59 protein-coding genes, 3 tRNA genes and 1 rRNA gene are annotated in these 57,671 nt (G+C 37.7%); 6 read left to right on the top strand and 57 right to left on the bottom strand.

What is annotated here, in order from left to right; translation table 11 throughout:
• Positions 1 to 291 precede the first annotated feature (291 nt).
• Positions 292 to 567: a hypothetical protein gene (locus ACIQXF_RS17205; protein ID WP_402785051.1), complete on the bottom strand. Its 276-nt coding sequence runs from the start codon at positions 565 to 567 to the stop codon at positions 292 to 294.
• A 601-nt stretch (positions 568 to 1,168) separates the two neighbouring features.
• Positions 1,169 to 2,671 carry a lysine--tRNA ligase gene (gene lysS, locus ACIQXF_RS17200; protein WP_402785048.1) on the bottom strand — a complete coding sequence of 501 codons (1,503 nt, stop codon included), beginning with the start codon at positions 2,669 to 2,671 and terminating at the stop codon, positions 1,169 to 1,171.
• Positions 2,672 to 2,915: 244 nt separating this feature from the next.
• Here lysS and ACIQXF_RS17195 point away from each other — a divergent pair, with 244 nt between their 5' ends.
• On the top strand, positions 2,916 to 3,053 hold the full coding sequence (locus ACIQXF_RS17195; protein WP_402785045.1) for a hypothetical protein: 138 nt from the start codon (positions 2,916 to 2,918) through the stop codon (positions 3,051 to 3,053).
• Here ACIQXF_RS17195 and dusB read toward each other — a convergent pair.
• From dusB to ACIQXF_RS17115, 16 genes are all read right to left on the bottom strand, one after another.
• Entirely contained in the window at positions 3,050 to 4,090 is a 1,041-nt protein-coding gene (gene dusB / locus ACIQXF_RS17190; protein ID WP_402785042.1) for a tRNA dihydrouridine synthase DusB, read from the bottom strand. The two genes, ACIQXF_RS17195 and dusB, sit on opposite strands and share 4 nt — an antisense overlap.
• Positions 4,091 to 4,201: 111 nt before the next feature.
• Positions 4,202 to 4,723 (bottom strand): 2-amino-4-hydroxy-6-hydroxymethyldihydropteridine diphosphokinase, encoded by a 522-nt coding sequence (gene folK, locus ACIQXF_RS17185; RefSeq protein WP_402785040.1) that lies wholly within the window; start codon positions 4,721 to 4,723, stop codon positions 4,202 to 4,204.
• A complete protein-coding gene (gene folB / locus ACIQXF_RS17180) occupies positions 4,723 to 5,088 on the bottom strand; it encodes a dihydroneopterin aldolase (RefSeq protein WP_402785038.1) in 366 nt (121 codons plus the stop codon). The genes folK and folB overlap by 1 nt, the downstream gene beginning before the upstream one ends.
• Entirely contained in the window at positions 5,088 to 5,975 is an 888-nt protein-coding gene (folP, locus tag ACIQXF_RS17175) for a dihydropteroate synthase (protein ID WP_402785036.1), read from the bottom strand. The genes folB and folP overlap by 1 nt, the downstream gene beginning before the upstream one ends.
• Complete coding sequence (pabC, locus tag ACIQXF_RS17170; RefSeq protein WP_402785034.1) at positions 5,956 to 6,795, bottom strand: aminodeoxychorismate lyase; 840 nt, start codon at positions 6,793 to 6,795, stop codon at positions 5,956 to 5,958. The genes folP and pabC overlap by 20 nt, the downstream gene beginning before the upstream one ends.
• Positions 6,796 to 7,377, bottom strand: a complete 582-nt coding sequence (pabA, locus tag ACIQXF_RS17165; protein WP_402785032.1) for an aminodeoxychorismate/anthranilate synthase component II — start codon at positions 7,375 to 7,377, stop codon at positions 6,796 to 6,798.
• Positions 7,374 to 8,783, bottom strand: coding sequence for an anthranilate synthase component I family protein (locus tag ACIQXF_RS17160; RefSeq protein WP_402785030.1), 1,410 nt, complete (start codon positions 8,781 to 8,783; stop codon positions 7,374 to 7,376). Before ACIQXF_RS17160 ends, pabA begins: the two co-directional genes overlap by 4 nt.
• Positions 8,784 to 8,961: 178 nt before the next feature.
• Positions 8,962 to 9,891 (bottom strand): cysteine synthase A, encoded by a 930-nt coding sequence (gene cysK, locus ACIQXF_RS17155; RefSeq protein WP_402785029.1) that lies wholly within the window; start codon positions 9,889 to 9,891, stop codon positions 8,962 to 8,964.
• 266 nt (positions 9,892 to 10,157) lie between these two features.
• Positions 10,158 to 11,126 carry a peptidyl-prolyl cis-trans isomerase gene (locus tag ACIQXF_RS17150; protein WP_402785027.1) on the bottom strand — a complete coding sequence of 323 codons (969 nt, stop codon included), beginning with the start codon at positions 11,124 to 11,126 and terminating at the stop codon, positions 10,158 to 10,160.
• Complete coding sequence (gene hslO, locus ACIQXF_RS17145) at positions 11,110 to 11,991, bottom strand: Hsp33 family molecular chaperone HslO (RefSeq protein WP_402785025.1); 882 nt, start codon at positions 11,989 to 11,991, stop codon at positions 11,110 to 11,112. The genes ACIQXF_RS17150 and hslO overlap by 17 nt, the downstream gene beginning before the upstream one ends.
• Positions 11,992 to 12,012: 21 nt before the next feature.
• Positions 12,013 to 12,780 (bottom strand): type III pantothenate kinase, encoded by a 768-nt coding sequence (locus ACIQXF_RS17140; protein ID WP_402785023.1) that lies wholly within the window; start codon positions 12,778 to 12,780, stop codon positions 12,013 to 12,015.
• A gap of 419 nt (positions 12,781 to 13,199) precedes the next feature.
• On the bottom strand, positions 13,200 to 14,033 hold the full coding sequence (locus ACIQXF_RS17135; protein ID WP_402785021.1) for an aldo/keto reductase: 834 nt from the start codon (positions 14,031 to 14,033) through the stop codon (positions 13,200 to 13,202).
• Between the two features lie 123 nt (positions 14,034 to 14,156).
• Positions 14,157 to 16,184 carry an ATP-dependent zinc metalloprotease FtsH gene (gene ftsH / locus ACIQXF_RS17130; RefSeq protein ID WP_402785019.1) on the bottom strand — a complete coding sequence of 676 codons (2,028 nt, stop codon included), beginning with the start codon at positions 16,182 to 16,184 and terminating at the stop codon, positions 14,157 to 14,159.
• A gap of 301 nt (positions 16,185 to 16,485) precedes the next feature.
• The gene (gene hpt, locus ACIQXF_RS17125; protein WP_402785017.1) at positions 16,486 to 17,028 is read right to left on the bottom strand and encodes a hypoxanthine phosphoribosyltransferase; all 543 of its coding nucleotides are present in this window, start codon (positions 17,026 to 17,028) and stop codon (positions 16,486 to 16,488) included.
• 65 nt (positions 17,029 to 17,093) lie between these two features.
• Positions 17,094 to 18,500: a tRNA lysidine(34) synthetase TilS gene (gene tilS / locus ACIQXF_RS17120; RefSeq protein WP_402785015.1), complete on the bottom strand. Its 1,407-nt coding sequence runs from the start codon at positions 18,498 to 18,500 to the stop codon at positions 17,094 to 17,096.
• 29 nt (positions 18,501 to 18,529) lie between these two features.
• Complete coding sequence (locus ACIQXF_RS17115; RefSeq protein WP_402785013.1) at positions 18,530 to 20,923, bottom strand: SpoIIE family protein phosphatase; 2,394 nt, start codon at positions 20,921 to 20,923, stop codon at positions 18,530 to 18,532.
• Between the two features lie 759 nt (positions 20,924 to 21,682).
• Between ACIQXF_RS17115 and ACIQXF_RS17110 the strand changes: the two genes are divergently transcribed.
• The 4 genes from ACIQXF_RS17110 (at position 21,683) to ACIQXF_RS17095 (ending at position 22,362) form a co-directional block, all read left to right on the top strand.
• A tRNA-Gly gene (locus tag ACIQXF_RS17110) sits at positions 21,683 to 21,757 on the top strand.
• A gap of 10 nt (positions 21,758 to 21,767) precedes the next feature.
• Positions 21,768 to 21,844, top strand: a tRNA-Met gene (locus ACIQXF_RS17105).
• 5 nt (positions 21,845 to 21,849) lie between these two features.
• Positions 21,850 to 21,921 (top strand) — tRNA-Glu (locus ACIQXF_RS17100).
• 189 nt (positions 21,922 to 22,110) lie between these two features.
• Positions 22,111 to 22,362: a hypothetical protein gene (locus ACIQXF_RS17095; protein ID WP_402785011.1), complete on the top strand. Its 252-nt coding sequence runs from the start codon at positions 22,111 to 22,113 to the stop codon at positions 22,360 to 22,362.
• Between the two features lie 253 nt (positions 22,363 to 22,615).
• Here ACIQXF_RS17095 and ACIQXF_RS17090 read toward each other — a convergent pair whose 3' ends face one another.
• The 25 genes from ACIQXF_RS17090 to metG form a co-directional block, all read right to left on the bottom strand.
• Positions 22,616 to 23,044: a S1 domain-containing RNA-binding protein gene (locus ACIQXF_RS17090; protein ID WP_402785010.1), complete on the bottom strand. Its 429-nt coding sequence runs from the start codon at positions 23,042 to 23,044 to the stop codon at positions 22,616 to 22,618.
• Positions 23,045 to 23,178: 134 nt separating this feature from the next.
• Positions 23,179 to 23,592 carry an FtsB family cell division protein gene (locus ACIQXF_RS17085; RefSeq protein ID WP_402785008.1) on the bottom strand — a complete coding sequence of 138 codons (414 nt, stop codon included), beginning with the start codon at positions 23,590 to 23,592 and terminating at the stop codon, positions 23,179 to 23,181.
• 17 nt (positions 23,593 to 23,609) lie between these two features.
• Positions 23,610 to 24,101, bottom strand: coding sequence for a spore cortex biosynthesis protein YabQ (yabQ, locus tag ACIQXF_RS17080; protein ID WP_402785006.1), 492 nt, complete (start codon positions 24,099 to 24,101; stop codon positions 23,610 to 23,612).
• Complete coding sequence (yabP, locus tag ACIQXF_RS17075; protein WP_004229167.1) at positions 24,098 to 24,397, bottom strand: sporulation protein YabP; 300 nt, start codon at positions 24,395 to 24,397, stop codon at positions 24,098 to 24,100. The genes yabQ and yabP overlap by 4 nt, the downstream gene beginning before the upstream one ends.
• Positions 24,398 to 24,651: 254 nt before the next feature.
• A complete protein-coding gene (locus tag ACIQXF_RS17070; protein WP_402785004.1) occupies positions 24,652 to 24,942 on the bottom strand; it encodes an RNA-binding S4 domain-containing protein in 291 nt (96 codons plus the stop codon).
• Positions 24,943 to 24,946: 4 nt separating this feature from the next.
• A complete protein-coding gene (gene yabN / locus ACIQXF_RS17065) occupies positions 24,947 to 26,407 on the bottom strand; it encodes a bifunctional methyltransferase/pyrophosphohydrolase YabN (RefSeq protein WP_402785002.1) in 1,461 nt (486 codons plus the stop codon).
• 9 nt (positions 26,408 to 26,416) lie between these two features.
• On the bottom strand, positions 26,417 to 28,039 hold the full coding sequence (locus tag ACIQXF_RS17060) for a putative polysaccharide biosynthesis protein (RefSeq protein ID WP_402785000.1): 1,623 nt from the start codon (positions 28,037 to 28,039) through the stop codon (positions 26,417 to 26,419).
• Between the two features lie 160 nt (positions 28,040 to 28,199).
• Positions 28,200 to 28,736, bottom strand: a complete 537-nt coding sequence (gene spoVT, locus ACIQXF_RS17055) for a stage V sporulation protein T (protein WP_402784998.1) — start codon at positions 28,734 to 28,736, stop codon at positions 28,200 to 28,202.
• 336 nt (positions 28,737 to 29,072) lie between these two features.
• Complete coding sequence (gene mfd / locus ACIQXF_RS17050; RefSeq protein ID WP_402784996.1) at positions 29,073 to 32,588, bottom strand: transcription-repair coupling factor; 3,516 nt, start codon at positions 32,586 to 32,588, stop codon at positions 29,073 to 29,075.
• 139 nt (positions 32,589 to 32,727) lie between these two features.
• Positions 32,728 to 32,955, bottom strand: a complete 228-nt coding sequence (locus ACIQXF_RS17045) for an anti-sigma-F factor Fin (protein WP_008180264.1) — start codon at positions 32,953 to 32,955, stop codon at positions 32,728 to 32,730.
• Between the two features lie 253 nt (positions 32,956 to 33,208).
• Positions 33,209 to 33,769 (bottom strand): aminoacyl-tRNA hydrolase, encoded by a 561-nt coding sequence (gene pth / locus ACIQXF_RS17040; protein WP_402784994.1) that lies wholly within the window; start codon positions 33,767 to 33,769, stop codon positions 33,209 to 33,211.
• A gap of 239 nt (positions 33,770 to 34,008) precedes the next feature.
• Positions 34,009 to 34,593 (bottom strand): 50S ribosomal protein L25/general stress protein Ctc, encoded by a 585-nt coding sequence (locus ACIQXF_RS17035; protein ID WP_402784992.1) that lies wholly within the window; start codon positions 34,591 to 34,593, stop codon positions 34,009 to 34,011.
• 318 nt (positions 34,594 to 34,911) lie between these two features.
• A complete protein-coding gene (locus tag ACIQXF_RS17030) occupies positions 34,912 to 35,871 on the bottom strand; it encodes a ribose-phosphate diphosphokinase (RefSeq protein WP_402784990.1) in 960 nt (319 codons plus the stop codon).
• Between the two features lie 24 nt (positions 35,872 to 35,895).
• Complete coding sequence (gene glmU, locus ACIQXF_RS17025) at positions 35,896 to 37,266, bottom strand: bifunctional UDP-N-acetylglucosamine diphosphorylase/glucosamine-1-phosphate N-acetyltransferase GlmU (RefSeq protein WP_402784989.1); 1,371 nt, start codon at positions 37,264 to 37,266, stop codon at positions 35,896 to 35,898.
• A 260-nt stretch (positions 37,267 to 37,526) separates the two neighbouring features.
• The gene (spoVG, locus tag ACIQXF_RS17020; protein WP_402784987.1) at positions 37,527 to 37,820 is read right to left on the bottom strand and encodes a septation regulator SpoVG; all 294 of its coding nucleotides are present in this window, start codon (positions 37,818 to 37,820) and stop codon (positions 37,527 to 37,529) included.
• A 481-nt stretch (positions 37,821 to 38,301) separates the two neighbouring features.
• Entirely contained in the window at positions 38,302 to 38,676 is a 375-nt protein-coding gene (locus ACIQXF_RS17015; protein ID WP_402784985.1) for a RidA family protein, read from the bottom strand.
• On the bottom strand, positions 38,673 to 39,506 hold the full coding sequence (gene purR / locus ACIQXF_RS17010) for a pur operon repressor (protein ID WP_320940292.1): 834 nt from the start codon (positions 39,504 to 39,506) through the stop codon (positions 38,673 to 38,675). Before purR ends, ACIQXF_RS17015 begins: the two co-directional genes overlap by 4 nt.
• A gap of 56 nt (positions 39,507 to 39,562) precedes the next feature.
• Entirely contained in the window at positions 39,563 to 40,429 is an 867-nt protein-coding gene (gene ispE, locus ACIQXF_RS17005; RefSeq protein WP_402784982.1) for a 4-(cytidine 5'-diphospho)-2-C-methyl-D-erythritol kinase, read from the bottom strand.
• A gap of 224 nt (positions 40,430 to 40,653) precedes the next feature.
• A complete protein-coding gene (locus ACIQXF_RS17000) occupies positions 40,654 to 40,836 on the bottom strand; it encodes a small, acid-soluble spore protein, alpha/beta type (protein WP_402784980.1) in 183 nt (60 codons plus the stop codon).
• Positions 40,837 to 40,949: 113 nt separating this feature from the next.
• The gene (veg, locus tag ACIQXF_RS16995; RefSeq protein WP_402784978.1) at positions 40,950 to 41,210 is read right to left on the bottom strand and encodes a biofilm formation stimulator Veg; all 261 of its coding nucleotides are present in this window, start codon (positions 41,208 to 41,210) and stop codon (positions 40,950 to 40,952) included.
• A 156-nt stretch (positions 41,211 to 41,366) separates the two neighbouring features.
• Positions 41,367 to 42,248, bottom strand: coding sequence for a 16S rRNA (adenine(1518)-N(6)/adenine(1519)-N(6))-dimethyltransferase RsmA (gene rsmA, locus ACIQXF_RS16990; protein WP_402784976.1), 882 nt, complete (start codon positions 42,246 to 42,248; stop codon positions 41,367 to 41,369).
• The gene (gene rnmV, locus ACIQXF_RS16985) at positions 42,241 to 42,807 is read right to left on the bottom strand and encodes a ribonuclease M5 (RefSeq protein ID WP_402784974.1); all 567 of its coding nucleotides are present in this window, start codon (positions 42,805 to 42,807) and stop codon (positions 42,241 to 42,243) included. Before rnmV ends, rsmA begins: the two co-directional genes overlap by 8 nt.
• Positions 42,808 to 42,974: 167 nt before the next feature.
• Positions 42,975 to 44,183: a resuscitation-promoting factor gene (locus tag ACIQXF_RS16980; protein WP_402784972.1), complete on the bottom strand. Its 1,209-nt coding sequence runs from the start codon at positions 44,181 to 44,183 to the stop codon at positions 42,975 to 42,977.
• A 135-nt stretch (positions 44,184 to 44,318) separates the two neighbouring features.
• A complete protein-coding gene (locus ACIQXF_RS16975; protein WP_402784970.1) occupies positions 44,319 to 45,089 on the bottom strand; it encodes a TatD family hydrolase in 771 nt (256 codons plus the stop codon).
• A gap of 254 nt (positions 45,090 to 45,343) precedes the next feature.
• Entirely contained in the window at positions 45,344 to 47,320 is a 1,977-nt protein-coding gene (gene metG / locus ACIQXF_RS16970) for a methionine--tRNA ligase (RefSeq protein WP_402784968.1), read from the bottom strand.
• A gap of 350 nt (positions 47,321 to 47,670) precedes the next feature.
• Between metG and ACIQXF_RS16965 the strand changes: the two genes are divergently transcribed.
• A complete protein-coding gene (locus ACIQXF_RS16965; protein ID WP_402784966.1) occupies positions 47,671 to 47,949 on the top strand; it encodes a transition state genes transcriptional regulator AbrB in 279 nt (92 codons plus the stop codon).
• 194 nt (positions 47,950 to 48,143) lie between these two features.
• On the opposite strand, the gene rsmI is transcribed toward ACIQXF_RS16965, so the two are convergent.
• The 14 genes from rsmI to rrf all read right to left on the bottom strand — a co-directional run.
• The gene (gene rsmI / locus ACIQXF_RS16960; protein ID WP_402784964.1) at positions 48,144 to 49,016 is read right to left on the bottom strand and encodes a 16S rRNA (cytidine(1402)-2'-O)-methyltransferase; all 873 of its coding nucleotides are present in this window, start codon (positions 49,014 to 49,016) and stop codon (positions 48,144 to 48,146) included.
• On the bottom strand, positions 49,013 to 49,276 hold the full coding sequence (locus tag ACIQXF_RS16955; RefSeq protein ID WP_402784962.1) for a GIY-YIG nuclease family protein: 264 nt from the start codon (positions 49,274 to 49,276) through the stop codon (positions 49,013 to 49,015). The genes rsmI and ACIQXF_RS16955 overlap by 4 nt, the downstream gene beginning before the upstream one ends.
• Positions 49,260 to 50,009: a tRNA1(Val) (adenine(37)-N6)-methyltransferase gene (locus ACIQXF_RS16950; protein WP_402784960.1), complete on the bottom strand. Its 750-nt coding sequence runs from the start codon at positions 50,007 to 50,009 to the stop codon at positions 49,260 to 49,262. Before ACIQXF_RS16950 ends, ACIQXF_RS16955 begins: the two co-directional genes overlap by 17 nt.
• A gap of 65 nt (positions 50,010 to 50,074) precedes the next feature.
• Positions 50,075 to 50,431: a DNA replication initiation control protein YabA gene (gene yabA, locus ACIQXF_RS16945; RefSeq protein ID WP_402784958.1), complete on the bottom strand. Its 357-nt coding sequence runs from the start codon at positions 50,429 to 50,431 to the stop codon at positions 50,075 to 50,077.
• A gap of 27 nt (positions 50,432 to 50,458) precedes the next feature.
• The gene (locus ACIQXF_RS16940) at positions 50,459 to 51,274 is read right to left on the bottom strand and encodes a PSP1 domain-containing protein (RefSeq protein WP_402784956.1); all 816 of its coding nucleotides are present in this window, start codon (positions 51,272 to 51,274) and stop codon (positions 50,459 to 50,461) included.
• A complete protein-coding gene (gene holB, locus ACIQXF_RS16935; protein ID WP_402784954.1) occupies positions 51,267 to 52,271 on the bottom strand; it encodes a DNA polymerase III subunit delta' in 1,005 nt (334 codons plus the stop codon). Before holB ends, ACIQXF_RS16940 begins: the two co-directional genes overlap by 8 nt.
• A 165-nt stretch (positions 52,272 to 52,436) precedes the next feature.
• Complete coding sequence (locus ACIQXF_RS16930) at positions 52,437 to 52,877, bottom strand: YaaR family protein (protein ID WP_402784952.1); 441 nt, start codon at positions 52,875 to 52,877, stop codon at positions 52,437 to 52,439.
• Positions 52,878 to 52,952: 75 nt separating this feature from the next.
• Positions 52,953 to 53,282, bottom strand: coding sequence for a cyclic-di-AMP receptor (locus tag ACIQXF_RS16925; protein ID WP_402784950.1), 330 nt, complete (start codon positions 53,280 to 53,282; stop codon positions 52,953 to 52,955).
• A gap of 167 nt (positions 53,283 to 53,449) precedes the next feature.
• Positions 53,450 to 54,079 (bottom strand): dTMP kinase, encoded by a 630-nt coding sequence (gene tmk / locus ACIQXF_RS16920; protein WP_402784948.1) that lies wholly within the window; start codon positions 54,077 to 54,079, stop codon positions 53,450 to 53,452.
• 18 nt (positions 54,080 to 54,097) lie between these two features.
• Positions 54,098 to 55,522, bottom strand: a complete 1,425-nt coding sequence (locus ACIQXF_RS16915; RefSeq protein WP_402784946.1) for an aminotransferase class I/II-fold pyridoxal phosphate-dependent enzyme — start codon at positions 55,520 to 55,522, stop codon at positions 54,098 to 54,100.
• A gap of 123 nt (positions 55,523 to 55,645) precedes the next feature.
• The gene (locus tag ACIQXF_RS16910; RefSeq protein WP_402784944.1) at positions 55,646 to 56,182 is read right to left on the bottom strand and encodes an HXXEE domain-containing protein; all 537 of its coding nucleotides are present in this window, start codon (positions 56,180 to 56,182) and stop codon (positions 55,646 to 55,648) included.
• A 67-nt stretch (positions 56,183 to 56,249) separates the two neighbouring features.
• Positions 56,250 to 56,825, bottom strand: coding sequence for a TetR/AcrR family transcriptional regulator (locus tag ACIQXF_RS16905; RefSeq protein WP_402784942.1), 576 nt, complete (start codon positions 56,823 to 56,825; stop codon positions 56,250 to 56,252).
• A gap of 186 nt (positions 56,826 to 57,011) precedes the next feature.
• A complete protein-coding gene (locus ACIQXF_RS16900; RefSeq protein ID WP_402784940.1) occupies positions 57,012 to 57,446 on the bottom strand; it encodes an SRPBCC domain-containing protein in 435 nt (144 codons plus the stop codon).
• Between the two features lie 131 nt (positions 57,447 to 57,577).
• Positions 57,578 to 57,671 (bottom strand): 5S ribosomal RNA (rrf, locus tag ACIQXF_RS16895); the annotation flags it as partial.

The raw sequence follows: 57,671 nt of genomic DNA, 5'->3' as shown, positions 1-57,671 counted from the left end.
AAATGAAGTATCTAGTTACACCACCAAAGTGCTCAAATACCTTCTCAAGTTACTTTCATACTTTCAAGCGCCAAAACAGGAGTCAAACTGCTTTTTTGCACCTGACTCCCGCTTATTCATGCTTGGCCCTTATTAATGATGCATTCTCTTTTCTCTAATTCTATTACTATTTTCATTTCGAGCCATACTTTTATGCTCAAAATAGTAAAAAAGAAAAGAAAGTTTGATAGGCTAACTTTATGGATTCCGCATTCAAAATTGAAAGTGTCAATATAAAGTGCCAACAAATAATTAATTATTTTGGGAATCGACTACATTTAGGCACCAAGAGAAATTATCCCATGCTGAATACCAGCCGCTGAAAATTTCAGAAGAATCATCCCAACGAACGTCGAATTTTTTTTGTCCCTCTATGTCCACTAAATATAAAGTAAGGGTCGCATCCATCTTAGAGACCACTAATTTCATCCCATTTTCAAGTTCTTCTTCAGTGAATGGAACATCCGAAACCGAACGAAGTTGCGCCTGTTCAAATACTTGTTTGTTAATGATTTTGTAATTCATCATAAGCCTCCAATTAACTTCTTTTAAAATCTATTCTTTTTATCTGCAAAATATGGAACTCTAAAAGTATACCCTATATTCATTCACGGTTTAAATAGTACTTTAAACTTTTCAAACATAACCCAGTAATACTAATCCTTCAACAGAAACAAACAGGAATTTTACCCTACAATTCTGACGTACTGATTTCTACTTTTCTTTAAATGCAGCCAAAGAATACATTGTCGGATAGTAGAGTTCTATTCTCTGACCTCATGCGATATTAAAGTCGTTGCTCTAGAAACAGTCTGAACTAGTAAAAATCGATGAATAACTGTTCAGCAATAATAGAATCCTATTCCAAAAGACCCTTTCTTCCCACACTCTCCCACAAAAAAACCCTGCTTTTAATCGCCTGACTCTAATAATAATAGTAAATATAAAATGCCATCTCTCATTGCTCTGCCTTTGAAACAATTATTTATTCCGTATCGCCAATATATAATTCCCTCTGGTATATCAAAAGCAAAAATAGGAGCCAAAGTGCTTTCCCTGCACTTAGGCTCCTGCTTATTTAAGAGAATCTACACAACATTGTCGTGTGATAAATCTCATTAAAAATGTATTATTTTGTAGTATGGCGCATTGTTGGGAATAATAATACGTCACGGATTGATGGTGAGTCTGTAAGAAGCATGATCAAACGGTCGATACCAATACCTAAACCACCTGTTGGAGGCATACCGTATTCTAATGCTTCAATGAAGTCATTATCCATTTCATGCGCTTCATCGTTACCTGCTGCTTTTTCGGCCAGTTGAGCTTCAAAGCGCTCGCGTTGGTCAATAGGATCATTTAATTCTGTAAAGGCATTTGCATGCTCACGTCGAACAATAAATAGCTCAAAACGGTCTGTGAAACGCTCGTCCTCTGGGTTTTTCTTTGCTAGAGGTGAAATTTCTACCGGATGACCATAAACAAATGTAGGCTGAACAAGAGTTTCCTCAATCTTTTGCTCGAAGAATTCATTAATAATATGTCCTACTTCATGAGTTTCTTTAACTTCAACTCCATGTTCTTTAGCAAGTGCTTGAGCTTGTTCCTTAGTCATAGGTTGCCAGAAGTCTACACCTGTAGCTTCTTTTACTGCATCTACCATATGAACTCGCTTCCAGCCTACAGCAAGGTCGATTTCATCTTCTCCATATTGAACTGTAGTTGTACCAAGAACATCTTGGGCTACATGAGCAATAAGGTTTTCAGTTAGAGACATAATATCTTTGTAGTCTGCATAAGCTTCATACAGTTCTATCATTGTAAATTCAGGGTTGTGGCGTGTTGAGATACCTTCATTACGGAAAACACGGCCAATTTCATACACTTTCTCTAGTCCACCAACAATTAAACGCTTTAAATGCAGTTCAATAGCAATACGCATATATAATTCCATATCAAGCGCATTGTGGTGTGTAATGAACGGACGAGCTGCTGCACCACCAGCAATTGTATGAAGCATTGGCGTTTCTACTTCTAAATATCCTGCGTTATCTAAATAGTTGCGAATAGCGCGGATAATTTTTGAACGAGTAATGAATGTTATTTTACTGTCCTCATTCGTCATTAAATCTAAGTAACGTTGACGGTAACGTTGCTCTACATCTTGTAAGCCGTGGAATTTTTCTGGCATTGGACGTAGTGCCTTCGTTAGGAAAGTAAATTCTTCAGCCTTAACTGAAAGCTCACCTACTTGTGTTCTGAATACATTACCGCGAATCCCTACGATATCGCCTAGGTCAGCTTGTTTAAATAATTCATATGCTTCTTCGCCAACATGGTCTTGACGAACGTAAATTTGAATTTGGCCACCTAAATCTTGAATATGTGCAAAGCCAGCTTTCCCCTTACCACGTTTCGTCATAATACGTCCCGCGATAATTACCTCTTGTAGGTTTTCCTCTAGCTGCTCTTTTGATTGATCTGCAAATTGTTCTCGTACTTCTGTTGATAAATGAGTACGTTCAAAACGGCTACCAAATGGATCTTGACCATCTTCTCGAATAGCCGTCATTTTTTGGCGTCTCACCAAAAGCTGATCATTTAATTCTTCTATGTTTGACACTTGTTTCACTCCTTATTAAATTGTCCGTGTTGCGTTTACGTCCATAATATTTCTATTGTACACAATTTTATTGCTGTAATCATCTGTTTCGGTTTAATTTCCATAACAGAAGAGATAATTAATAATTCTAAAAATTAATGTTAGCAGAAAAATAGACGTCTCAAATCGAACAGTGAGACGCCTCTTCAATATAATGTTAACTATGCCTCGACATAATTGCGTCTTGTGGCTTTAGGCCAACAGATGTTTTTTTGTGAGAAAGCAACAACTACATGATGTTGGTTACAAAGTGGTTGCCACAGAATGTGGCGTTCTTAGACGATTCCTCTATTTCAGCAGGTGTCGCGTAGCTGCAGGTACAGATATTTGGACACCCGCTGAAATAAGTTAAATAATTAGTTCTTTTGTTTCTGGTACGATTAATTTAGACTCAAGCTCTTCATAGTCTTGAACAAGTCCATTTAATAGGGTACGGAGCTCTGATGCAGTTTCTGTTTGGTTAATCGCATTACGAGCTTTACCATTTCCGCGAATCCCTTTTAAATACCATGAGGCATGTTTACGCATTTCACGTACCGCTACACCTTCGCCTTTTAATTGGATAAGACGTTCAAAGTGAAGTAAACATACATCGATTTTTTCACGTACACTTGGCTCTTCCTTTAACTCACCAGTTTCAAGATATTGTACTGTACGATAAATCATCCACGGATTACCCAATGCAGCACGACCAATCATTACTGCATCTACCCCTGTAGTATCCAGCATACGCTTTGCATCTTGAGGAGTTTCTACATCACCATTACCAAGCACAGGAATTTTTACATTTTCCTTCACTTGGCGAATGATATCCCAATTGGCTTTTCCTTCGTACATTTGTACCCGCGTACGTCCATGAACAGCTACTGCTGAAGCACCAGCACGTTCTGCAGCCTGTGCATTCTCAACAGCAAAGATATGCTCGTCATCCCAACCAATACGCATTTTTACGCTGACAGGTTTTTTTACTGCATCCACAACAGCCGCTACCATTTCATATAGCTTATTTGGATCTAAAAGTAAACGAGCGCCCGCTTCACACTTAATAATTTTATTGACAGGGCAGCCCATATTTATATCGATAATATTAGCAGTTGTGTTTTCATCAACATATTTAGCCGCTTCCACTAGTGTCGTCTTATCGCCACCGAAAATTTGCAACGAAAGTGGATTTTCACGCTCATCGATATAAAGCATGCCTAGAGTTTTTTCGTTCTTTTGGACAATCCCTTTATCACTAATCATTTCTGCATATACTAGCCCTGCTCCAAATTCCTTAACAGTTAAACGGAAAGCAGAGTTACAAATTCCAGCCATTGGTGCTAATACGACACGGTTGTCCATGACAATATCGCCAATTTGAAAGGGCTTCTCAGTTGTCTGACCCAACGTTGTTTTCCTCCTTCTATAGGTTTTCACCTATTCCCTATATATAAATCTATCGTTAATGCTATGCAATTATAGACAATCAATACATCAATAGTCTTCTGGATTAGAAACTTAATTAACTGACTGCGTAATTTTTAGCCCTGCCGATGCTTGCCATAGCGTTACGCCTTCCTCTTCACAATCCATCTGTTGGATTATATCATGTGCCCTTTGCAATTGTTTTCCAACTGGTGCAGGCGTAATTTCTATCAGTGGTACTAATACGAAAGCTCGCTCATACATTCTTGGGTGTGGAACAATTAAGCTATCTGTTTCAATGTTTTCATGATTGTAAAGCAAGATGTCAAGGTCAATAATTCGGGGACCCCATCGGAACTCACGAACACGCCCTAGTTCACTTTCAATCCATTGGCAAACTTTCAGCATTTCAGAAGATGAATAACTCGTGTTAATATGAACAGCAATATTTAAAAAGTCCGCTTGGTCAGTGTAGCCTACGGCAGCTGTTTCGTAAATAGAAGAAATACTCACAACCTTAACTTCCTCTTTGTTCTTTAAAAGTTCGACAGCATGCTGAAGGTTTTCCAATCGATCGCCCATATTTGTTCCAATCGATAAATACACATCATTCATTAGTAATCACCTCTCGTCACCTCAACTGATACCTCTTTATAATAACCATGAATTGGTGGGTCTGGTTTAATAAGCTCCACGCGAACACCCATAACCTTTTCTGGGTATGTCTCTAATATACTGTTTGCTATTTTTGAGACAAGTGCTTCAATAAGCTTGAAAGGTTCACCTTCCACGATATCACGGCATAGGGCATAAACCTCTGCATAGTTTACTGTATAATTCAAATCATCAGTTGCTTCAGCCTTTGTCATATCTACCGCAAGTGAAACATTGGCACGAAAGCGTTGCCCAAGCGTTGTTTCTGCAGCTAGAACACCGTGATAGCCGTAAAACTGCATATCCTTTAGATGAATATAGTCCATCACGCTTCCCCCTTATAAATACGTTTACCAACTAATACATCAGCCATATAGGTAGCTCGCGCCATTTCCTTTACATCATGCACACGAATCATATGGCAGCCCTTTTCAATACCATAAACAACTGTTGCTCCTGTACCTTCTATACGTTCCTCAACAGGTAGCTTTAAAACATTACCAATCATTGATTTACGTGAAGTCGCTAGTAAAACAGGATAACCCATTGCTACTAATTCCTCTAATTGTTGCATCATTTCTATATTTTGAGCGGTAGTTTTGGCAAAGCCTATACCTGGATCTAAAATAATATGACTATCAGGGACACCTGCACTCAGGGTAATAGCAATACTTTTCTCTATATCGGCCTTTGCCGTCATCCAGAAGTCAGTACCATAATCGGTGTTTTCACGATTATGCATTAAAATAATGGGTACATTTAAATCTGCTGCCACCTGTGCTATCTCAGGTTCGGCCTTTGCTCCCCAAATATCATTAATAATATGCGCACCAGCTTCAATAGCTGCACGTGCTACATTAGCCTTATACGTATCCACTGATATTATGGCTGGTACTTCTTTTGCTAACGCTTGAATAACAGGTACAATACGTGCGATTTCATCTTCATCGGAAATTCGTTCATAACCCGGGCGTGTTGATTCTCCACCAACGTCAATAATTTTAGCACCATCAGCTACCATCTTTCTCGCTTGTTCAACAGCAGCCTCAACGTTATTGTACTTTCCTCCATCTGAAAATGAATCTGGTGTGACATTTAAAATACCCATCACAAAAGTTTCTGCTGTATAGTCTAACACGATACCATTAATAGTTAATGGTGTTTTATATTTTTCCAGCATGTTAACGCTCCTTCTATCCTTGTTCCACTTCATTCACAAATGCTTCATGTAAACACGAATAAACTAGCCCCTTATTGCCTAGTAATTGCTTGTTTTCTAATTGACGAATTGGGACTAACTCTTGTACAGAGTTAGTAATAAAGCATTCTGCGCTTCGTTCTATATCTTCTTTAGCGAAGAGACCTTCCCTTACCTCAATACCTAGAGATTGTGCTCGCTTAATGACCCACGCTCGGATAATTCCAGGTAGAATACCAGTCTCTAAGGAAGGCGTATATAGTATATCATCTTTCACCCAAAAGATATTTGATGTAACACCTTCAGCAACAAAGCCACCTTCCGTTAAAAAGAAGCCTTCTTGTTGCGCCAGAGATGGCATCTCAAAACGCCCAAGTACGTTATTGCCATAATGATGCGATTTCACTCTTAGCCCTTTTTCAGGAGTATTACGCGGTGTTACAAGCCACTGTGCCGTCTTTTCCATCCCACGAGGTGTATCATGTAATTCCTTGCGAAAGACGATTACATTCGGTTGGCTATATTCAGTTGGCTGCAAACCAATACTATGCTCTCCAGCCGATACATTCACACGAAAGTAACCATCCTGTCCATCTGCGTATTCATTTAATTGATGAACCACCTTGAGTAAGTCGTTTTCGGTATATGGCATATAAATACGATATTGTGCAAGCGCTGTATGCAACCTTTCCATATGCGCTTCCCAACAAAACACCTTACCCTTATACGTTCGAAACGTTTCAAAAAAACCTAACCCATATAAAAATCCATGGTCGAATGGCGAAATACGTAAATTCTGCGCCGCTACATAGTCTCCGTTAATCCAGCACAGCATTTACTTCGCTCCCTCTACGTACAATTCTACAAACTGACGTAGAAGCTTTTTACCTTGCTCCGTCATGATTGATTCAGGATGATACTGCACACCCTCAATTGGATAGTCCTTATGACGAATGCCCATGATCTCGCCTTCCTCTGTCCATGCTGTCACTTCAAAACATGCTGGTAATGTCTCTTTTTCTACAATTAATGAGTGATAACGAGTTGCTTGAAACGGATTGGGCATCCCCTTATGCAAACCTATTTCAGCGTGTAGTACAGGTGACGTTTTACCATGCATCAAACGCTCGGCTCGAATGACGTTTCCCCCAAACACTTGAGCAATTGCTTGATGTCCAAGGCAAACCCCTAAAATCGGTATATTTCCCGTGAAATATTTAATGATATTTAGGCTTTCACCCGCTTCATTTGGGCTACATGGCCCTGGAGAAATGATAATCATATCAGGTGCTAGTTGCTCAATATCTCCCACCGTTAGTACATCATTTCTTTTTACCAATAATTCATGGCCAAATTCACCAAAATACTGCACGAGATTATACGTAAAAGAATCGTAGTTATCAATCATTAATATCATTTTGCTCGCTCCTCTGCCATTGCCTTTGCTTGCCACATCGCCTTCGCTTTATTTAAAGACTCTTGGTATTCCCTGTTCGGAACAGAATCAATGACAATACCCGCCCCTGCCTGAATATGTGCCACTCCGTCTTTTACGAATGCTGTGCGTATAACAATATTAAATTCCATGTCTCCTGTATAGCCAAGCCAGCCAATTGAGCCCGTGTATAACCCTCGTCTTACAGGTTCTAGTTCTTCAATGATTTCCATCGTACGAATTTTCGGTGCACCTGTAATGGTACCTCCGGGGAACATTGCACGGATAACATCCGCATTCGTTTTCCCTGCAGCTATTTCTCCTCGTACGTTGGAGACAATATGCATAACATGTGAATAACGTTCAATGACCATAAATTCATCCACTTCAACAGTCCCATATGTAGATACTCGCCCCAGATCATTGCGTTCCAAATCAACAAGCATTACATGCTCAGCACGTTCCTTGTCATTATCAATTAATTCCTGCGCTAATGCTATATCTTCTTCCTCTGATTTTCCCCTTGGTCGTGTACCAGCAATTGGGCGCGTAGACAACTCAATACCGTGACGCTTCACCAAAAGCTCTGGTGATCCGGAAACAACAGCAAAGTCAGGTGCTTCAATATAAGCCATATACGGTGAAGGATTAAATGCTCGTAATGCCTCGTATACATCCATTGCAGTTGCATTTAGTCTTTTTGATTGACGTACTGATAAATTCACTTGGAATACATCACCCTGTGCTATATATGTTTGAATTTTACTTACAGCTTCTTCAAAATCGGTTCCAGCAAACGATACTAACAATTCACTTTCATCGTTTATTATTTCTACAGCACTAGTTTTTTCGAATTTACGTGAAAGTAACCCTTCTTGTACTGCCTCTTGCCATGCATAAGCACGTTCCTCTAAATCTACGTCACAGTTTTCTAGTTTCATAAGCGTTACTGATTTTGTTTTCACATCATGTACTGCCCAGCAATCAAAAATATAGAAAAAGATATCGGGTACATGTAAATCATCTACTGTTGTATTTGGGAGGTTTTCAATTTTACGTGCGTAATCGTATGAAACAAACCCAATAGCTCCACCTTGAAAAACAGGAAGCTCCGTATTATATGTAATATGGTATTTCTCTACTAATTCTTCTAGTAAAGCAAGAGACTCACCATTTAAAATTTCACTCTTCCCATTTCTCCAATTCACAAGCAGACCATCCTCGACCGATTCTGCCGTAGCCAACGGATTCCAAGCGGCTATTGTAAAATTCCCACCTCGTCCACTTTCTAAAAATACGTGTTTTTGTTCTGTTTCTGTCTGCTTTTTATAGCTATAAAAAAACGAATCTGCATCCATCGTTATTGTTTTCGTAAGTATGGTCTTCAAGTTGCTATTCCCCTTTAAGTCATGTGATGTGATTCCATCTTAACTTGAATATGTTATAGAAGCGAATATTTTTAAGTGGCCTCGATAATTTAATTGCTGAAAGTTTCCGCAGCAGGGCCGTATAAAAACCATAAAAAAAGACCCCTCTTAAAGGAGCCTTCTTGTACAAATAATTAGATTAGTCTTCAAATTGATATAAAGGTGTTGATAAATAACGCTCACCATTAGAAGGTACGATTGCAAGTACATTTGAGCCCTTACCTAAACGTTTTGCTGCTTCAATAGCAGCATAGATAGCTGCACCTGAAGAGATACCACATAAGATCCCTTCTTCACGCGCCACTTTACGTGCTACCTCGAATGCAATCTCATTTTCTACGGGGAATACAGAAGAATAAACATCTGTATCTAATACTTCAGGTACGAAGCCAGCGCCGATACCTTGAATTTTATGAGGGCCTGGTTGACCCCCAGAAAGCACTGGTGAGTCTTTTGGTTCAACAGCGATAATTTCGATATTTGGATATTTTTCTTTTAATACAGCACCTGCACCTGTAATTGTACCTCCTGTTCCAACACCAGCTACAAATGCATCTAGTTTTAAACCTTCAAATGCTTCTACAATCTCTGGACCAGTTGTTAAACGGTGAATAACAGCATTAGCTGGGTTCGTGAATTGTTGTGGTAAGAAATAGCCATGTTCAGCAGATAATTCTTCTGCTTTAGCAATTGCACCCTTCATCCCCGCTGGCCCAGGAGTAAGAACAAGCTCCGCACCATATGCACGTAATAAATTGCGACGTTCTAAGCTCATTGTTTCAGGCATTACTAAAATCGCTTTGTAGCCTTTAGCTGCAGCAATCATTGCAAGACCTATACCTGTATTTCCTGAAGTAGGCTCAATAATTGTACCACCCGGCTTTAACGAACCGTCTTTTTCAGCCGCTTCAATCATCGCTAATGCTAAACGGTCTTTTACTGAGCTGCCTGGATTAAAATACTCTAATTTTACATAAACAGTACCTTCGTTTTCACCAGTTGCATGGTTTAACTTTACAATCGGTGTTTTTCCAACTAATTCAGCTACTGATTTCGCTATTCTACTCATATATTATCCCACTCCTAATCCCTACTATTTTTATAGGTTTAACTTATTTTGTATTTTATCAATTTTTCCATTCCATTGTCAATAAATAAAGCTTATATTTTCAGAATATTTATTGAAACATTAACATCCTAAACAAAAAAGAATCCGCCCAATTCCCTTGGGTTGGCCACAACTCTGCTGACGTAAAACGTCTGTAGATATTTTCTGGCTCACTTTTCCCGCAGATACCTTGCAGATTCTTTCTCAAATTCATTCGGAGCAATCTGTTATTTACCTTTTTTCTCTTCTCCGTAATACCAAGTTGCCTTGAATTCAGACCAAAATGCTTCTGGGGTTACAGATTGAGGCAATTGCTCTAATGCAAGCTCACGTTCAATATGTTCTTTCACATCGTCATATGTAAAGGATTGTCCTTCTATTACTTCTTGAACTTGTACAATCCCGTAATGACCGTTATCAAGCTTAAATGCTTTACTAACTTCATTTGCCTTTAAAGCAATAGCTGCCTTTAAAATGGCAGGATCGACATTTGCTTGCTTTTCTGTGAGGAAACCAATATCTCCACCTAAGCTAGCCGAAGCACTGTCTACTGAAATTTCACGTGCTAACACTGGAAAATCAGAGGCATTTTTTAATTCATTTAATGCTTCCTCAGCAGCTTTTTTTGATTCCACTTCAATATAATTTGTACGATAGCTTGTTTTCGTATTGTACAACGCCTGATTATCCTCATAATATTTTTCGATACTGTCTTCTTTTATAACTACATCTTTTGTCAGTACTTTATCTAAAATAAGCTGTGAGCGAATTTTTTGTCGCAATTGCTCTCCAGAAAGATTCTGCATCGCTGTATCAAATTTATCCTGAGCAGAACGCATTAAAGCAAGCTCTAAGTCAATCTCTTTATCCGATACTGCTATTTTATATTTCTTTGCAGCTTTTTCCATGACAGATTCATTCACTAAATTTTGGAGTGTTTCTTTACCATAGCGTTCTTCCATAGCTACCATCCACTCTTGACGTGTGATAATATCCCCGTCAACGGCAGCGACTTGCTCGTCGCTACCAATTTTTTGACCGTCATTCGGGATTAACCAAGCAATAAACCATATAATATTTCCTAATAACAATACTGCAATAACTGTTAAAGCAGGTTTTGTCTTTAAACGGCGTTGCGATAAGGGCGTTTGGTTAGGTGTTGCAGCTAAAGGTCGTCGATTACGCGTTGAGCTCATCGATAAATCCTTCTAGCTCTTCTTTTGAGAAATGATAAGTTTCTAAACAGAAATGACATTGTGCTTCTGCACTACCATCCTCTTCAATCATTTCTCGAATTTCTGCTGTTCCTAATCCTAAAATTGCTGCACCAAATCGCTCTTTTGAACATTGACATTTAAATTCTACCGGCATGGAATCTAAAATTTGAAGATGGCCTTTTCCTAATACAGCTTCTAAAATTTGTTCTGGCGTAAATCCTTTTTCAATCATTTTTGATACTGGCTCTAAAGTAGAAAGATGCTGTTCGATTTCATCAATTGTCTCTTCATCACAGCCTGGCATTAATTGAAGGATGAAACCACCAGCCGCAAGAATCGAGTTATCAGGATTTACCAAAACCCCCAGACCAACTGATGAAGGCACTTGCTCTGAAGTAGCAAAATAGTAAGTAAAATCTTCAGCAATCTCACCTGATACGATTGGCGTTTGTCCCGAGAACATATCTCTTAAGCCAAGATCTTTTACGATTGTTAATGCACCTTCTGTCCCTACACCTGCTCGTACATCAAGCTTACCTTGCTCATTTAAATCAAAATGAACGTGAGGATTTGTTACAAAGCCACGTACTTCACCTTTAGCATTACTATCGATAACCATAGGACCGATTGGACCGTTCCCCTCAATTTTAACAGTAATTTTTTCCTCACCTTTTAACATGGCGCCCATCATCACCGCCGCAGTCATTGAACGACCAAGGGCTGCCGACACAATAGGCCATGTATTATGACGACGCTGCGCTTCTCCTACAGTTGCTGTTGTACAAGCTGCAAATACACGAACCTGTCCGTTAAACCCTAAACCTCGTACTAAATAGTCTTTCATAAATGAAATGTCCCTCATTTCTTATTGATTGCGTTTATATAGCTTATATAAACCTTTTAATGTTAAAAACGGGTCAACTACATCAATAGCTTGTGTCTCCCCAGCAATTAAGTTTGCTAATCCGCCAGTAGCAATCACCAATGGCTCTTCCTTACTTTGTGCTTTCATACGATTAACAATTCCCTCTACTTGTCCAACAAAGCCATAAAAAATACCTGCCTGCATTGCTGAAACGGTTGTTTTCCCTACAATATGCGTAGATCGCAGTATTTCAATACGTGGCAACCTAGCTGCCTGTGTATATAGCGCCTCTGTAGAAATTGAAATACCCGGAGCGATAGCGCCACCCATATAATCCCCTTTTTCATTTAAGTAACAATATGTTGTAGCGGTACCAAAATCAACAATAATTAATGGTGCCTTATAAGCATCAAGTGCTGCAATAGCATTCACTATACGGTCCGAGCCAACTTCGCGTGGGTTTTCATACTTAATATTCAGACCTGTTTTCACACCCGGTCCTACAACAAGCGGCTTTTTACGGAAATACTTTTGACACATCGCTTCTAACGAAAACATTAAAGGTGGTACAACCGAGGATATAATAATGCCAGTAACCTGTTCAAATGAAATGCCTGCATGATTAAAGAAAGACAATACTTGCATTGCGTATTCATCTTCTGTTTTGTGAAGGTCTGTCACCATACGCCAATGGAAGGCTAATTGATCGTTGTCATCATAGACACCTAAAACGATATTTGAATTCCCTGCATCTAAAACTAAAATCACGGTTGACACCTCCCTATTTATTACACCTCACCGTAATTGTAACCGTCGCTATGCATTTGATACAACTATACTATGTAGATGAAATAAAGATCAATTATGCCTCGGCATAATTGCGTCCGGATTCGGCTTTGTGCTTGCACAAAGAACTCCTTTCCGATTCCGTGACATCCGCCGGAGGCTTAGCTTCTTTCAGCAGGTGTTTGGGCACCTGATGAAAAGCAAACTAAACCTGCATTCATCTCACCACCTAAATAGGTGGGAGACGTCTGTAACTGTCGTTTCACTTACGTAACATAAAACTTTTGCTGAAAGAAGTTAAAACACTTTAGAAAATGATACCATACTTTTTATTCTATAAAACAGCATTCATACTCACTTTAAAAAGGGAGCTACCCTCTTATAAAGTAGCTCCTTAGACATTATTTAAAATTGAATTTTTCTGGATCCGGACCACAACGTAATCCATCATTTAGTGCGTCTAGTTGAACCATTTCCTCTTCTGTTAACGCAAAGTTAAAGACATTTAGATTCTCTGTCATACGTGCTGGAGTCATTGTTTTGGGAATCGTTACCACACTGTGCTGAACATCATAGCGTAACACTATTTGAGCAGGCGTTTTGCTATACTTAGAAGCTAGCTGCTGTATCAAAGCTTCTTCCAATAAAGCACCATTCATCAGTGGGGACCACGCTTCTACCTGTATTCCTTTTTCCTTGCAATATGCACGCACTTTTTCTTGAGTTAAGTGTGGATGAAATTCAATTTGATTAATGACAGGAACAACTGTTGCTTCCTTCAATAATTTTTCTAAATGATGCACATGGAAATTACTAACACCGATTGAGCGTACTCGTCCATCCTGATAAATCTTTTCAAGCGCTTTATAAACATCCATATAGTTTGCATCTATACCTGGCCAGTGAACTAAGTATAAATCTAAATATTCTAGTCCTAGTTTTTTTAAACTACTATCATATGCTGCAAGTGTTTCTTCATAGGAAAGTCCATCATTCCAAACCTTTGATGTTACGAATAGTTCTTCTCGTGTTACTAAGCCCTCGTCAATTGCTGTGCGAATTCCTCGTCCAACGCTTTCTTCATTGCGATATACTTGCGCTGTATCAATACTACGGTAACCTTTTGCAATAGCTGTTTTTACCGCTTCTGCTAAGTCATCTCCTTCAGGTACTCGAAAGACACCATAGCCGATAAACGGCATTTCTAGACCATTATTCAATGTTACGTTTCCCATGTTTCAACACTCCTATCTATTTTTACGCAGTTGCATAAGATAATATCTATATCCTAATGCCTGATACTAAAAAAAGGCAAAGAAAAAGACTGTTTACTAAAATCGCAAACAGTCTTTCTCATTTTAATCGCGTTTTTCATCGATACCTTTTGGCATGTCATTTGCCTCTTTACCTTCTCTTGGTAAATCAGCAGTCGTTGGATTTGGTTCATTGTTAAGCAATTCTTTCTTAACAACTGGTTCGCCAACTATATCTAATATAGGCTGTGTTTCAGCTTTTGAAGCTTTTTCTCCAGCCGTTTCAACAGCCTCCGGTTCCGGTAAGACACCATGATCACGTAAATGCTCAATTTCTTGTGCATTCAATGTTTCTTTTTGCATCAATGTATTGGCAATTAAATCAAGTAATTCACGTCTTTCCGTTAGGATTCGTTTCGTACGCTCATATTGAGAATCGATAATTTTTTGCATTTCTTTATCAATTTCATAAGCAATTGAATCAGAATAGTTTTGATCTGAATTAAAGTCACGACCAAGGAATACATTACCACCCTGACTTGAACCAAATTGCATTGCACCGAGATTTTCACTCATACCATACTCTGTGACCATAGCACGTGCAATACTTGTTACCTTTTGGAAGTCATTATGTGCCCCTGTAGAAACTTCGCCAAGCACGATTTCCTCTGCTACACGACCACCAAGAAGTCCTGCAATACGGTCTAGCAGCTCTTGTTTTGTTGTGAAGAAACGTTCTTCCTTCGGTAACATAATCGCATAACCTCCCGCTTGACCACGGGGAACAATTGTTACTTTGTGTACTGTATCCGCCTCATCTAGCTCTAAACCAACAACAACGTGGCCTGCTTCATGGAAGGATACAAGTTTTTTCTCTTTTGCTGAGTACACTCGGCTAGCTTTTGCAGGGCCGGCAATTACTCGGTCAGATGCCTCATCGATATCTGCCATGTTAATCGTACGTTTGCTTTTACGAGCAGCTACAAGTGCCGCTTCATTTAATAGGTTTTCTAAGTCGGCACCTGAGAAACCTGGTGTACGTTGTGCAACAGCTGCTAAATCAACTGTATCTGCTAAAGGTTTGTTGCGAGCATGTACCTTTAGAATAGCTTCACGACCTTTTACATCAGGGTGTCCTACTGTAATTTGTCGGTCAAAACGACCAGGACGTAATAACGCTTTATCTAAAATATCTGGGCGGTTTGTTGCAGCGATAATAATAATACCTTCGTTTGCTCCGAAACCATCCATTTCAACTAACAATTGGTTCAGTGTTTGTTCACGCTCGTCATGGCCACCACCAAGACCTGCGCCACGTTGACGACCTACTGCATCAATCTCGTCGATAAAGATGATACACGGTGCGTTTTTCTTTGCATTTTCAAATAAGTCGCGAACACGAGAGGCACCGACACCGACAAACATTTCTACGAAGTCAGAACCTGAAATCGAGAAGAATGGTACGCCCGCTTCTCCCGCTACTGCACGTGCAAGTAATGTTTTACCTGTACCTGGAGGACCTACAAGTAAGATACCCTTTGGAATACGGGCACCAATTTCAGTGAATTTGCGGTGGTCTTTTAAGAAATCAACAACCTCTACAAGCTCCGCTTTCTCCTCATCAGCACCTGCTACATCTGTAAAACGAACTTTTTTCTTTTGATCATCATAAAGTTTAGCTTTACTTTTACCAAAGCTCATAACTTTATTACCGCCACCTTGAGATTGGCTCATTAGGAAGAAGAATAAGAAAATGATAATGATGAAAGGAATAATCCCTGTAAAGAATTGAATCCATCCACTTGTTTCTGGTGCTGTTAAATATTTTATATTACTATTCTTATCCTTAGCAGCCTCATCGATGCGGTTCATTAAAGATTGGTTATCGCGAGGGATATTGACTGTAAAGCTTTGACCCTTTTCATAACCCTTCAGTGTACCTTCAACGATGTATACTGATTTATCAGGTTGAATTGTAGCACTTGTTATTTCTTTCTTATCTAGAGCTTCTTGAAACTCTGCATAAGTTAAATCTTTCGTTGGTGCATTGCCACCATTGAAAGTACCAAAAATACCGATAATCACTAGGAAAATCAGTAAGTAGAATATGGTATATCGAAATATTCGATTCATCTCCAGCCTCCTCATTACAAACAGAAAAATTATAAGTAAAATCTTAACATATCATGATTTCATCATACAACGAAAAGCCCTACTTAAAAAAAGTTTGGTTCGATTTTTGTCGAAATTTGAAACATAATTTATGACATATCCAAACTACATCCCAGTGTAATTGTACCTGTTACAAGATCTCAGCACAGCTGAACAATGTGTCAAAATTTTGACTTATGTTCGGATAATACTAAAAATCTGGTGTCCTTCACTGGAGGCTTTTCTTTTTATAGCTGGTGTTCTGTCGTTATCTTCTTGCTTGTTAGAAAGAATAGACTTCTGGCTTTAAGATACCGATATATGGTAAATTACGATATTTTTCCGCGTAATCTAAACCATATCCTACAACAAAGCCATCCGGTACTTCAAAACCAACATAGTCAGCTTCTAAGTTAACCTTACGACCTGATGGTTTATCTAACAATGTAACGATTTTGATGGATTTCGCTTTACGGTATTTAAATAGGTCTACTAAATAGCTTAAAGTTAAGCCACTATCAATAATGTCTTCGATAATTAATACGTCACGCCCTTCAACGCTTGTATTTAAATCCTTTAAAATCTTAACTTCGCCAGATGAAACTGTAGCATTACCATAGCTAGAAACATCCATAAAGTCTAACTCAATGAAAGAATCAAAACGCTTCATCAGATCCGTCATAAAAGGCATCGCCCCTTTAAGTACACCAACAGCCAATGGGAACGCATCTTTGTATTCCTCTGTTAATTGTGCCCCTAACTCAGAGATTCTTTCTTGCAATTGCTCTTCTGTAATCATAATTTTCTCGATGTCATTTTGTAACATATCGATTCCTCCTCGTGTGTATCAATAAATCTTCAACCTTTAGGGTGAAATATTTTACAAAGACCTTAGTCTACGATGAGCACTGTATCATCGTTTGGTCGTGGAGTGGTTGAAAAAAACATTCCCATACGCACACCAATTACCGCTACGACCTCTTCAGATTGAGAAATCAGTAACGGCCAGCTATTTCGCTCATTTAAAGGAATCTTTTCATCTATAAAAAGGCGAGATAAGCGTTTTGGCTGATCCATTCCTTTTAACAGCATTCTGTCTCCTTCCTTACGTGTTCTCACACAGAGCGGAAGTTTCAGTTTGTTAGCGTTAAAATAAAAAAGTTGTGCAGTACCCGTCAGCAATTCAGACGATAACTCAGGTAACTTGACTACGCATAAACGTTCACCATTTGTCAGTGTTGTCCACCCATTAGCAGTAGAAATAATTTTTTTCTCAGGAGAAGTTTGACCTTCTAATAGGTCTTTCTTCTGTATCGTTAATTTTCCGTAACGGCGAACTGCTATAAAACCTTCTGGCAAGTGAACTTCAGCATACCCAGCTGTTGTATCACAAAGCTTTGAAATTGAAATCAATAAAGCATAACTTTGTATCGTATTTGAATCTTTGTAAAGATAGTTTAATAGTATTAAAATGAGCCTCCTTTGTAAAGCAAGTGGTATCAATTGAAAAGCCTCAATTTCCAAGCTATATGTATTTCCATCTATTATTTTCACTGTTCTAGAAAATACATCTTCCGCTAATGTCATTAAATAGGCATCGTCTTCTTGCAAGTTTTTTGTAAAATGGGTCACCTGCTCTGTCACTCGTGGATTTTCCGCCTCCAATAAAGGAACTACATGATGTCTCATACGATTGCGTACATAGGTGTCTTTAGAATTGCTGGCATCTTCCCGATAACCCAAACCTTGTTTCAATAAATATTCCCTTATTTCGGACTTTGTAACCGTTAAAAACGGACGAATTAATGTTTTCCCTTCAAAAAAACGTTGTGGGCGTATACCTTGCATACTGTTTATCGTTGCATTTTTTGTTAGGGCCATTAATACTGACTCCAGTTGGTCGTCCGCATGATGTGCAGTTACAAGCTTGCTAGCATTTGTTTTTTGCAAGACCTCTTTAAAATATTGATACCTTTCTCTACGACAAATAAGCTGTGTATTTCCATTTTCTAAAGCCATGATTTCCGGTATCGGAATCGCCTTTGCATGTAAGTATACTCCATGCTCGTCACAATATTTTTGGACAAAGGCTCTATCCTCAGCAGATGCTTCACCTCTTAGCATATGATCAACATGCACTGCTTCGACCTTAATTCCCCAATGCTCTTTCGTTTTAACTAAATAATGGAGTACAGCCATTGAATCTACTCCACCCGAAACGGCGACGAGAAGATGGTCGTCTTGCTGTAATAATTGCTCTTCTTCAATAAATAATTTGACCTTTAATTCAAATGACAAACGCTTCTCCTCCCCTTTTCGTTTACTATTTATGATGATTGGCTCATAGAATATTGAACAGGTCTAAACACTGCCCATGTAGGAACGACGTGGGTAACCTCTAACATTAACACGGTGCAATCGTCCTCGATTTCGTAGTAGGATTGGAAAGACTGCATGATTGTTGTTAGTTTTTCCTGTATGGATTTATTAGTCCCTGCAACCTGTTGCGCGTAGGCTAAAAACGCCTCTTCCTGCTCGTCCCAGTCAGCAACACTTGAAAATAGCCCATCGGAATGCATTAAAATTACATCACCCGCTTTAAGCTTCCTTTTTTCAGCCTCGACTGCCGAAATAGATAAAAATCCAACAGGTGCCGCATTACTTTCAACCTTCAGCACCTCTTTCCCGCGTAAAATATACGTAGACATTCCTCCAGCCTTCCACGACCATAAATCACCGTGTTGTAAATCGACAAGTGCAAAATCAAGCGTTGCATACATATCGTTTTGTTGTTTTAAAGACATGACATAATGCAGTGTATGCATTGCAGTCTCTGGATTCATATTGTAATTTAGGCATTCTCGCATTAAATGTATTAGTTTTCTACTTTCATGTTGTGCTTCTTTATTCTGCCCCATACCATCTGACAATAAAATTGCAAATAAACCCGGATGTAATTGGAATAGTGCATGAGAGTCACCGGAGTATAATGTCGCATCCTTAGACATGCTATATATATCATACTCTACTTCAAAGCTTATAGCTGACCTAAAGCTTACTTGAATGTGACGAAATGGTATATCACTTGCTACTACTTTTTCAATTTCAAATGGTTCTTCAAAAATATCATATAAAATAGGCAATATCATCCTCTCAGCTAATGTCGTATCCTCTTCCCAATTAACACGTGCTGGTGCTAAAGCACACACTATTTTCCGCGCCCCTGGTTTATTACTCAGTACATCTAGTTGAAAGCATTCAATATGTGCATCTTTTAGACGTTGACTAATGTCCTTTTCTACACTGACAAATGAGATAGTCTCCTCTTTCATCTCTGCGATTAACTGATTTAAATGATTACTCATATCCCGCAGTTGGAGAGCAATCATTTTCTTACCATGAAAATACTGTCCATTAATGCGTTCTCTGTATAACTCGGTTTCCAATTCTTCGAAAATTTTTGTTGATTTCACACACTTATAGCGTATTTGTTCTTCGACACGATGAATTGCAGATTCTTTTCCAACACCTTTCATATGAAACCAATCTGTCATGAGCTTGTCCATTCCATTATTTTGCGCCCCCCAACATCGATCATAGCGAAAACAACTTAAACAAGTATTCATAGGTGATACTTCCTTCGTAACCTCTACTGGTGCCGTCATAAAACGCTCAAATACAAGTTCCTTCATGAACTGTACAAAATGTTGAAAATGCTCCAGTTTATACGTAACATGCTCTGTCAACCAATTTTGACGGGCGAGCAAGATCTCCTCTCTCTGAGGAAACAGCTTGTCCCGAACCTTATCGGAGTGTTTTTTCGGAATTGTCAGAAACACAATACTCCCAAAAGCAATTGATGTAAAATAAACGCTATCTAATGGCAATGTTGCATCGTAAAATAGAAAAAATACACTTGGCAATATACTGCCGATTGCTACGCCAAATCTCCCAGCGCGAGCCCCCATACCGGCACATAATCCCGTTAAAGTTGCTACAGATAACATACCTGTAAAAGAAAGCTTTGCAACACCAATGAGAGTTCCAAGCACCGCTCCAATCACTGTTGCTAACGGCACACTTCCAACCAAAGCACCAAAACAAATGAATAGCTGTAATAAAAAAATAGGGAGGGAAAAATAACCAATTACAATTGCTTGCATCCCTGTAAGCATGGCAGCGAATACGACTAATCCAGAGCCAAGCTTTTCATATGTCCAATGGCTCGTAAACCATTCATAGGAATTGACAAACAATACTTGCATAAATAGTGTCATTATTAGCGCTAAAGCTGCTTCACAGCCTACATAAAATTGCACAAGGACTGGTGGTAAGCCCTGATACATGACCCCCTGCCACATTATTTGTACAAGCAGTACTGCCAATGAGACTGCAATACTTTGTGGTAGCCGCCAATAACGGAAGCGCATGATACATTCATACAAAACGATTTGCAACGCTAAAATGAGAACCTGTCCAAAGCCAAGGAAAAAACATCCTATCAAGCTTCCAAACAACACATACTGGGCATATTCTTTATACTTTGTTCGTATTATTGCCCAAAAAGGAACCGAGAAAGGTACGGCCGCTTCAAATACAACAGACTGAGCTAAAAAAAAGGATGTTAGAAAAAATAGAGAGCCTATAAGCAATTGCCTTTTCTTTGCTCCTAATTTTTGGTCGGTTACACTCGCTGTGTCATACCACTCAATACTTGTCATTTCACTATCCCCTTCCTGCACTTTTGGCTATTATAAGAAATTATGTGTGGAAAGATTGTCTGACGATGACAGAAAAAAATATAAACATTTCGACGAATACATATGCATAAATACGAGAAATGGCAGCAATTTCTACAAAACTATAAACGGCACAAGATTAGAAACATCTCTTTCTATGTAATCTGTCTTTAAATTACGTAAAATTCCCACAATTCTATTTTACTTTTGTTACATAAGATGCTTTACGAAAACTATGTCATGAGAGCTCTAGTGCCCTTTCACCCTTTCTTTTTCATGGACTGGTACTCCCTTTTTCGTCATAAATACTATAATCAGTAGTCAGGCTAATTACTTTTCTACTTAAGAACAAAAAGTTTGATAAATTTCCCATCAAGAACGCTCGTCACTAATTCAATTATGCTACAGCATAACTTCTTGGGGATCAGATCACAGCGTCACAGATGAGACCCTGCAACGAAGCAAAAAGGGGAACGGAGGCTAAAAACATTACGTCCTGTGATAACGCCTTCGTGACTAACATCGGGTTTGCCCCCACCCCCAGGAAAGCACCTAGTCAGAAAGGAAAACAACCACACGTTATGGTGATGAGCTATCAAAAGATAATACTCCCTCTTTTTATTAGCAAATCTTTAAACAATTTAAATTTCCTTACTACCACACATTTTTATTATTTTTTTCATAAAACTACTTGACACTAGTAACAATGGCTTGTATTATTTAACTTGTTGTTTAAAACAAGCGGAAGTAGTTCAGTGGTAGAACACCACCTTGCCAAGGTGGGGGTCGCGAGTTCGAACCTCGTCTTCCGCTCCATAAATTTAATGGCGGCCTAGCTCAGCTGGCTAGAGCGTACGGTTCATACCCGTAAGGTCGGGGGTTCGATCCCCTCGGCCGCCACCATAGTAGGCCCCTTGGTCAAGTGGTTAAGACACCGCCCTTTCACGGCGGTAACACGGGTTCGAATCCCGTAGGGGTCATCTCAAATAGGCGTCTCAGAATTGTTTCTGAGGCGCCTATTTTTTGATAGAAAAGGTCATGTACCAGCTTTTTAATCAACTTACATACTAGAACTGAAGTAATTACTCATATTTTTTTACTATGTTTACCTACAAAAAATATGGCATACTAATAATGAAAACAATGTTGTTAACTAGGAGGTTAATCCTGTGGGTTCATTAACAAAAACAGCTTTAATTTGTGGTAGTGGCTCTATGATTATTCTCATATCCATTCTTATTAATTTACCATTCGTTGTACAAATATTTCTACTCCTCACTGGGCTGGTCGTTAGTGTTTATGGTGTGTTTTTACTTGTCAAAATGGTTATTAATCCAGCTGAAAAATCTTCAGAAACAGCTACTGATCAAGCTACTGTATCAGCTCCTAAAAAGAAAAAAAGACCTGCATCCACATTGTAAGAGGATCAGTATTCTTCAATTTATCGTGTATGGATGCCCTTCAGGAGTTGCAATAGAGGATATTGAATCCTCCTGTAGTTGCCCTGTCGTTTTACCCCAAACTAACTACTCTGCTAGATGAAACGTTTGGTATCTTTTTTTGAATCATCGAGAGTTGTATTATTTAACTAATTTAAAAAGGGATTAGCTTTATTTAAAAGCTAATCCCAACTCTATTTCATACACTTTTTCTACAATTAAAACAGTCAGCAAACTACCCTCTTCTAGCACCGCGACCACCGCGTTTTGATTCTGTAGCACGTTTAAGCGTTGTTAGACGTTCATCACTATCTTTTAAGAAACGTGCCATTTTTTGCTCAAAATTCTCTTTTGGCTGATGGCGCTCGTTTCGATCATTAGAACGATTGTCACGACGTGGACGCGCTGGACGCTCTGGTCTCTCAGCTTGAGGCTTTGCTTTACGGATTGAAAGACCAATCTTTCCGTCCGCTTCAACATTCATCACTTTTACTTCAACTTCATCTCCAACTTTTAGATGCTCATTGATATCTTTTACATAATTGTCAGCAACTTCACTGATGTGTACTAAGCCTGTTTTACCATCTGGTAGCTCAACGAATGCTCCAAAATTTGTGATCCCTGTTACTTTACCTTGTACCTTGCTGCCTACTTCAATTGACATAAAAAAAATGCTCCTCCTTAAAAATTAAGCAACTCATTTGAGTCATGTAATCAATTTAATCAAACTTTTTACTGCAATAAGTTTCTCTTTTAATTATATATAACAAAAAAAGAGTGTCAACAATACATAGCTTTTCAGTCGTCTTTTTTATCTTTTTTATCTTTCTTATCCGGTATAATGAAAATAATTTCACCTTCTTCAGATAAGAAGTATTCTTTGCGTAATAGCTTTGCGATGTATTCATCATCTTCTAATTGTTTAATTTTAAGTTTTAATGAATCGTGCTCTTCTTTTAATACAGATAGATGCTGATTTGCTTCGTCCATTTTCTTCTCTTTTGCAGCTAGTGTTTCATTTTGATGCAAAAGAATATTCAACAGAAAAGCGATAATAACGACTGGCATAATCGCAAAAAAGACAATACGGCGCATTTTCCGTTTCCGCGATTGTATTTTATGATTTATAGCTTTATCCGTGTTACGGACATAGTCATTATCAAGTTTAGTAAAGTTTTGTTGGCCATCATTTGATGAATGACGTCTACTCATGCCCGCACCTCCGAAAATTATTGTTGTCTTTTATTATACTTGATATATCGAAGTTTTTTTAGAAAAGTGTAGGACAAATACGAATAAATTTTGACAAAAGGTCTTAAAATAAATGCCCCGATATTTATTAATATTTGCAAAATTTGTCGAATTATAGCAACTATTAATCCTACGATGAACCAGAAGGGTCTCCATGTTATATTTACCACAATCTTTGCGACGAAACGTAAAAAAGTTTGAAAAAATGTTTGATACAAAAAAATCCCGGCAATTTGCGCTAGCGGGTCATAAGCCCGCCAAGCGCCATCTTTCAGCCAAAATAATAAACAGTATGTTAGTCCTCCAAGTAGAATCCAAGTGAATAATTCAAATACCATCATCCACCTTCGAAGGCTTGATCTTTTTGGGGTTGAATAAACAATAAGCCTTACACTATCAATAATGAAACCAACTGCTATACCGCTCAAAACCATGACTAATAGCTGAACAAATTGTTCACTAACAATCATCCAAATAACTTATGAAGGAAACCTTTCGAGAAGCCACTTTCCTCTTCGTCATACTGCAAGGTTTTTACAGTTCCTTCAAGTGTCAATAACCCTTTGTCAACATCTAAATGAACGATATGCAGTTCCTCTCCGCGGATTAACAAATGCCCTTGGGACGTCTTAATGAAAAACTCTTCCTGATCAAAGCGTTCAATTGATTTTACAGAAGTCATGTCCATTCTTTTACGATTACGAATCGTTAAAATATGCTCTCCAGATGGAATTGTGTAACGATTACTTTCTTGATGTAGCGTCATTTTTTTCCTCCTTTAGTCGTCCTATCTTCTGTTCACTTTATGCGGACAACCTTAAAAGCATGACAACTTTATAAAAAGTTGCCGTACTTTTATCTTTCATCAGCACTTGTCACGGAAGTTAAGTGATAACTTCAGAAGACTCCGAGACTATTGTTAGAGAGACTTAAAGACGTACATGCAATTCCAAAAATCAATTATGCCTCGGCATAATTGCGTCCGGAATCGGCTTTGTGGTTGCACTGAAAGAAGTTAAATTAGTCCTCGTCATCGATAAATTCAGGCTCAATTTTATCCAAACGTTCTTCTTTCAAAATTGTAAACATTTTTGCTGCATCTTCTTTTTTCACAGTATCACGTAATTCTTCAACACGTGCTGTTACGATTTTTTGCCCAAAACGAATGGCAAGCTCGTCACTAGCTTTAACAGAACTACTAGCTTTTGCTACCTTACCGTTTATTGTAATACGACCTTGGTCTGCCACTTCTTTTGCTAATGTACGACGCTTAATTAAACGTGATACCTTTAAAAACTTATCTAATCGCATATTTTTACTCCTTTTCTAACAGCTTCGCTTCATTCCAGAAAGCATCTAATTGTTCTAACGTATAAGTAGAAAAAAGCTTTCCACTTTCTTTTACCTTTGCTTCCACATAACCAAAGCGTCTCGCAAATTTCTCATTTGCATGTAACATCGCCTCTTCTGGAGATAGTTTATAGAAACGTGCTAAATTAACAAGTGTGAACAATACATCTCCAAATTCATCAAGACGTGACGCATTTGAACCTTTCGTCACCTCGTTACGAAATTCCTGCCATTCTTCTGCAAACTTATCCCATGCACCATCCACATCTGGCCAGTCAAACCCTACTTCGGCAGCTCTTTTTTGATAATTATAAGCTGTTTGTAGTGCAGAGGATGCCCGATATTCTTCTTCCAATAATGGCTCATCACTCTTACCTTTTTCCAGTACTTTTATAGCTTCCCAATTGGCTACAACACCCTCTGCATCTTCCACCGATACATCTCCAAATACATGTGGATGGCGTCGAATCATTTTTTCACTAATAGAGGCTACAACATCTTCCAGTGAAAAGTAGCCTTGATCTTCTCCGATTTGTGCATGTAAGAATACTTGTAATAATACATCCCCAAGCTCCTCTATCATAGCAAAGTCATCCTCTGCATCCACAGCCGCTAAATACTCATGTGCTTCTTCGAGTAAATATTTTTTCAATGACTCATGTGTTTGCTTTTGATCCCACGGACATCCATTTGGACCTCGTAAAGTAGCAATAATTTGACGGAACGTTGTCCAGTCACGTAATGCCTCTTCTTGCGATTTCACAGGTGGCACATAAACCGTTGTTAAATTGTTCACCTCAACACTTTGATCGAGCTCATAAAGTGGTACTGTCACTATTTTTTCCTGTGATGAACCTGCTGCTGTAACAACTGTAATAGGGTATTCATCATCGTATTTCTCCATCAACGTTAGCTTTACTTCAGATGCGCTGAAAGTATCATATACTTGGGCTATTAAAATATGTTGACGCATATTGATGTCATGCATAGAAAAGCTAGTGCCATCAAGTAATTGAAAGCCCTCAATTGGATCGATTTTCAACGCGCCAAAGATTGGATCTAAGAAGCTTTGCCCACCTTCAATGACTAAATTTACTTTTCTCTCATCCGTCGCAGCAATAAGTAATTGTACAGTCTGCTCCGCTACAAGCGGGTGTCCTGGTACAGCGTACATTACATCATCAATTTTCGCAGCTGCCATAAGCCTTTCTGCAATTTCCTCATACACTGGCTGGAATGAATTATGTTTCTCATAAACTGCATCAAAGCTTTCAAACTGTAAGCCTTCTGCTGATAATTCTTCTAATACAGGATGATCCACTGTACGAACATATAATTTTTTAGCTGCCTTTAATTTTTTATAAACGCCCATTTGCAGCTGATCAAAATCACCCGCTCCTAAACCTATAACTGTTAAAGTATTCAATCAATCCACCTACTTCTTCCGATTTAACCATAATTGATAAACAGCCATTCTACGACCAAACGGCAGTAAATACCACTCTTTTTCTGCTAGCACTCGTAGCTTAGCAATTACTGTAATCATTACAAACGCACCTAAACACACAGCTGTAAAACCTGCTATTACTGCTACTAACCGTGTTGATAAAAATTGGTTTAACAACTCTGGTGCAAACTGTAGCCAAATTATTACTACAGCGGTCATGCTTAATGAGGCTATTCCAACTTTTTTGTAAAAACTTGCTGGTGCTAATTGTATAGTAGTCATTTTCTTTAAATAAAATACAAGCATTAGTGCAGTGAACAAAAGCCCCACATTGTTTGCTATTGCCGCACTTAATACACCAAACAAACTAATCGTCATCACATTTAATATTATTTTTAAAATAAAGCCTACAATTAAAAATAAAGCCGGCTTTTTTAACTTTCCATAGCCTTGCAGAATAGCTGTAAATGTCAAAATAATAGACAAAGGAACAATTTGTAGTACATATACCATAAGTACTTCAGACAATACATCTGTTTTAAAGAGCATCGCATTAATATAAGGCATAACGAGTATTAAACCTAGCGATGCGGCCCAACCAAATAATACAGACGCTCTATATGTTAGTTGTATAAACGGAATTGCACTACGGCCTTCCTGTTTCTTGGACATATGTGCGACAAGAGGCACAATAGCAAGTGAAAGTGAAGAAGCAATGACAACACCAAGCTGTACCAAGGGTTGCCCACGATCATAAATGCCTTTTGTTTCCTTAGCTATTGTCTGATCCATTCCATTTTCTATTAATAGGGAATAAATAGTAAAGGAATCAACTAGTTGGTAGCCAAGTAACAATAGACCACTCATACTTACACTTAAGCTTAGCAATGTTACCTCTTTAATAATAGGAAGGCCTGCGATACGCTGCTGTTGTTGCTTGTCTTTAGATAGACCAAATCGTTTTTTAAAGATAAACGCTAACAATATAAATCCTACAATTTCGCCAACTACCGTACCAATAATAGCCATTTGCCCAGTACCATATAATGATTTTGTCGTTGCCATAATCATAAATGTTCCTGCTAAAATGACAGATACTCTCACAGCTTGCTCAATGACTTGTGCATAGGCAATAGGTTCCATAATACCTCTCGATTGAAAGCTTCCCTTTAGCACAGAAAAGGCCGGCATTATGAGTACTATGAATGAACCAGTACGTATTAAAGGTGCGAGTAGAGTATCGCCCATGAAACGTGCAAGCATGTCAGCACCACCAAATAAAATAGCAAAAAACAGCAACGATAGTATTGTTAGATATCGAAAAACAATACGCATAATATCGTTTCGTTTCTGATTCCGCTCCAGTGGATCTAAAATGCTATCATTATCCGCGAGCATTTTAGAAATAGCTACTGCAAAGCCACTAGATGTCCATACAACGAAAATTGAAATAATTGGATACACTTGTTGGTAAATATAAAAACCTTCATCGCCTACAAGATTTTGAAAAGGCACACGATAAATTGCACTAAGAACTTTCACAATAAGAGCAGCAATTGTAAGTAAAGCGGCGCCCTTCATGTAGTTTTTCATGCCAAATCGTTCCGACATAAATTGCCCTCTTTCCTTCTTTAACAATGCCAATAGTATAGCACATCTCAAAAGTTTGACGCGCCCGATAGCACCACCTTTAACATTGACATAAAGCTATGTACGAAAAAAAGTTATTGTTCAGCCTAAAAAAGGTCCGCGCAATAACTTTAAATTTTCATCAACCATTCATTTGTTTAGCTAAGAAGTTAGCAGCTGTCTCTACAACTTTTACTTCAACCTCACCGACAAAATGTACCTTCGATAAAACGATAATACAGCCAATTGGATCGCCATTTACCATAATAGGTGTTGCGCAATATGACTTTACTTGCTCATATTGTCCTGGAACAATCTCGATAGTTGTTTCCATCTTCTCTATCTTTGTTGAACGCTCGTCCATAAAACCTTCTGCAAAGGATGTAATACGACGATTAATGTACTCTTTCTTACCGATTCCTGCTACAGCTATTACTTCATCTCGGTCTGTTACAAACGCAGGGGTACCAAGTGTTTCATACAATGTTTCTACATATTCCCTTGCAAATTCCCCTAAATCATTAATTGGAGAATATTTCTTTAAAATGACCTCACCTTCACGGTCTGTATAAATTTCAAGCGGATCACCCTCACGAATACGTAGCGTCCTACGAATTTCTTTTGGAATAACCACACGCCCTAAATCATCAATACGACGAACAATCCCTGTTGCTTTCATTCTTAATGCCTCGCTTTCGCTACAATGAAATTTTTATTCAACTATAGTATGGTTTTTAATGATGCAATCTATGCAAAATCTGAAGAAAAAGGATTTCACAGCCAACAATATTTTTCATAAAACCTAAGCAAGTGTGCTTTAAATGCTTTTAGCATGTAGAATTTATATTTCCATCAACTTATCTTAGATTAACCAAGGAACAAATTTCTATAAATGATTATTGAAAAAATTTATTACGCGATAATAGACGACATTTCACGCTAACAATTTTTAGCCTCTTTTGGGGATACTAAAAAAGCTGATCATTATCCTTAAGAGATAAGATCAGCTTTTCTTCTATTGTTGTTGTTTTTTTGCATCTGCAATAATTTGCATCATTTCTTCTAAAATATCAAATGGCTGATATTTTCCACACTTTCGTTCATCAATGGTTAATTTCAATTGCATGCCATCCATACCAAAACCGACGGCACGTTCAAATTTCATGGATTGTTCCACTATCTTACTTCCATCGACATTGGCTGTACCTTCTTCAGACAACAAAATAGTGATAACTTTTTGCTTATCTTTCACAGACATTACACCTACACTTAGGCCCCATACCTTCATACGGGCAATCCTCAGTAAACGCTCTGTTTCAATCGGAAGATCACCAAAGCGATCCTCTAATTCCTCCATGATTTCGCCGTATTCCTCCACTTGATCCATGGCCTTAATACGTTTATACATCTGGATTTTTTGATAGCCATCAGGAATGTATGCATCTGGAATATATGCATCGATACCCAATAAAATTTCAATATCAGACTTTTCTTCCTTTTTCACTCCTGTTTGGCGCTCTTCAATTGCTTCCTGTAGCATTTGCGAATATAAGTCGAACCCGACGGAATCAATAAAGCCGTGCTGCTGTGCTCCAAGCAAGTTACCAGCACCACGAATGGATAAATCACGCATAGCAATTTTAAAGCCTGATCCAAGCTCAGTAAATTCTTTAATTGCTTGTAATCGTTGCTCTGCCACGTCTGTAAGAACTTTATCGCGTTGATACATAAAGTACGCATACGCCACCCTATTCGAACGTCCAACACGTCCACGCAATTGGTAAAGCTGTGCTAAGCCCATTCGGTCAGCATCGTGAACAATCAGTGTATTCACGTTTGGTATATCAACGCCTGTTTCGATAATAGTTGTCGTTACAAGCACATCGTAGTCACCTTCTAAAAAGGCTAGTATCACAGATTCTAATTCAGATTCTGTCATTTTGCCATGTGCATGTCCTATGCGTGCTTCTGGAACAAGCATTTGAATTTCATCGACCTTTCTCGCCATATCCTCTACACGATTGTATAGATAGAATACTTGCCCTCCACGTGCCATTTCTCTTTCAATTGCCTCTCGCACTAATGCACCACTATGCTCCATTACATACGTTTGTACAGGGAAGCGGTTTGCAGGTGGCGTTTCAATAACCGATAAATCACGAACGCCTACCATCGACATGTGCAGCGTTCTTGGGATTGGAGTAGCCGTTAACGTTAATACATCGACATTGGTTTTTAGTTGTTTAATTTTTTCCTTGTGTGTAACACCAAAGCGTTGCTCTTCATCAACAATAAGCAGTCCAAGATCCTGGAATATTAAATCTTTCGATAAAATTCGGTGTGTGCCGATCACAATATCAACTTGCCCTTCCTTTAAACCTTTTAATGTTGCTGTTTGCTCTTTTTTCGTACGGAAACGAGATAAGAGACCTACATTAATAGCGAAATCTTGGAATCGTTCACGGATCGTTTCGTAATGCTGCTGGGCTAAAATCGTTGTTGGTACAAGAAATGCTACCTGCTTACCATCTTGAATTGCTTTAAATGCCGCGCGAATGGCCACCTCCGTTTTACCATAGCCAACGTCACCACATACAAGGCGATCCATAGGACGTTCACGCTCCATATCACGTTTTACTTCAATGATTGAACGTAGCTGATCCTCTGTTTCTTCATAAGGGAATGAAGCCTCAAAAATGCGCTGATCATCATTGTCAAGTGTAAACGCATGCCCCCTCTCCGCTTCACGTTTTGCATATAACTTAATTAAATCATCTGCAATATCTTGCACAGCAGAGGAAACCTTTGCTTTAGCCTTTTTCCACTCTGCTCCACCTAGTTTATGTAGCTTCGGTTCACGGTCCTCAGATGCCACATATTTTTGAATTAAATCTATTTGCTCTACAGGTACATATAATTTATCGTCTGCACGGTAGCGAATGTGTAAGTAATCTTTATGTGTACCATTGACCTCTAATGTCTCTACACCAATATATTTCCCAATACCATGATGTACATGTACAACATAGTCACCAGGTTTAATTTCTGTATAACTTTTAATTCGTTCGGCATTCGTCATTTTTTGAGGACGTGCTTTTTTCTTCGCTTGCTGCTTAAAAAGTTCATCCTCTGTCACAATTGCCAGACGTTGGAGAGGTAATTCAAAGCCACTAGACAATGTACCATCTACAATATACATCCCCGGCTCTGTTGGCTCACCAATTGTCGTATGAATATCATATTCCTCAAGCATTTGCTGAACGCGTTTCACACGTTCTTTGTCTCTCGCAACAATTAATACCGTAAATTTACCAAGAAGCCAGCGTTCTACCTCACTCTGTAACAGTGACATTTGTCCATGAAATTGCTGCATTGGCTTACAAGAAAAGTTCGCTGTCTTATTAAAGGTTACACCTGAAAATGTCCGAGAAAATAATGAAAAATATAGTTTTTGCTGCGACAGCATTGCTAAAATTTCTTTTAAATAAAAGGCTGGCTTTACATCATGCACCATTTTTCCTTCTTCGATTAATGATAAAAACCATTCGTCCTCTTCTCGTTCCCAGGCATCCATAACCTCCTGAATACGTCCAAGCTCATCAAATAACACAATTCCATCATGTGCAAAATAATCACCTAAATAAGCTGTTTTCTCATACAATAACGAACCATATTTGTTTACATAGTCTGGTAGATTGCCCTGTTGCAACATTTCAATATCATATTGAATATGCTGATACAGTAGTTCCTTTGTCTCCTGTTTTTTGACCTTCTTTAAGCTTGTCGCTAATGCAGCTTCTAAACGACTTGCCAATGCCATTCTTTCTTTCTTCGTTAAAATAACTTCTGACGCCGGTAGAATCCGAACTTTTTGCAATTTATCAATGGACCTTTGATCATCTGCGGAAAATGTTCGAATCGAATCAACTTCAGTATCAAATAACTCAATACGAATAGGCGACTCTAAATATGGTGGATAAATATCTAATATGCCACCACGCAGAGCAAATTCACCTGGTGTTGTCACCATTGAATTACGTATATAGCCTATCTCTACTAATGTTTGTAGCCACTCCTCAGTGCGAATATCCTCGCCTACTGCTGTTTGTAAAAAATATTGTAGCCAATGCTCCTTAGGCTGCATCATTTTACGTAAGCCCGCAACTGGTATCACATAAACAGCTTTTTCGCCTCTAGCTAGGCTATCAAGTGTTGCGATACGTTCAGCACGTAACTCTGGAGAAGCAACGGATAAATCTGCCGCAATAAATTCATCAGCAGGGTAATAGTAAACATGTTCTTCACCTAAAAGTCCTGCAAGCTCGTCGGCCATTTTTTGTGCTTGCAATAGATTAGGGGATACAATATAGATTGGTTTTTTTACATATTCAAATAACGCATCGACCATTACCGGGCGTGCGGTTCCTGTTAATCCTGTAATAAGCTGTGATGCAGTATGACCGCTCTGAATCTCCTGTAAAAATGATGTAATATGTTTATCTTGCGACACAAGCTGTCGTAAAACTTCCACAGTCAAAAGCTCCTTTCAGCGCGTAATTCTATTCGCCGTATATACTATGAATCTAGTACTATAATACGCATCTTTTTGTACATTTTTTCAACGGAAAAAGCTTTGAACGCACGCAGTGTGCGCCAAAGCATTCCTCCAACTATTGAATCCATTTATTGAGTGCGTGATAATCTGGATATTGTCTCAGTGAATCCTCACATTGCTCACAAATGCAGTGAACCGTCGTATGTCCATGTTGATCTTTCTCAACATAATCATCCGCTTCTCCCAATTCAAAAATATGCAGTTTTCGAATTGTATCATCTGCATCAAATGGTAGTGTTCCTATTTCTACTTCACAATGCCGACATCGATAGCGAACTGACATCTCCAAATCATCCTCCTTTAAGCAACTTACTACTTAAAGTATAGACATTTCTAAAAAAGATTATGCACTATCAAGTTATTGTCTCAGCTCAAATGTCTTATCCGCTATGACTTCCGAATAGAGAATAATTTTTGCATTGTGTAGAAAACTGTACTTTACAGTTTAGTTGGCTATAGTTGCAAGGCACATACAAAGTCATCCTAAAAACTGTAAAATCCACGATAAGCGTTAACTTTGATTCGTATATTATTTGCTACCCGTTAAAGTGATTCATCACATCAAGAAATGGCTTTGAAAGAGATACTTCTACAGCACTTATACACTTATCAATAGTGTTCCCGATAATAGCTTGATCTTCTTTCGAAAATTTCGATAACACATAATCTGCTACCTTCATGCCAGCAGGCGGGCGATTAACCCCAACACGAATGCGATTAAATTCTTGTGTACCTAAATGCTGAATCAATGATTTAATTCCGTTATGTCCGCCTGCACTACCTTTCTGACGCAGACGCAATTTTCCAGTTTCTAAATCTAAATCGTCGTAGATTACGATTAGATCTTCTACTTCAATATCAAAATAATTCATAAGAGGTCCAACACATTCCCCTGATAAATTCATATATGTTAAAGGTTTAACAAGTAGAACCTTTCCCTCAGGACGATGTACAGTTGCGTACATACCATTAAATTTTGAATTCGTTAAAGGTGTACCCCATTTTTCTGCTAATGCATCAATCACATCAAAGCCAATATTATGTCTTGTATGCTCATAAGGTTTACCCGGATTCCCTAACCCAACAATAATTTTCATAAGAACCTCTCTTCTTTCAATCTAATAGTCATTATTTTACCATATCGTGTACTAGAAAGCAGTTTGTACAATTTTTGAAAGTAAAAGTTCAATATCGGCTAGATATTATTAAAAATCCTTACTTCAACCATACATATCGTGAAATGGTTTTAAAATAACAGATTGCATTAAAAACAAAAGGCTACTAAAGAAGTTTTTAGCCTTCCATAGTAGCCTTTCCTTAACATATATTTTTACACTCATTCCGGTGCATTATCTGCCGTTTCTTCAACGGCCACGGCTGGAGCCATAATTGATACCAATGTATGATCATTTTCATTGATGATATCGAAAACAATCATATCTCGAATATCTGCTACCGTAATTGTTTCACCAATTTTAAGTTCAGTAATATCAACTTCAATAGCTTCTGGTATATCAGCTGGTTTTACATTAATTTTCACATCTAAGTTTGGTTGCATTAATATGCCACCCACACTAACACCAACTGATTCTCCAACAAGTTTAATAGGCACTTCAGCTTCTATCGCTTCGGCCATATTAATTGCTAAAAAGTCGATATGATCTACTTCATCTTTCATAGAGCACTGTTGGATTTCTGACACAACAACATTCACTTTTTTCCCATCTAACTCCATTGAAAACACACCGTTTTGCCCATTCTTTTGAATGGATTTTCTGAATTCCTTCGCTGAAATAGAAATCGGGGTCGAATCTAATTTATAGCCGTAAATAACCGCAGGAATGGCTCCCCCTTTCCTAAGTTGGGTTAATGTCGAACGATGCCCAGCTTCGCGCTTTTTAACACTTAATACTGTACTCATATCTAAACTTCCCCTTCCAAGAAAATTATTTACGCCTTATTATAAATGCCACTATTTCCGATGAAATCAATGACATTTGTTAAGGCTATAATAATATTTACCTCTATTTTGGTTTATCTCATAACGTGGCGTTGATTTCCGTTCTGACTAGGCGAACTTCTTAAAATAGTGTAAATATTATTAAGTCACAATTACTATTATACCCCTTTATAAGAAAATTCAAACAAAAGAAACATATAAAAAAGACAAATCTACTTGCAAACGTAGATTTGTCCTTAATATGCCACATCTTATTATATGTGGGATCTGTTATTTATATTAATCAAATAGAGTACTTACAGATTTATTTTCATAGACACGAGAGATTGCATCTGCCATTAATTTAGCTACTGAAAGCTCTGTAATTTTTGGAGATTTTTTCTCATCAGCAAGCTGAATTGTATTTGTTACAACTAACTCTTTAATTGCAGAGTTTTCAATTCGCTCAATTGCCGGACCTGATAATACTGGGTGAGAGCAGCAAGCATAAACTTCTTTCGCACCAGCAGCACGTAATGCATCCGCACCAATTGTAATTGTACCAGCCGTGTCAATAATATCATCAATCAAGATGGCCACTTTACCGTCAACATTACCAACAATGTTCATTACTTCTGCAACATTAGGCTTCGGACGACGCTTGTCAATAATAGCGATAGGTGCTTTTAAACGTTCTGCCATTTTACGAGCTCGAGTTACACCACCATGGTCTGGAGAAACAATAACGATTTCTTCCTCTGGAATACCTTTAGATTTAAAGTAATCCGATAATAAAGGTACTGCCATTAAGTGGTCGATTAGAATATCAAAGAAACCTTGGATTTGTGGTGCATGTAGATCTAAAACGATAACACGTGTTGCACCAGCTGTTTCAAGTAGGTTTGCCACTAATTTAGCTGTAATTGGCTCGCGCGCTTTTGCTTTGCGGTCTTGGCGAGCATAGCCATAGTAAGGCATTACAACGTTTACTGTACGAGCAGATGCACGTTTTACAGCATCTACCATAATTAAAAGCTCCATTAAATGTTCGTTTACAGGTGCAGAAGTAGACTGCACAATAAACACATCACAACCACGAATACTTTCTTCAATGCTAATTTGAATCTCTCCATCGCTGAAGTGTTTAACAGAAGATTTCCCTAATTCAACACCCATTTCTTGCGCAATTTCTTGAGCAAGTGGATTATTCGAATTAAGTGAAAATATTTTTAATTGTGAGTTTGCATAATGATACGGCATGATGGCCTCCTGTTTAGTTGATAATTATTTTGAATTTAATTTGCTTACATAATTCGGTTTGTTTTCTTGTCTTGCACGAGCAATTGCAAGTGCATCCTCAGGAACTTCTTTTGTAATTGTAGATCCTGCTGCAATAAATGAACCTTTTCCAACTTTCACTGGCGCTACTAAGTTAGTATTACATCCTACAAATACATCATCTTCAACAATCGTTTGGAACTTGTTTTTCCCATCATAGTTTACTGTGATGGAACCACAGCCAATATTAACGTTATTTCCTATATCAGCATCGCCAATATAGCTTAAGTGTGATACTTTCGTGTCATTCCCTAGTTTACTTTTCTTCACTTCAACAAAGTTACCAATTTTCACATGGCTACCAATATCAGAAAGTGGTCGAATATTTGCAAACGGTCCAATTGCTGTGTCTTCTGCTACAGCGCTTTCACGCACAACAGAAGAATGTATAGTTGTTCTGTCACTAATACGGCTATCTATAATTTGTGTGTTTGGCCCGATTATGCAATCTTCACCGATAACAGTCGTACCTTCGATCATAGTGCCTGGTTGAATGACAGTATCACGACCAATTACTGCTTCTGCGCTAATATACGTTGTTTCTGGATTAATGATTGTCACACCGTTACGCATATGTTTTTCATTAATTCTTGCACGCATTAGCCCTTCTGCTTGTGACAAAGCAACACGGTCATTGACACCAAGTGTTTCTTCAAAATCTTCCGTTACATAAGCTTCAACGATATCGCCTTGTTTTTGTAAAATTTCAATGACATCTGGTAAATAGTATTCACCTTGTGCATTGTCATTTTTCACAAGTCTTAAAGTCTCAAATAACGCTTTATTATCGAAGCAGTATGTGCCCGTATTAATTTCTTTAACTAATTGCTGCTCTGCTGAAGCATCCTTTTGCTCAACAATTTGCTCCACTTGACCATTGTCGCCACGTAAAATACGACCATAGCCTGTTGGATTTTCTGCAACCGCTGTTAAAATTGTTGCTTTTGCATTCTTTGTTTGGTGATGCTTAAACAAAGCTTGCATTGTTTCAGGGCGAATAAGTGGTGTATCACCACATACAACTAATGTTGTTCCTTCTTCGCTACCTAATACTTCCTCAGCTTGTTGAACAGCATGTGCTGTACCCAATTGTTCAGCCTGTAAAACGTATTCGCTTTTATCACCAAGCTGTTGTTGCACCTTTTCTGCACCGTGTCCTACAACCGTAACAATGCGATTCACATCTAACGTTTGAATGTGATCCACCACGTGTTGTACCATTGGCTTCCCACATACTGGATGGAGCACTTTATATAATTTGGACTTCATACGTGTACCTTGACCAGCAGCCAAAATGACAGCAAAAACGTTGCTCATCTGTAAGTCCTCCAATACGCTCATTTTCTCTTATGACTATATAGCAAAATCCATCTATTTTCAAGGCATGTTGACTTGACAAAAAGATGAATTTCCAAATCAAATGCACCTTATGCTCGAATGTTAATATGTATGTCCTAAAACTGCTCCTTTTCTCTTATTCTCAAAATAAAAAGAACTCTCCAATTAAGAAGAGTTCTTATTATATACTTTCGCCAGAATTATACTAAATTTGTAAATACCTTTTAGATTAACAGTTATTATACGCCAATTCCTTCTAATTCTTCCGTTTCTTCTACTTCGCTCGAATTATGGTACTCGTTTAAAATAATCTCCTGAATTTTATTACGAGTTGTTGAATTAATAGGATGCGCAATATCTCTAAATTCTCCATCTGGTGTTCGTTTACTTGGCATAGCGACGAACAAACCCGTATTCCCATCAATTACACGAATATCGTGAACTACAAACTCATTGTCGAGTGTAATGGAAGCAATCGCACGCATGCGACCATCTGTTTGTACACGACGTAATCTTACATCAGTAACTTCCATTTTCTCACCACCTCTCTTCTTGGATGCCTAAATGAAAATATAATATTCATTATTACCGAATATTTTCCTTTTCATAGTCTATCAAATTTTCTAAAAAATTTGAATACTTATCAGTATAATATTTTCTCTAATATACGTAAATTTTGACAATTGTTTGTCATCCACTCTCAATTTAATCAATTTGCCTCGACATAATTGCGTCCGGAATCGGCTTTGAGCTTAGGCCTGCACGAGAGCTGACACGATGTCGATCATTTCGGTAATGCCACAGGACGTGGCGTTTTTATCGATGCAGGTCAGTTAGCCGTTATCGCATGGATGCGATGATTTTAGGCTAACATCCTATGTGAACTCCTTTCCGATTCCGTGACATTCGCCGGAGTTCATTTATTGCAGCGGATGTTTGGACACCCGCTGTAAGAAGTTAAAAAAGCTCACTAAAAAGAGCAAACCTCTCTCTTTAGCGAGCTTTAAAAACTATTTATTTTACAATGGCAATAACTTCGATTTCTACTTTTACATCTTTTGGTAGGCGTGCAACCTCAACTGCTGAACGGGCTGGTTTATGGTCGCCAAAGTGGCTTGCATATACTTCATTCATAGCCACGAAGTCGTTCATATCCTTCATAAAAACAGTTGTTTTAACAACATTGTCTAAAGATGAACCGGCAGCTTCTAAAACTGCTTTTAAATTAGCAAACACTTGATTAGTTTGCACTGTGATATCTCCTTCCACTAGCTCGCCTGCTGCTGTTAGTGGAATTTGACCTGAGCTATAAAACATGCCGTTTACAATAATCCCTTGTGAATATGGACCAATCGCTGCTGGAGCATTTGTTGTTGCTACTACATTCATTTGTCATTTCCCCTTTTAGAAAAATAGTTACCTTCACTTAATGCAATAGTACGGTCTTTTTCATTAACCTCATGAAGCTTCACTAGTGAATAATAATCGTCTACTAAAGTTTCATCTGCATGCTCAGCCTCTACAAGCACTGCAATACCTGCTAGCTGACAGTCAAACTCCTCTAATAGGTTTTTCATGCCGTTCATTGTACCTCCGACTTTCATAAAGTCATCAGTAATCAGCACTCGTTGTCCACTCTTCATGCTTCTTTTTGATAATACCATTGTCTGAATTCTTCTGGAAGAACCGGAGACATAATTAATGCTGACTGTAGATCCTTCAGTCACCTTACTATCTCTTCTAACAACAACAACTGGTACATTTAAATGTCTTGCAATGGCGTGGGCAATGGAAATGCCTTTTGTTGCCACAGTCATTATGACATCAATCTGTTGGTCAGCAAATGCAGATGCAAACACCTTTCCAACACGATTAATTAAGTCTGGATTGCCGAGTAAGTCCGTCATAAATAAATAACCGCCTGGCAACAAACGATCTGAATGCTCAAGCTCCGCCTTTAAGTCCTGAATAACTAAACGGACCTCAGCCTCGGACATTTTAGGAATATATTTAACTCCTCCAGCTGCGCCCGGTACTGTCATCAATAACCCGATTCCTTTTTCTTCGAAAGTTTCTTTTACAATCGTTAAATCTTCACTGATGGATGACTTTGCAGATTGATATAGTTCTGAAAAATAAGTTAGCGGGATCAGCTGATGTGGATGTTCTAGTAAATAGTACGTCATATCAACTAGTCGTTCACTACGCTTCCATTTCATGCGACCCTCTCCTAAACACGAATATTTATAGGTAAAATTAACACAAATTTGCGTTTTTAAGCAAGCGTATTTCGCTCGCCTAAAATCCGTACAGCATAAACTTCTTCACAAAAACCACGTAAACCATTATAAATACGACTTACACGAGCTTCACTATCTACTAAGCCAAACACTGTTGGACCGCTTCCGCTCATCAATGTTGCATCTGCTCCAAAGCGTTTCATTTGCTCCTTTAACATCACTACTTCAGGATGTAACTTAAATGTTACAGTTTCCAAAACATTTCCTAATGATGCACACAGGAGCTCATAATTTTCCATTTCAATAGCATGAATCATTTGCTTTGTATTTGGATGCTCTAATCCTTCAACCTTGAGCCCTCCATATACTTCTGCTGTAGAGACGCCTATTTTAGGTTTCGCTAGTACTACCCAACAGTTTGGCGGTGCTGGCAATTCCTGAATTTTTTCTCCACGCCCCGTCGCTAATGCTGTACCACCATAGACACAAAAAGAAACATCCGAACCAATTTTAGCACCTAGTTCAGCCAATTCATCTATGGATAGGCCTAAATTCCATAGCTCATTTAAACCTTTCAGTGTAGCAGCCGCATCGCTACTACCACCTGCAAGACCTGCTGCAATTGGTATTTCCTTTTCTATAGTAATAGATACACCTTGTCCAATGCCGTATGTATCTTTAATTAGACGCGCTGCCTGATAAGCAAAATTGCGGTGATCATTTGGCACAAAATTATCTGTTGAAATTATTTCTATTAAGCCATCTTCTCGAGATTCCAGACTAATACGATCAGCTAAATCAACAGTCGTCATGACCATCTCTACTTCGTGATAATTATCCGGTCTTTTATAAAGTACATCTAATGTTAAATTTATTTTTGCAGGCGCCTTTACATAAAGCATCTTTCTTCCTCCTTATAGCTACACGTAACAGCCGTTCACTTTCGCACAAGATTATTCATTTTATTTTACCATAATGGGAAAGCGAAAATGGAAAAAAAGAACCGTATACCCTTTATTGGAGTAACGGTTCTCTCTCGTCAGTTGTGTTGTTGTGTCGACAGGAAATTTTCTTCCCTGCTGAAATGAAGTTAAATTTATAAGTGGTCTATTTTAACCAAAATAGTCTACTTATTATGCTCTTGTTCAGTGCTTGCTCTTTCAGCCATTTCAATGGCACGTTTGACCATATTACCTGCGTCTCGAGCTTTAATGCCGCCCCAGCCTTCTCGTTGCACAACATCATAAAATCCAAGCTCTTTAGCGATCTCTTCTTTTAATCGAGGTGACATGATACCTTTTCTAGGCATATAAACTCCTCCTTTAACAACTGACGAATTTAGTATGTCCCAGAAAACGCAAAACACTCATGTAGTTTTTAACATACATGAGTGTTCCAAAATATAGAAATAAGTACTAGAAACTATTTTGCGACAGCAGCTTTTGCTTCGTCTAAAAATGTAATCTCTACTGCTTCAGTTAAAATATCTGTGTAGCTATACGATACGCGCTTGCACGTATTGTCTTCTTGATCAAGCTCAACTACAAAGATAGCACGATATGTTTCACGCAATATCCCTGCACACTCGATCGTTTTCTTGCGACCTCCGTTTGCTTTTAACTGCAAACGTTTACCCAGATGACAATCCAACGACTTTTTAATGTCCGCTAAAGTTCTTGGCATTTTCGCTTACACCTCACTACTAATTAGTATAAGCGATTAGCCCAAAAATGTCAACAAAATATAATATTTTATCAGCCTTGAATAAATGTTGTCAACTTATTTTTTATAAAAAACCATGTTTTTTTTACTTATAATAAAAAAAGTTAACAAAAATTTTCACTTTGCAAACGTTGGATGTAGTGCATCTGCCAATTTACCAAACTCTTGAATAGTAAGTGTCTCTCCTCGACGTGTTGGTTCAATATTTACTGCTGTTAAGGCATCCATAATTTTTTCTTTATGTTCCTTCCCATTTGGTAAACCTGATTGTAAATTATTAAAGATTGTTTTTCGACGCTGTACAAACGACGCTCTAGTTACAACAAAGAAGAAATCCTCATCAACTACCTTTACTGGGGGTTCATCGTGTTTAATAAGGCGGATAACCGCAGAATCTACATTTGGCTGTGGCATAAAAACAGTTTTTGGTACTGTCATGGCAATATCAGCCTTTACATAATATTGAATTGCAATCGATAAAGAACCATACTCTTTCGTTCCAGGTTTGGCTGTAATGCGATCTGCAACCTCCTTTTGCATCATAACAACAAAGCCTCGGATCGGTAAGCGATCATTTAGCAATTTCATTAAAATCGGGGTTGTCACATAGTACGGTAAATTCGCTACAACCATAATATCTTCAATACCTGGCATCTCTTCCTCAATTACTTTAGCAACATCCGCCTTTAATATATCTGAATGTACAATCGTCACATTATTATACGGGCTCAGTGTATCCTCTAGTACAGGTAATAATCGCTGATCAATTTCAAAAGATACAACCTTTTTTGCACTTCTAGCTAAATGCTCCGTTAAAGCCCCAATACCAGGACCGACTTCAATTGCACCACTATTCTCAGTTAAATTTGCATGACTAACAATATTTCTTAAAATGTTTGGGTCAATTAAAAAATTTTGACCTAGGCTTTTTTTAAATGAAAAACCGTATTTTTTTAAAATTTCTTGAGTTCTTATTGGTGTTGCAATATCCTTATGCATGGTTTTCCTCCTGATCTAACTGTGCGACAGCCGCACCAAATTGCTCTTCTGTAATATGAAACATTTTCAATCTTTTATGAAGTTGTTTCCCATTGGTTGCACCGATATTCAAAATTTCCCCAAGGCGATCACGGCGATTTTTAGCCTGTGGATGACCAATTAAACGTGCTGTCATTAAATCTTCTAGCGTAATGTCATCAGCGATTGGCTCAACACTATTTGGGGTATAGACATGTCTTAGTGCCTCACGTATATCCTCATCTGCAGCGTGCTCAATCCCTAGCCCTTTACCGTTTTTCGCTATTGTTTTTGCTTTTGGTAAAAAAGCGTGTTTCACACCTTTCACACGTTCCTCAATAATTGCACGAATCCGGCGTCCTGGATAATCAGGGTCAGTAAAAACAATAACACCTCTTTTATCCTGTGCATGTTGAATTCTCTTTAGTGTTTCCTCTGAAATTGCTGATCCATTCGTTTCAATTGTATCTGCTTGTACAGCTCTCTTAATAGCTGTTGTATCGTCTTTTCCCTCTACAACGATGATTTCTTTAACTTGCAAAAAGGCTCCTCTTTTCTACCTTATCTTCAGACCATTTTACAACTGCACAGTACGATTGTACAGAAATACACGGCTGTTCACTTTCCAACATAAAAAAGCTTTCCCGCCAGTCAAAACAGGAAAGCTAATATTTAGCGAAAAACATTTTGATTAATTTTACAATTTTTTTAATTTAATACTTTTATACGCACTTTCTTAATTCCCCAATTACTTGCTTGGGTTTCTGATTGTACAAGTATATCGATCTTATTACCCTTAATTGCGCCACCAGTATCCCCAGCAACAGCTGTTCCATAGCCCTCAACCCAAACTTTTGAGCCAAGCTTAATAACAGATGGATCTACCGCGATTACTTTCAACCCGCCCGAGCGTAGATTAATGCCAGTGGCAGATGTACCTGAACAACCCTTACAATAAGGGGTATAGGCAGTTGCAGTTACATAAAATTCTTTACCATTAGATGGCTCTGCTGAACCACGCGATACAGTAGCTGCACTTGCTACTACAGTTTTAGTACCTACTGCAACCAATTGCTCTTTCGGTTCTTTTATGACTTTCTCAGATTGTAGATTTTTAGCCATAACTTGGCCATTTTCTTTCACAATTTCATACGTACGAGAAATTGTACCCTTCTCTCCCGCTTTTACTACCTTTTGTTTCCCCTTTTGCATTGAAGCATCCTGCTTCTTTTCAATTGCGAAATCTAAAGAGTCTTCCACTACATCGATAACCTTTTCTACGCGAACTACTGTGATTTTACTCTCCGGAGTAAGAACGTCCTTCAGGTTATTTTCGACACGATCGAATTCATTTAGCTGAATTCCTTGTTGTTTTAAAAAGTTAGCGACCGTAGTCGAAGTGGACCATACTTGTCTTTTAGTTATACCATCGACAAGCGATACTTGAAACGCTTTTTGAATATCGATTTTGTTATCTGCCCCTATTTCTGTATCTAGACCCTGTACTAAAGAGTCATGCTCTGATACTTCGATATTTGCTTCTTTCAAAATGTCTTTCACTTGTGTTTCAGTTGTCCAAACTTTTGACTGATTTCCATCAACTGAAATAGTTACTTCTTTTGCCTGTTCCCATGTAATTGCTAATCCATTAACAATTGTGGTGTTCAGAGAGGGTGATATTTTGTCATGCTCTGCTACGTCTATATTCTGATCTTGTAATAGTTGTTCTACAGTTTTGGCATGTGTTGCTACTTCGATTTTTTCTCCGTTCGCATCAAGCGTTACGGATTTTTTAGTACCTTGAAAAAGTACGAATGAAATTACAGATACAAACAGGACAAGTGAAATAATTCTTATCACTGTTTGCTTACTCCTCAATGATCCTAAGAACAAGTTTTTCATGGAATTATTTGACATGAAAAAACGCCTCCTTAATACAAGGTTGGATTATACGGACTAGATTTGGCACTGTCAACCCGAAAACATTTCTAAGAAAATTGACTTCACCATTTTGACAAACCACAAACCCAATATTGGAGGCATCTCAGCTAGTTAAATGTCAATTCTAAAAAAATTTTTCGCATTGGCTGTCGTTACCTGTGCAATTTCCTCAATCGTTAACCCTTTTAAACGGGCAATTTCTTCTGCAACTAATGGCACTAAAGCTGGCTCATTACGCTTTCCTCGATATGGATGGGGCGCTAAATACGGCGCATCTGTTTCAATCATCAAATGCTCTAAAGGTATTTCTGTCGCCACTTCCTTTGGCATGCGTGCATTTTTAAATGTCACTGGCCCGCCAAGACTAATCATAAAATTCATAGCAATACATTCACGTGCTGTTTCGACACTGCCACTATAACAATGCATAACGCCTCCAACAGATGCTGCATTTTCTTCACGTAAAATTTGTACAACATCACCTGTTGCATCCCTGTTATGAATAATGATTGGTAAATTCACCTTTTGCGCTAAATGAATTTGCTTTCGGAAAAGCGCTTGTTGAACAACCTTAGGGGATTTATCCCAATAGTAGTCCAAACCAGTTTCACCAATACCAACTATTTTTGGATGTGCTGCTAATTCTTCAATCCAGTTTAAGTCCTCTTGCGTACAATCAATTGCATCAACTGGGTGCCACCCTATGACACCATAAATAAAATCATGCTGTTCAACCAATTGCATTGTTTTTTCAATGGTTTTACGGTCAAAGCCAACAACAACCATCATCTCTACTTTCGCTTCGAGAGCTCTATTAATAACCTCTTGTAAGTCTTCTTCATACTGATCTGCGTTTAAATGAACATGTGTATCGATGAACATCGCCATTCTCCTAACATAGATTTTATTAAAAATTATTATTTCATATTTTGCGTAAACATTACAAATAGGTTACAAAAAATTCAATAACGTGACATTACTAATAATCTTAAGTACTATATTTGTTACTATATACCTAAAAAAATACACTTTTAAGCGCTTATAAATTATTTTGAAATAATAAATACTGTGTTTTTCAAGAAGATTTTAAAAGCCTGCTGAACTTTTTGTAGTCAGCAGGCCCTCCTTACCATGTTTTACTTTACTTTTGCACCGTTCTCCAGTTTCGGATCAACCGATGCTAGTTTTAAAATTCCATCTTTTTCTCCAGCTAGGATCATTCCTTGTGATAATTCTCCACGTAATTTAACTGGCTTTAAGTTCGCGACAACAATCACTTTTTGACCAACTAGTTCATCAGGAGAATAGAACTTGGCAATGCCTGAAACTACTTGTCGTTGCTCATATCCAAGATCTACTTGAAGCTTTAATAATTTGTCTGCTTTCGGTATAGTTTCACACGCTGTTACAGTACCGACACGTAAATCAATTTTCATAAAATCATCGATAGTAATTTCAGGAATTTCTGGAACCTCAGTAGCTTTTAACTCCTCTTTTGGTTCTTCCGCTTGTGGTGTTTTCACTGAACCACGCATTTCCTCACGAATATAAGCAATTTCAACCTCACTCTCTAAACGAGGGAAAATAGGTATACCTTTTTCTACCACTTTAATGTTTGCTGGAATAGTATTACCGAATGTTTCAATTGTGTCCCATGCTAAGAATTTGTCATCCAAGCCTAATTGCTCAATAATTCGTTTAGGCGTAGATGTCATAAATGGTTGTAACATGACAGCAATTTGGTGTAAGCTTTCCGCCAAATTTCGCATTACAGCACCTAATTTTGGCTTATCTGACTCCTCTTTAGCTAAGACCCATGGTTGAGTTTCATCTATATATTTATTTGTTCTTGAGACAAGTGTCCATAAGTCGGCCAATACGACACTAAATTGCATTTTTTCCATACTTTCTTCATATTTAATACGTACCGATTCAGCCTGCTCTTTTAATGCTGCATCAAATTCTGTCGGTTGAAAATTTTCATAAGGGATAATGCCGTCGAAATATTTATTAATCATTGATATTGAACGATTCAATAAATTTCCTAAATCATTTGCTAAGTCGAAGTTTGTACGTTCGACAAATGATTCCGGCGAAAATACACCATCAGAGCCAAAAGGTAATTCACGTAATAGGAAGTAACGTGTCGCATCTAAGCCATAACGCTCTATTAACATTTCTGGATAGATAACATTGCCCTTAGATTTAGACATTTTGCCGTCCTTCATCATAATAAAACCATGTGCAAACACTTTTTTAGGAAGTGGTAAATCTAGTGCCATTAAGAAAATCGGCCAATAAATCGTATGGAAACGAACAATATCCTTTCCAACTACATGAACATCTGCTGGCCAATATTTGTTGAATAATGTTTCATCTTCTGATAGATAACCTAACGCTGTAATATAGTTAGTTAAGGCGTCTACCCATACATAAATAACATGTTTAGGGTCTCCAGGTACTTTAATACCCCAATCAAATGAAGTTCTAGAAACAGATAAATCCTCTAGTCCTGGCTTAATAAAGTTGTTTATCATTTCATTTTTTCGAGATTCAGGCTCAATGAATTCTAGGTTTTCTTCATAATAAGCTAATAGTCGATCTGCGTATTTCTTCATATTAAAGAAGTAAGATTCCTCTTTAACTTTGTGTACCGGGCGACCGCAGTCTGGACAGTTACCATCTACTAATTGTGTCTCGGTAAAGAATGATTCACATGGTGTACAGTACCAACCTTCATACTCACCTTTATAAATATCACCATTATCTAAAAACTTTTGGAAGATCTTTTCGACAGCATTTGTATGACGTTCCTGCGTTGTTTGTATAAAGTCATCGTACGAAATGTCCATTAATGCCCAAAGTTTTTTTGCCGCATCAGCAATTTCATTTACATATTGTTGCGGATGTTTGCCAGCTTCTGCTGCCTTTTCTTGAATTTTTTGCCCATGTTCATCCATTCCAGTTAAGAAACGTACATCATAACCTCGTAAACGTTTATAACGTGCAATTGTATCTGACGCTACAGTTGTATACGCTGTACCAATATGAAATTTCCCACTTGGGTAGTAAATTGGGGTTGTTATATAGAATGTTTTATTTAGTTCGCTCACAAGAACTGCCTCCATTGTTTCACAATATACTATCTATTTTAACGAAGTACGAAATTCGTTTCAATGAAAGTTTAAATAGTACGCGAAAATTGTCGAATAATAAGTTCAATCCATTTACTGTCTTAAACAAGAAGCTTTTTTACTATAAATGAAAATATATAATAAAAACCTTTTAAAAAAACCAAAATATCTGTTTTCTCCTCAAAAATTTTTTTGAAAGCAATAATATTAGTGTATTAATTAATTGACGTTTATGGCATTACTTGGTATGATAACTATCAGACAAAGAAATTATGTCGAAATTTGACGAAATACCAATATAACTTTTAACATTAGGAGGAAAAATAATTATGAAATCAACAGGAATTGTTCGTAAAGTCGATGAGTTAGGTCGTGTAGTAATTCCAATCGAATTACGCCGTACATTAGGTATTGCTGAAAAAGATGCTTTAGAAATCTATGTGGATGATGACAAAATCATCTTAAAAAAATATATGCCTAACATGACATGTGCTGTTACTGGTGAAGTATCTGACGATAACTTCCGTCTAGTTGGGGGCAAATTAATTTTAAGTGCTGAAGGCGCTGAAATGTTAATGAAAGAAATCCAATCAAACTTAAAAAAATAATTTTGATATATACCTAAATCGAGAAAAGCGATTTAGGTTCTTTGCTTATATTAAATTTAATATACCCAAAAAATGTCCATGTCAGACCTTTCACATTTAAGGGTACTATTTTTTACAATTATTATCAATTTAAAGATTTTATAAGTAACTAAATAGAAAAAAGAGGTTGCCCTATTAAAGGCAACCTTTTTATATTAGCTATGGTATTCGTTATAGACATCTCGTTTAGCTAGTTGACGTAATTTTGCTACTTCTTTTATCGCTTCTTTGGATGTAACACCTGCATGTTCAATAATATAATCGATATGTTCAACAATAGACATTTTGGTCCAATACGCTTCTTCACTGTTTTCTTCCTCAGCGTTAGTGTTTCCTTCAAGAACAATACAAAATTCCCCTCGAATTTCCTTTGTTTGTGACCATTCCACCGCTTCATGAAGTGTGCCTCTTAAAAACTCCTCGAATTTCTTTGTTAACTCACGAGCTAATACAATACGACGATCCCCAAGAATAGTCTCCATATCTTTCAAGGTTTCTTTTAAGCGATGAGGAGCCTCATAAAACAACATTGTTTCCTGACGTTTTTTTAGTTGCTCTAATTGTTGTCGACGTTCCTTTTTCCCTCGGTTCAAAAATCCATAAAAGAAAAACGGTTGCGGTGTTAAACCCGAGGCAATTAATGCTGATATCGCTGCATTAGGACCCGGAACTGGCACAACTGGAAAGTCCTGCTCAATTGCTTTTTCGACGATATCTGCACCAGGGTCGGAAATACAAGGTAAACCCGCATCACTAACTAATGCAACTGTTTTCCCTTCACGCAAGAGGGTTAATAGTTTCTCTCCCCCCACCGCTAAATTATGTTCATGATAGCTTATAAGTGGTGTTGCAATGTTAAAATAGTTGCATAGCTTCTTTGTATTACGTGTATCTTCAGCAGCAATAATATCTGCTTCCTTTAAAATACGTAGTGCACGTACACTCATATCCTCTAGATTACCTATAGGTGTTGCAACAAGATATAAACAACCTGTATGATCGTGCATTGTACTTTTTTGAGATTTCATGACTTATCCTCCCCCATATATTTCAGCTTTTGTATTCGTGTCAGCTGTTTAAAAGCATATTCTACACGCATCGCCTCTTGTTTTGTATGGAATTCCTCTACATATATACATTTCACTGGTCCTCGAGCTCTTGTATATTTTGCTCCTTTACCCGCATTATGTACTGCGACACGCTTTTCTACATTATTTGTGTAGCCTGCATAAAAGGAATGATCGGCACATTCTAATACATAAAAATAATGTCTACCATTCTTTTCCATAAAGAATTTCACTCACTTCCGCTGTATATTCATTGTTAGCATTATAGACATACAGGGGTGGCAATATTTTTAAATCAGGTTTACCATCTTTAATTCCTTCTATTAATAGTGTATTGGCTTCCTTACCCTCTTTCGGATATACAAGCTGCATCCGTTTAGGCTCTAAACGATTTGCTCTCATTGCTGTAACAATATCCAATAGTCGACCTGGCCGATGAACAAAAGCCGCTTTTCCACCTTGCTTTAAGAGTTTACTTGCTGATTGTACGGCTTCCTCTAATGTTAAATACAGTTCATGACGAGCAATAGCATAATGCTCACTTAAATTTTTATCACTCGCCTCATGTGCTAAAAAATAAGGTGGGTTACATGTCACTACATCATATTTTTCTATACCAAGCTGCTTAGGCATTTCCTTGACATCACCAAGAATCATATGGATTTGATCTTCTAACTGATTGTATCGAATGCTCCGTTCAGCCATATCCAGTAAACGTGGTTGAATCTCTATTCCTGTAATATGCCCTTTTGTACGAGCACTAAGAAAAAGAGGAATTACACCATTTCCTGAGCATAAATCAACAATTTCCCCTTTATGATGTGGGACAGTGACAAATTTTGAAAGTAGCACCGCATCTAATGAAAACGAAAAGACAGAAGGGCTTTGAATAATACGTAATTTCTCAGCCAACAAATAATCTAGCCTTTCGTCATCCTTTAGCCAATTTTCCATGTATTTCTTCCTCCTACTATACAAAACAAAAGACTGACACCACGGTAGTGGGAATCAGCCTTCTATTACACATTTTGTTTATTTAAAAATGATAGACAAAATAGACAGTCTTCACCTTTCCGTGAACTTCCGAAATGAACATGACAAACATGGAAGCCCTCTTGGTATAGACGTGCTAGGTTATCATAGCCCTCTCCAATATCTAGCGAATTCTCTTTCTTCACATCAGAAGCCTGTACGGAGTTAGGTGTAGAAAGTAGTTCTTCTAGACGTGTACGAAGGTGATGATTTTCTGTTTCGAGTGCTTTATGCTCCTCCATCATTAACGCTACAAATTGCTTCAATGCACCAAATTGTTCCTGCATTGCTTCGAGCTGTTGTTCGAACTCCATAACGGTATCTAAGAAATTACGGTCCTTCACCCAAGCCACCTCGTTAAATTCTCTATCTTATATAAGATTTTTTTCGCATGCTAGCAGCTCTTCTAGTGTATACTCAGCTGTGCGTTCCTGCTCTTGTAAATATACTTGAATGAGTCTTTCTAGCACATTTAAACCTACAACTCTACCGCGGCCATCTGGTGTCATCGTCATTTCACCAATGTCAGGCATACCCTCTTTTGCTTCCTCATATTCATCATTTTCATACTTCAAACAGCACATTAAACGGCCGCATAGACCTGATATTTTTGATGGATTCAAAGATAAGTTTTGATCCTTAGCCATTTTAATAGAAACTGGCTCAAAATCGCCTAAAAAAGTTGAACAACAAAGCATTCTGCCACATGGACCAATGCCACCTAATAGCTTCGCCTCATCACGTACACCAATTTGTCGAAGTTCGATACGTGTTCTAAAAACCGAAGCTAAATCTTTTACAAGATCTCTAAAGTCGACACGTCCTTCAGCTGTAAAATAAAAGATGATTTTATTACGATCAAATGTATATTCAACATCAACAAGCTTCATCTCTAAATTGTGTTCTATAATTTTTGTACTTGCGAGTTCAAATGCGCGCTTTGATTCTGCAGCATTTTCCTCTACTTGAATACGATCACGTTCATCAGCTGGTCGTAGTACTTGTTTAAGTGGTAATACTACATCATTATCCCCAACAACCTTTTGAGGAACAACTACTTTACCATATTCTACGCCACGAGCTGTCTCTACAATGACATATTGACTGTCCTCTAGTAGAAATGATGCTGGATCAAAATAATATATTTTACCCGCTTTTTTAAAGCGGACTCCCACTACATTATACAAATGTATATCCCTCCTGCAGATTTAGCATTAGCTGCTCCATCATTAACGTCCTATTCATGTTACGCTGTAAAGATGCACGCGCCTGTAAAATAGACTCCATTTGACTAGATAGGCGTTCGTAAGTCGAATGTAACGCAGCTTCTTTAAATGTCTGTAACATGTCTGGAAAAGTACAAGCTGCTTCGGGATTAGCTTTTATTGACACTATATCACGGTAAGCAAATAGTAGTAAATCCAATGCTTGCTCCATCTCTGCTTTTTCTTTAAAAAGTGGCAACCATTCTTCATGCACCACAAGCATCGCTTCATGTACATTGTGACGAATTGCTTCTACTAATTTTAACACTGTTTTTCGGGCATGTGCAAACTGCTCATCATTTGCTAAAAATATAGCTGTTTCGAGATCGTTCGTCATCATGCTTACCGTAGAAGCCATTGAATAAGAAATATTGTTATCTTGCAAGTACTGTAACAATACATGCCGAGGCATTTTTTGAAATTTAATATGCTGACAGCGCGAGCGAATTGTTGGTAATATTGATTGCATTTGCTCCGTTAGCAAAATTGCAGTCACTTCCCCTTCAGGCTCCTCTAAAAATTTAAGTATCATGTTTGCTGATGCTACATTAAGGCGGTCTGCATGATGTAGTACATAAATCTTGCGTCCTTCTTCGACACCCATCATTTTCATTTCAGCAATCAAATCACGTATTTGATCAATTTTTATAAATTGACCGTCTGGATATATTTGATGAATGTTTGGGTGATTTCCCGAATCAACACGTCTGCAATTTCGACATGTTTCACATGGAACATTTTGATTTGGTTGCTCACATAGCATTAATTTGACAAAAAAATTCATAATATCTACTTTGCCTGTCCCTTTTTCGCCATCAAAAATGTATGCATGCGCTAATCTATTTTTGTCAAAAATCGTCTGAAGCTGCTTCATTACGGTTGGTTGAAGTGTGAAAAGCTCCTCAACATTCTTGGCCATATACTTGAATTCCTTCCTAAATATCTATTACATCACAGTTTTATTGCTCACTTTTGGTACAAAAACATCTATGATGTTAAATGGAGGCTTTCTCTAGTACTATAACAATAGCTACTGAATATATTTGAAAAAAGCCCGCGCCTACAAGAGAACGAGACACGGGTTTTACATATATAAATTAATTAATAAGCCTTTAATCTCACCGATTTTATCAAGAAGGTCAATTGCTTCTTTTTCTTCATCTAAAATATCTTGTGCTAGCTCCACAAGACGCGTATCAATGGTTTCAATAATTTTTAAGCGTCTTCCTTCACCAAAACGATTCCATGTATGTGATTGCTTTAATTCCATACCATGTTCTACTGTTTCTTGTAGAAATCGTTTTACAAGCATTTTAAAACGAGCAAGTTCTCGTAAATTACGTGATCTCGCTACGCGATCACCAGCTGTAGAAATATCCCCTAGCAGTCGTGTAAGCTGATCTGTTTGCAATTTGGTTCCTTGCTTAACGACCATATCTCCAAATCGGTTATTTTGATTATTGTTTTGCAGTGGCTCTTTGCGATTAGTATTTAACCCGACCCGTATATCCTGATTGATCTTCAAGCTGTTTTCGCCCCCACTTGCTTTCTTATAAAAAACAAAAGCTAAATTAGACATTGTACTTAATGTTGCAATTAATTAAAACTGGTGAAACTGGTCAATTGGTAATACAAAAACAGTCGCTCCTCCTACCTCTACCTCCACAGGATAAGGTATATAGGAATCTGCATTCCCGCCTAATGGTGAAACAGGTGCAACCATTTGTTCTCGTGCTCGACAATTATCACGAATAATATCTAAAACTTTGGGTATGAGAGAGTCTTCAGTTCCAATAAGGAACGTCGTATTTCCAGAGCGTAAAAAACCTCCTGTGCTCGCTAACTTAGTTGCGCGAAACTGATTTTTCGTTAAAGCATTCGATAAGCGGCTGCTATCTTGATCTTGCACTACAGCTACGACTAACTTCATTCGCACTCACCCCTTTTATTAAATTCATCTAGATAAAATCTAATTACCTTTCTCAAAACAGTAGCATCTACAGAAAATTTAATTTTATTTAATAAATACTTTGCCTTCATTAAATAAAATTATAGATGTTACCATTATATCACAATGTAGTGGACAACTTCATGCTTTTACTGCATTGCCTCATATAATAATGACCAAACATCTTCTACGACACGCTCAATATTTTGGTCTGCATTGACGACATGTATACGCTCAGGGTAACGCTCCACTAGTTGTAAATATCCTTCTCTAACCTTCTTATGAAAGGCTAAACTTTCAACATCTAAACGATTTACTTCTCGCTCACCATGAGCATATATACGTGCTAAACCTACCTCTGGTGCAAGATCAAATAAAATTGTTACATCAGGTAACTTCTTACCAATTGCAAACTCATTAATAGATAGTACCTCATCAACACCGATACCACGTGCATACCCTTGATATGCTAATGATGAATCAATAAATCGATCGCAAATAACCATTTTACCAGCATCCAAAGCAGGTCGTACCTTTTCAAAATAATGCTGACTTCTCGACGCTGCGTACAATAATGCCTCTGTGCGTTCATTCATCGCTGTATGAGCGGGGTTTAAAATAATCGTCCGTATTTTTTCAGCGATCTCAATACCACCAGGTTCTCTCGTTGCTAATACATCAATATTTTCTTGAACAAGTCGCTCAGCTATTTTTTGAATGACTGTTGTTTTTCCAGCACCCTCTGGACCTTCAAATGTAATAAATAAATTGCACTTCATGCTGCTATTACCCTCCAACTATTTCATGACCTCAATCATTTTTTCTTCTAAACGGTGAATTCCTTGGAATGTTGCACCAGTAGCTAGTAACTCTTCCAGCTGACTTAACTTTGCCACTGTTATTTTTTCGCCTGGGACAAGCAATGGAATACCAGGCGGATAAGGAATAATCATATTTGCAGAGATTTTCCCCATAGTCCGCATATAGGGCAACCACTCTTTCTCCGATTTCTCAATTTCATCAAATGTATACTCTGGTACCGTGATTGCCACAAAGTTATAGGCTGTCTGTGTAGCTGTTATTTTTTCTGTCTTTGGTGTATCTAATAACAATGTTATAGCATCCTTAATACGGACACGAATTTCTGCAAATGGATAGGTATGCCCTTGTTTTAACAAAGGGAGTACAAGCAACACCTGATTTGCATCTGCTAGTTCTGCGTAGACATGTTTTGCTTCCAGTGCCTCTTGCAATTGAAAGCCGCTAAAACCATCAACGCGGAGTAATAACTTTATAGGATCATCTACCTCAATAACTTCCAAAGAACCAATAGCCCGTAATGCCTCTACCCATTGATTCTTTTTTTCTATTATATATGCACCATCACTCTCCATATATGTCTGTACATAATAGCGTGCATCATCTAAAGAAGCCAATAGAAGATAGGATGGACTACTAGATTGTAGCATGCGTAAATAATGATTTATTTTGTCAACGTCGATTAATTCTGAATTAACATGCATGAAGGATGCCATTGTCATAGCAGGCAATGTTTTATGTGCAGACTGTACTACAATATCTGCACCAAATGTCAGTGCTGATGGTTGAAATAAGGTGCAAGCACTGAAATGAGCTCCGTGTGCTTCATCCACTAAAACAGGAATGCACTTTTCATGACAATACGCAATCTGCTGCTGTATCTCTATAGATGTCATACCATAGTAAGTAGGATATGTTAAAACAACTGCACGAGCATCTGGATAATTATCAACAGCTTCTTTTAAATCTTTATAAGTAATATATGTTGCAGTTAATGTTCGTTCATCCCATATTGGCGAAACAAATACAGGCTTTGCTCCAACAAGCTCAATTGCATGAAAAATTGACTTATGTGCATTACGTTGAACAATGATCGTATCGCCTTTTTTACAAGTGGCATATATCATTGCCAAATTTCCAACTGTAGATCCACCTACTAAAAAAAAGCTTTTCATTGCCCCATATGTATCTGCCAACAAATTTTCTGCTTCTAAAATCATTTCCTCTGGGTGATGCAAATCATCGAGACCTGATAATTCAGTCATATCATATCTCATTACATCTTTAAATGCCTGAGGAAGATGGGACAGCTCTCCATGCTTATGCCCTGGGACATGAAAGGAAATATTTTGTTGTTGTCGAAAACGCTCTAACCCTTCTACAATCGGCTTTTTCTTTTGCAAAACAAAACACCCATTTCCGTTATATTCTTATTTAATTATACGAAATTTTGACGTGATAAAAAAGCTATCCCACCGAATAGGATAGCTTATACACTGGATTGACATAAAAACAAAATATATCTGTTATATAACCTTTCTCCCAATCCAGTGTGCTAATAGTACAACAGGGATTATTAAAAGACAGAATGGCAAGCATACAAAAATAATATTCCACGTTATAACATTCTGAACTAATAAAGAATAATACAAAATTAAACTGTATGGAATAACAATAATCAAGGACGTGAATGCACCAGGTGTAATGGAACGAAAAAAGACAGCTTGTGCAAGGTGGGTGAATGCATGTAGAAAGTAGACTAGCGTAACAATAGTGAAAAAGTAGATATCTCCAAATGGTCCTTGATTCACATACTGACTTGCTATAAATGTGGAACTACTTACAAACATAAATATTACGACTACCGCTACGGCGAACTGTACCGTCGACATTGAAAATTGTTTCATAACTCTATCAGCAATTTTTTCTGGCAATCTTGTATACAAAATAGTAGAATTCTTATTTATCCATTTTTCAATCATAATAATCTCTTCAAAATCATGAAGGATAAACATAATGGGAAATAACCAAATAAGCGTTTGAATATCTATCGAATAACTCATAATCCTACCTTCTTTCAAAAGTGAATTGAGTAATCACTCAAAAATTTTCTAAAAAAAAGAAGTTTTTTTAATGTGAATTTTCAAGCCCTTTTATAATAAGTGTTACTACCTCTTCAATATATTCTTTATTTTCTGTTGGTATATTAGTTGTTTTTCTTCCTTCGACCAACACACGCGTTAATATTGCTGATAGAAACATCGAAGTTGCAGTTTCGATCTTCTTTTTTTCAATAGAACATGAAATAGCTCTTGTGAAAAATGTATCGGCATGTTCACCCATTGTAGTTATAAAATCCACAATATCCTTACTCACATCCGTGTTTTGTACTATTTCTGGGGACCATATAAAAGTTAAAAAGCTTTTATTTCGTGACAAAAAATCTGCATACAATTGTCCAAATCTAATTAAAGCAGGAAGAGGATCAAGTCCAGATAGTTCATTCATCTCTTTTTGTAGCGAACCAATAAAAGAATATTCATGAACAAGATGATTAAGAAGTTCATTTTTATCTTTAAAATAATAAAATATAAGCCCCTCTGCTACTCCGCTTTTTAATGCTATTTCTTTAGTAGTTGTTGCTTTAAAGCCCTTTTCTGTAAAGAGTTCTAATGCTATTTCCAAAATTTTATCTTTCTTTGACATCGACTATTTTCACCACCACTTTTTAAATATTTGAGTGTTTACTCAAATATAAGTTTTATAAAAAAACTTGTCAAGTTATTCCAAAAAAAAGACCACTGCACCTAATGACAATGATCTTTCGCTACTTCTATTCATCTCAGTATAAAATTTTGAAAAGTACTTAACTCTACGTTATCTATTAACATACTAAATACTAGCCTTTACCGCCATTTTTTGTACTAGCTGTTCTACTAATGGAGGTACGAACTTTTCTAATATAGGATTCATCATACCTGCTAAAAAACCACTTGCTTTCATCGTTAAATTGCCAACTAATTGACATGTGCCGTCCTGATTTTGTTTAATTTCAAAATAACCGTCACCATTTATCGGATCTGACAAACCTACTAAATCGAACATAACTTGATTAGGAGCTGCTTCCTTGTACTTAAGCTCTACCTTCACAGCTTTTTGAATAATCCCAAAATCACCTTGAAATACCCAAATCATATCTTGCTCATTAGGGAATTCATGATGTAAATAACCAGGTATCAGTACAGCCCATTCCTCTTTATTTTGAATAAACTCTTGTAACTTTAATTCCCCAACTTCTATGTTTTCGCTATATAACCCCGTTGCCATTCCAATACACCCCTTTACTTGTTATATAAATTTTAACATTTTTTGAGTTTATTAATGAATATAAAATACAATAGTTTACCTTTAATTTCAAAACAACAAAAAAACCACTGATTTCTCAGTGGCTACTGTGTGCCTAGCGACGTCCTACTCTCACAGGGGGAAGCCCCCAACTACCATCGGCGCTAAAGAGCTTAACTTCCGTGTTCGGTATGGGAACGGGTGTGA

The sequence above is a fragment of the Lysinibacillus sp. NPDC097231 genome (genome assembly GCF_044761885.1).
Taxonomy (GTDB): Bacteria; Bacillota; Bacilli; order Bacillales_A; family Planococcaceae; genus Lysinibacillus.
This window is presented reverse-complemented; position numbering and strand designations above follow the sequence as displayed.

Excerpts from the sequence above, each read along its gene's own strand:
- ACIQXF_RS17205 (WP_402785051.1), bottom strand. The coding sequence starts at position 567 with ATGATGAATTACAAAATCATTAACAAACAAGTATTTGAACAGGCGCAA.
- folK (WP_402785040.1), bottom strand. The coding sequence starts at position 4,723 with ATGAATGATGTGTATTTATCGATTGGAACAAATATGGGCGATCGATTG.
- folB (WP_402785038.1), bottom strand. The coding sequence starts at position 5,088 with ATGGACTATATTCATCTAAAGGATATGCAGTTTTACGGCTATCACGGT.
- folP (WP_402785036.1), bottom strand. The coding sequence starts at position 5,975 with ATGAAGTGGAACAAGGATAGAAGGAGCGTTAACATGCTGGAAAAATAT.
- pabC (WP_402785034.1), bottom strand. The coding sequence starts at position 6,795 with ATGCTGTGCTGGATTAACGGAGACTATGTAGCGGCGCAGAATTTACGT.
- pabA (WP_402785032.1), bottom strand. The coding sequence starts at position 7,377 with ATGATATTAATGATTGATAACTACGATTCTTTTACGTATAATCTCGTG.
- cysK (WP_402785029.1), bottom strand. The coding sequence starts at position 9,891 with ATGAGTAGAATAGCGAAATCAGTAGCTGAATTAGTTGGAAAAACACCG.
- ACIQXF_RS17150 (WP_402785027.1), bottom strand. The coding sequence starts at position 11,126 with ATGAGCTCAACGCGTAATCGACGACCTTTAGCTGCAACACCTAACCAA.
- hslO (WP_402785025.1), bottom strand. The coding sequence starts at position 11,991 with ATGAAAGACTATTTAGTACGAGGTTTAGGGTTTAACGGACAGGTTCGT.
- ACIQXF_RS17135 (WP_402785021.1), bottom strand. The coding sequence starts at position 14,033 with ATGGGAAACGTAACATTGAATAATGGTCTAGAAATGCCGTTTATCGGC.
- ftsH (WP_402785019.1), bottom strand. The coding sequence starts at position 16,184 with ATGAATCGAATATTTCGATATACCATATTCTACTTACTGATTTTCCTA.
- hpt (WP_402785017.1), bottom strand. The coding sequence starts at position 17,028 with ATGTTACAAAATGACATCGAGAAAATTATGATTACAGAAGAGCAATTG.
- ACIQXF_RS17115 (WP_402785013.1), bottom strand. The coding sequence starts at position 20,923 with ATGACAAGTATTGAGTGGTATGACACAGCGAGTGTAACCGACCAAAAA.
- ACIQXF_RS17090 (WP_402785010.1), bottom strand. The coding sequence starts at position 23,044 with ATGTCAATTGAAGTAGGCAGCAAGGTACAAGGTAAAGTAACAGGGATC.
- ACIQXF_RS17085 (WP_402785008.1), bottom strand. The coding sequence starts at position 23,592 with ATGAGTAGACGTCATTCATCAAATGATGGCCAACAAAACTTTACTAAA.
- yabQ (WP_402785006.1), bottom strand. The coding sequence starts at position 24,101 with ATGATTGTTAGTGAACAATTTGTTCAGCTATTAGTCATGGTTTTGAGC.
- yabP (WP_004229167.1), bottom strand. The coding sequence starts at position 24,397 with ATGACGCTACATCAAGAAAGTAATCGTTACACAATTCCATCTGGAGAG.
- ACIQXF_RS17070 (WP_402785004.1), bottom strand. The coding sequence starts at position 24,942 with ATGCGATTAGATAAGTTTTTAAAGGTATCACGTTTAATTAAGCGTCGT.
- ACIQXF_RS17060 (WP_402785000.1), bottom strand. The coding sequence starts at position 28,039 with ATGTCGGAACGATTTGGCATGAAAAACTACATGAAGGGCGCCGCTTTA.
- spoVT (WP_402784998.1), bottom strand. The coding sequence starts at position 28,736 with ATGAAAGCAACAGGGATTGTTCGTCGTATTGATGATTTAGGGCGTGTG.
- ACIQXF_RS17045 (WP_008180264.1), bottom strand. The coding sequence starts at position 32,955 with ATGTCAGTTCGCTATCGATGTCGGCATTGTGAAGTAGAAATAGGAACA.
- pth (WP_402784994.1), bottom strand. The coding sequence starts at position 33,769 with ATGAAAATTATTGTTGGGTTAGGGAATCCGGGTAAACCTTATGAGCAT.
- ACIQXF_RS17035 (WP_402784992.1), bottom strand. The coding sequence starts at position 34,593 with ATGAGTACAGTATTAAGTGTTAAAAAGCGCGAAGCTGGGCATCGTTCG.
- ACIQXF_RS17030 (WP_402784990.1), bottom strand. The coding sequence starts at position 35,871 with ATGCCGTATCATTATGCAAACTCACAATTAAAAATATTTTCACTTAAT.
- glmU (WP_402784989.1), bottom strand. The coding sequence starts at position 37,266 with ATGAGCAACGTTTTTGCTGTCATTTTGGCTGCTGGTCAAGGTACACGT.
- spoVG (WP_402784987.1), bottom strand. The coding sequence starts at position 37,820 with ATGGAAGTTACTGATGTAAGATTACGTCGTGTACAAACAGATGGTCGC.
- ACIQXF_RS17015 (WP_402784985.1), bottom strand. The coding sequence starts at position 38,676 with ATGAATGTAGTAGCAACAACAAATGCTCCAGCAGCGATTGGTCCATAT.
- purR (WP_320940292.1), bottom strand. The coding sequence starts at position 39,506 with ATGAAATGGAAGCGTAGTGAACGACTAGTTGATATGACGTACTATTTA.
- ispE (WP_402784982.1), bottom strand. The coding sequence starts at position 40,429 with ATGCTTTATGTAAAGGCGCCTGCAAAAATAAATTTAACATTAGATGTA.
- ACIQXF_RS17000 (WP_402784980.1), bottom strand. The coding sequence starts at position 40,836 with ATGCCTAGAAAAGGTATCATGTCACCTCGATTAAAAGAAGAGATCGCT.
- veg (WP_402784978.1), bottom strand. The coding sequence starts at position 41,210 with ATGCCAAGAACTTTAGCGGACATTAAAAAGTCGTTGGATTGTCATCTG.
- rsmA (WP_402784976.1), bottom strand. The coding sequence starts at position 42,248 with ATGCATAAGGATATTGCAACACCAATAAGAACTCAAGAAATTTTAAAA.
- ACIQXF_RS16980 (WP_402784972.1), bottom strand. The coding sequence starts at position 44,183 with ATGTCAAATAATTCCATGAAAAACTTGTTCTTAGGATCATTGAGGAGT.
- ACIQXF_RS16975 (WP_402784970.1), bottom strand. The coding sequence starts at position 45,089 with ATGTTCATCGATACACATGTTCATTTAAACGCAGATCAGTATGAAGAA.
- ACIQXF_RS16965 (WP_402784966.1), top strand. The coding sequence starts at position 47,671 with ATGAAATCAACAGGAATTGTTCGTAAAGTCGATGAGTTAGGTCGTGTA.
- rsmI (WP_402784964.1), bottom strand. The coding sequence starts at position 49,016 with ATGAAATCTCAAAAAAGTACAATGCACGATCATACAGGTTGTTTATAT.
- ACIQXF_RS16955 (WP_402784962.1), bottom strand. The coding sequence starts at position 49,276 with ATGGAAAAGAATGGTAGACATTATTTTTATGTATTAGAATGTGCCGAT.
- ACIQXF_RS16950 (WP_402784960.1), bottom strand. The coding sequence starts at position 50,009 with ATGGAAAATTGGCTAAAGGATGACGAAAGGCTAGATTATTTGTTGGCT.
- holB (WP_402784954.1), bottom strand. The coding sequence starts at position 52,271 with ATGGCCAAGAATGTTGAGGAGCTTTTCACACTTCAACCAACCGTAATG.
- ACIQXF_RS16925 (WP_402784950.1), bottom strand. The coding sequence starts at position 53,282 with ATGAAGTTAGTCGTAGCTGTAGTGCAAGATCAAGATAGCAGCCGCTTA.
- tmk (WP_402784948.1), bottom strand. The coding sequence starts at position 54,079 with ATGAAGTGCAATTTATTTATTACATTTGAAGGTCCAGAGGGTGCTGGA.
- ACIQXF_RS16910 (WP_402784944.1), bottom strand. The coding sequence starts at position 56,182 with ATGAGTTATTCGATAGATATTCAAACGCTTATTTGGTTATTTCCCATT.
- ACIQXF_RS16905 (WP_402784942.1), bottom strand. The coding sequence starts at position 56,825 with ATGTCAAAGAAAGATAAAATTTTGGAAATAGCATTAGAACTCTTTACA.
- ACIQXF_RS16900 (WP_402784940.1), bottom strand. The coding sequence starts at position 57,446 with ATGGCAACGGGGTTATATAGCGAAAACATAGAAGTTGGGGAATTAAAG.